Source organism: Mesoflavibacter sp. CH_XMU1422-2 (assembly GCF_037029245.1).
GTDB lineage: Bacteria > Bacteroidota > Bacteroidia > Flavobacteriales > Flavobacteriaceae > Mesoflavibacter > Mesoflavibacter zeaxanthinifaciens.
The window spans coordinates 1-57,671 of record NZ_JAYMEE010000013.1 but is presented as its reverse complement, the minus strand read 5'-3'; the positions used below and the strand labels follow the sequence as shown (position 1 = coordinate 57,671).

At 30.8% G+C, this 57,671-nt stretch carries 56 protein-coding genes and 2 tRNA genes (1 of these 58 running past the window's edge); 27 read left to right on the top strand and 31 right to left on the bottom strand.

Annotated features, from left to right (window positions below):
- The 3 genes in view from WA340_RS03415 to WA340_RS03405 are tightly spaced (each overlapping or abutting the next) and all read right to left on the bottom strand, a layout consistent with a single transcriptional unit that may run on beyond the window.
- Nucleotides 1-49, bottom strand: the 5' portion of a protein-coding gene (locus tag WA340_RS03415) for a carboxymuconolactone decarboxylase family protein (protein WP_336127277.1). Its footprint begins 302 nt before the window's first position; the window shows 49 of its 351 coding nt (coding positions 1-49); its start codon is at nt 47-49; the stop codon falls past the left edge of the window.
- A complete protein-coding gene (gene tatC / locus WA340_RS03410) occupies nt 33-869 on the bottom strand; it encodes a twin-arginine translocase subunit TatC (RefSeq protein WP_106679558.1) in 837 nt (278 codons plus the stop codon). Before tatC ends, WA340_RS03415 begins: the two co-directional genes overlap by 17 nt.
- The gene (locus tag WA340_RS03405) at nt 869-1,834 is read right to left on the bottom strand and encodes a KpsF/GutQ family sugar-phosphate isomerase (protein WP_027880015.1); all 966 of its coding nucleotides are present in this window, start codon (nt 1,832-1,834) and stop codon (nt 869-871) included. The genes tatC and WA340_RS03405 overlap by 1 nt, the downstream gene beginning before the upstream one ends.
- Before the next feature lie 160 nt (nt 1,835-1,994).
- Here WA340_RS03405 and recQ point away from each other — a divergent pair, with 160 nt between their 5' ends.
- Complete coding sequence (recQ, locus tag WA340_RS03400; RefSeq protein WP_336127276.1) at nt 1,995-4,187, top strand: DNA helicase RecQ; 2,193 nt, start codon at nt 1,995-1,997, stop codon at nt 4,185-4,187.
- Nucleotides 4,188-4,565: 378 nt separating this feature from the next.
- Complete coding sequence (locus WA340_RS03395; protein ID WP_027880013.1) at nt 4,566-5,498, top strand: peptidylprolyl isomerase; 933 nt, start codon at nt 4,566-4,568, stop codon at nt 5,496-5,498.
- Nucleotides 5,499-5,541: 43 nt separating this feature from the next.
- Here WA340_RS03395 and WA340_RS03390 read toward each other — a convergent pair whose 3' ends face one another.
- Nucleotides 5,542-6,372: a hypothetical protein gene (locus WA340_RS03390; protein ID WP_336127275.1), complete on the bottom strand. Its 831-nt coding sequence runs from the start codon at nt 6,370-6,372 to the stop codon at nt 5,542-5,544.
- 10 nt (nt 6,373-6,382) lie between these two features.
- The gene (pepT, locus tag WA340_RS03385; protein ID WP_336127274.1) at nt 6,383-7,624 is read right to left on the bottom strand and encodes a peptidase T; all 1,242 of its coding nucleotides are present in this window, start codon (nt 7,622-7,624) and stop codon (nt 6,383-6,385) included.
- Nucleotides 7,625-7,940: 316 nt separating this feature from the next.
- On the opposite strand from pepT, the gene WA340_RS03380 reads away from it, so the two are divergent.
- From WA340_RS03380 to WA340_RS03370, 3 genes are read left to right on the top strand one after another with little or no spacing between them, the layout of a single operon-like run.
- Nucleotides 7,941-8,993, top strand: coding sequence for a quinone-dependent dihydroorotate dehydrogenase (locus WA340_RS03380; protein ID WP_336127273.1), 1,053 nt, complete (start codon nt 7,941-7,943; stop codon nt 8,991-8,993).
- Nucleotides 8,994-9,620 (top strand): LysE family translocator, encoded by a 627-nt coding sequence (locus tag WA340_RS03375; protein ID WP_336127272.1) that lies wholly within the window; start codon nt 8,994-8,996, stop codon nt 9,618-9,620.
- 37 nt (nt 9,621-9,657) lie between these two features.
- Nucleotides 9,658-10,524 carry a hydroxymethylglutaryl-CoA lyase gene (locus tag WA340_RS03370; protein ID WP_336127271.1) on the top strand — a complete coding sequence of 289 codons (867 nt, stop codon included), beginning with the start codon at nt 9,658-9,660 and terminating at the stop codon, nt 10,522-10,524.
- A gap of 51 nt (nt 10,525-10,575) precedes the next feature.
- Here WA340_RS03370 and WA340_RS03365 read toward each other — a convergent pair whose 3' ends face one another.
- On the bottom strand, nt 10,576-12,807 hold the full coding sequence (locus WA340_RS03365) for a TonB-dependent receptor family protein (RefSeq protein WP_336127270.1): 2,232 nt from the start codon (nt 12,805-12,807) through the stop codon (nt 10,576-10,578).
- Nucleotides 12,808-12,989: 182 nt separating this feature from the next.
- On the opposite strand from WA340_RS03365, the gene guaB reads away from it, so the two are divergent.
- On the top strand, nt 12,990-14,459 hold the full coding sequence (gene guaB, locus WA340_RS03360) for an IMP dehydrogenase (protein ID WP_223076429.1): 1,470 nt from the start codon (nt 12,990-12,992) through the stop codon (nt 14,457-14,459).
- 269 nt (nt 14,460-14,728) lie between these two features.
- On the opposite strand, the gene WA340_RS03355 is transcribed toward guaB, so the two are convergent.
- From WA340_RS03355 to WA340_RS03320, 8 genes are all read right to left on the bottom strand, one after another.
- The gene (locus WA340_RS03355) at nt 14,729-15,100 is read right to left on the bottom strand and encodes a hypothetical protein (protein ID WP_336127269.1); all 372 of its coding nucleotides are present in this window, start codon (nt 15,098-15,100) and stop codon (nt 14,729-14,731) included.
- A gap of 109 nt (nt 15,101-15,209) precedes the next feature.
- Nucleotides 15,210-15,764, bottom strand: coding sequence for a hypothetical protein (locus WA340_RS03350; protein WP_336127268.1), 555 nt, complete (start codon nt 15,762-15,764; stop codon nt 15,210-15,212).
- A gap of 4 nt (nt 15,765-15,768) precedes the next feature.
- Nucleotides 15,769-16,293 (bottom strand): stage II sporulation protein M, encoded by a 525-nt coding sequence (locus tag WA340_RS03345; RefSeq protein WP_304141649.1) that lies wholly within the window; start codon nt 16,291-16,293, stop codon nt 15,769-15,771.
- Complete coding sequence (locus WA340_RS03340) at nt 16,268-17,053, bottom strand: hypothetical protein (RefSeq protein WP_304141650.1); 786 nt, start codon at nt 17,051-17,053, stop codon at nt 16,268-16,270. Before WA340_RS03340 ends, WA340_RS03345 begins: the two co-directional genes overlap by 26 nt.
- A 63-nt stretch (nt 17,054-17,116) precedes the next feature.
- Nucleotides 17,117-17,437, bottom strand: a complete 321-nt coding sequence (locus WA340_RS03335) for a hypothetical protein (RefSeq protein ID WP_304141651.1) — start codon at nt 17,435-17,437, stop codon at nt 17,117-17,119.
- Nucleotides 17,438-17,715: 278 nt separating this feature from the next.
- Nucleotides 17,716-17,952 carry a hypothetical protein gene (locus tag WA340_RS03330; protein ID WP_336127267.1) on the bottom strand — a complete coding sequence of 79 codons (237 nt, stop codon included), beginning with the start codon at nt 17,950-17,952 and terminating at the stop codon, nt 17,716-17,718.
- Nucleotides 17,952-18,410, bottom strand: a complete 459-nt coding sequence (locus WA340_RS03325) for an SRPBCC family protein (RefSeq protein ID WP_336127266.1) — start codon at nt 18,408-18,410, stop codon at nt 17,952-17,954. Before WA340_RS03325 ends, WA340_RS03330 begins: the two co-directional genes overlap by 1 nt.
- Nucleotides 18,411-18,504: 94 nt before the next feature.
- Entirely contained in the window at nt 18,505-19,290 is a 786-nt protein-coding gene (locus tag WA340_RS03320) for a T9SS type A sorting domain-containing protein (protein ID WP_336127265.1), read from the bottom strand.
- A gap of 337 nt (nt 19,291-19,627) precedes the next feature.
- On the opposite strand from WA340_RS03320, the gene WA340_RS03315 reads away from it, so the two are divergent.
- The 9 genes from WA340_RS03315 to WA340_RS03275 all read left to right on the top strand — a co-directional run bounded on the left by WA340_RS03315 (nt 19,628) and on the right by WA340_RS03275 (nt 32,273).
- Complete coding sequence (locus WA340_RS03315; protein ID WP_336127264.1) at nt 19,628-21,574, top strand: peptidylprolyl isomerase; 1,947 nt, start codon at nt 19,628-19,630, stop codon at nt 21,572-21,574.
- 7 nt (nt 21,575-21,581) lie between these two features.
- A complete protein-coding gene (locus tag WA340_RS03310; RefSeq protein ID WP_336127263.1) occupies nt 21,582-22,433 on the top strand; it encodes a peptidyl-prolyl cis-trans isomerase in 852 nt (283 codons plus the stop codon).
- Nucleotides 22,396-23,841, top strand: coding sequence for a peptidylprolyl isomerase (locus WA340_RS03305; RefSeq protein ID WP_442920764.1), 1,446 nt, complete (start codon nt 22,396-22,398; stop codon nt 23,839-23,841). Before WA340_RS03310 ends, WA340_RS03305 begins: the two co-directional genes overlap by 38 nt.
- 7 nt (nt 23,842-23,848) lie before the next feature.
- Nucleotides 23,849-24,802 carry an AAA family ATPase gene (locus tag WA340_RS03300; RefSeq protein WP_223076434.1) on the top strand — a complete coding sequence of 318 codons (954 nt, stop codon included), beginning with the start codon at nt 23,849-23,851 and terminating at the stop codon, nt 24,800-24,802.
- A gap of 8 nt (nt 24,803-24,810) precedes the next feature.
- Complete coding sequence (locus tag WA340_RS03295) at nt 24,811-24,999, top strand: GldL-related protein (protein ID WP_244906288.1); 189 nt, start codon at nt 24,811-24,813, stop codon at nt 24,997-24,999.
- 17 nt (nt 25,000-25,016) lie between these two features.
- The gene (locus WA340_RS03290) at nt 25,017-26,138 is read left to right on the top strand and encodes an acyltransferase family protein (RefSeq protein ID WP_336127261.1); all 1,122 of its coding nucleotides are present in this window, start codon (nt 25,017-25,019) and stop codon (nt 26,136-26,138) included.
- Nucleotides 26,139-26,368: 230 nt separating this feature from the next.
- On the top strand, nt 26,369-29,149 hold the full coding sequence (locus WA340_RS03285; RefSeq protein ID WP_336127260.1) for a bifunctional aconitate hydratase 2/2-methylisocitrate dehydratase: 2,781 nt from the start codon (nt 26,369-26,371) through the stop codon (nt 29,147-29,149).
- A 224-nt stretch (nt 29,150-29,373) separates the two neighbouring features.
- Nucleotides 29,374-31,641 carry an aconitate hydratase gene (locus tag WA340_RS03280; RefSeq protein ID WP_223076437.1) on the top strand — a complete coding sequence of 756 codons (2,268 nt, stop codon included), beginning with the start codon at nt 29,374-29,376 and terminating at the stop codon, nt 31,639-31,641.
- 65 nt (nt 31,642-31,706) lie between these two features.
- Nucleotides 31,707-32,273, top strand: coding sequence for a TlpA family protein disulfide reductase (locus WA340_RS03275; protein WP_336127259.1), 567 nt, complete (start codon nt 31,707-31,709; stop codon nt 32,271-32,273).
- Here WA340_RS03275 and WA340_RS03270 read toward each other — a convergent pair.
- The 7 genes from WA340_RS03270 to WA340_RS03240 form a co-directional block, all read right to left on the bottom strand.
- A complete protein-coding gene (locus WA340_RS03270; RefSeq protein WP_336127258.1) occupies nt 32,270-33,409 on the bottom strand; it encodes a lycopene cyclase family protein in 1,140 nt (379 codons plus the stop codon). The genes WA340_RS03275 and WA340_RS03270 overlap by 4 nt on opposite strands.
- Nucleotides 33,410-33,414: 5 nt before the next feature.
- Nucleotides 33,415-33,864 (bottom strand): sterol desaturase family protein, encoded by a 450-nt coding sequence (locus WA340_RS03265; protein ID WP_027879994.1) that lies wholly within the window; start codon nt 33,862-33,864, stop codon nt 33,415-33,417.
- A gap of 6 nt (nt 33,865-33,870) precedes the next feature.
- Nucleotides 33,871-34,710: a phytoene/squalene synthase family protein gene (locus WA340_RS03260; protein ID WP_336127257.1), complete on the bottom strand. Its 840-nt coding sequence runs from the start codon at nt 34,708-34,710 to the stop codon at nt 33,871-33,873.
- Nucleotides 34,707-36,173 carry a phytoene desaturase family protein gene (locus WA340_RS03255; protein WP_336127256.1) on the bottom strand — a complete coding sequence of 489 codons (1,467 nt, stop codon included), beginning with the start codon at nt 36,171-36,173 and terminating at the stop codon, nt 34,707-34,709. Before WA340_RS03255 ends, WA340_RS03260 begins: the two co-directional genes overlap by 4 nt.
- Complete coding sequence (locus WA340_RS03250) at nt 36,163-37,074, bottom strand: MerR family transcriptional regulator (protein ID WP_106679619.1); 912 nt, start codon at nt 37,072-37,074, stop codon at nt 36,163-36,165. The genes WA340_RS03255 and WA340_RS03250 overlap by 11 nt, the downstream gene beginning before the upstream one ends.
- Before the next feature lie 117 nt (nt 37,075-37,191).
- Nucleotides 37,192-37,277, bottom strand: a tRNA-Leu gene (locus tag WA340_RS03245).
- 55 nt (nt 37,278-37,332) lie between these two features.
- Nucleotides 37,333-37,405 (bottom strand) — tRNA-Lys (locus WA340_RS03240).
- A gap of 127 nt (nt 37,406-37,532) precedes the next feature.
- On the opposite strand from WA340_RS03240, the gene WA340_RS03235 reads away from it, so the two are divergent.
- Nucleotides 37,533-38,048, top strand: a complete 516-nt coding sequence (locus tag WA340_RS03235; RefSeq protein ID WP_223076443.1) for a shikimate kinase — start codon at nt 37,533-37,535, stop codon at nt 38,046-38,048.
- Here the strand turns inward: WA340_RS03235 and WA340_RS03230 are convergent.
- Together WA340_RS03230 and WA340_RS03225 are read right to left on the bottom strand one after the other, a co-directional pair.
- A complete protein-coding gene (locus WA340_RS03230) occupies nt 38,040-38,543 on the bottom strand; it encodes a phosphoribosyltransferase family protein (protein WP_304143415.1) in 504 nt (167 codons plus the stop codon). The genes WA340_RS03235 and WA340_RS03230 overlap by 9 nt on opposite strands.
- Nucleotides 38,544-38,918, bottom strand: a complete 375-nt coding sequence (locus WA340_RS03225; RefSeq protein ID WP_336127255.1) for an RNA-binding S4 domain-containing protein — start codon at nt 38,916-38,918, stop codon at nt 38,544-38,546.
- An 80-nt stretch (nt 38,919-38,998) separates the two neighbouring features.
- Between WA340_RS03225 and WA340_RS03220 the strand changes: the two genes are divergently transcribed.
- Entirely contained in the window at nt 38,999-40,066 is a 1,068-nt protein-coding gene (locus WA340_RS03220) for an FKBP-type peptidyl-prolyl cis-trans isomerase (RefSeq protein WP_336127254.1), read from the top strand.
- Nucleotides 40,067-40,130: 64 nt separating this feature from the next.
- Here WA340_RS03220 and WA340_RS03215 read toward each other — a convergent pair whose 3' ends face one another.
- From WA340_RS03215 to WA340_RS03205, 3 genes are all read right to left on the bottom strand, one after another.
- Nucleotides 40,131-40,751, bottom strand: a complete 621-nt coding sequence (locus WA340_RS03215) for an outer membrane beta-barrel protein (RefSeq protein WP_336127253.1) — start codon at nt 40,749-40,751, stop codon at nt 40,131-40,133.
- Between the two features lie 126 nt (nt 40,752-40,877).
- Nucleotides 40,878-41,834 (bottom strand): transketolase family protein, encoded by a 957-nt coding sequence (locus tag WA340_RS03210; RefSeq protein ID WP_336127252.1) that lies wholly within the window; start codon nt 41,832-41,834, stop codon nt 40,878-40,880.
- A gap of 13 nt (nt 41,835-41,847) precedes the next feature.
- Nucleotides 41,848-42,699: a transketolase gene (locus WA340_RS03205; protein ID WP_262497779.1), complete on the bottom strand. Its 852-nt coding sequence runs from the start codon at nt 42,697-42,699 to the stop codon at nt 41,848-41,850.
- Nucleotides 42,700-42,913: 214 nt separating this feature from the next.
- Between WA340_RS03205 and tgt the strand changes: the two genes are divergently transcribed.
- The 10 genes from tgt to WA340_RS03155 all read left to right on the top strand — a co-directional run bounded on the left by tgt (nt 42,914) and on the right by WA340_RS03155 (nt 53,089).
- Entirely contained in the window at nt 42,914-44,044 is a 1,131-nt protein-coding gene (gene tgt / locus WA340_RS03200; protein WP_336127251.1) for a tRNA guanosine(34) transglycosylase Tgt, read from the top strand.
- A 3-nt stretch (nt 44,045-44,047) separates the two neighbouring features.
- Nucleotides 44,048-45,121, top strand: a complete 1,074-nt coding sequence (locus WA340_RS03195; RefSeq protein WP_336127250.1) for an LptF/LptG family permease — start codon at nt 44,048-44,050, stop codon at nt 45,119-45,121.
- Nucleotides 45,108-46,016 carry a DMT family transporter gene (locus WA340_RS03190; RefSeq protein ID WP_336127249.1) on the top strand — a complete coding sequence of 303 codons (909 nt, stop codon included), beginning with the start codon at nt 45,108-45,110 and terminating at the stop codon, nt 46,014-46,016. The genes WA340_RS03195 and WA340_RS03190 overlap by 14 nt, the downstream gene beginning before the upstream one ends.
- 110 nt (nt 46,017-46,126) lie before the next feature.
- On the top strand, nt 46,127-47,080 hold the full coding sequence (locus tag WA340_RS03185; protein WP_304143437.1) for an acetyl-CoA carboxylase carboxyltransferase subunit alpha: 954 nt from the start codon (nt 46,127-46,129) through the stop codon (nt 47,078-47,080).
- Between the two features lie 254 nt (nt 47,081-47,334).
- Nucleotides 47,335-48,864, top strand: a complete 1,530-nt coding sequence (gene dnaB, locus WA340_RS03180) for a replicative DNA helicase (RefSeq protein WP_027879980.1) — start codon at nt 47,335-47,337, stop codon at nt 48,862-48,864.
- 30 nt (nt 48,865-48,894) lie between these two features.
- Nucleotides 48,895-49,923, top strand: a complete 1,029-nt coding sequence (locus tag WA340_RS03175; protein ID WP_304143440.1) for an AI-2E family transporter — start codon at nt 48,895-48,897, stop codon at nt 49,921-49,923.
- A gap of 136 nt (nt 49,924-50,059) precedes the next feature.
- Entirely contained in the window at nt 50,060-51,244 is a 1,185-nt protein-coding gene (locus WA340_RS03170) for a hypothetical protein (RefSeq protein ID WP_036227329.1), read from the top strand.
- Between the two features lie 7 nt (nt 51,245-51,251).
- On the top strand, nt 51,252-51,677 hold the full coding sequence (locus WA340_RS03165) for a secondary thiamine-phosphate synthase enzyme YjbQ (protein WP_336127248.1): 426 nt from the start codon (nt 51,252-51,254) through the stop codon (nt 51,675-51,677).
- Between the two features lie 58 nt (nt 51,678-51,735).
- Nucleotides 51,736-52,005, top strand: coding sequence for an EF-hand domain-containing protein (locus WA340_RS03160; protein ID WP_027879976.1), 270 nt, complete (start codon nt 51,736-51,738; stop codon nt 52,003-52,005).
- 7 nt (nt 52,006-52,012) lie between these two features.
- Nucleotides 52,013-53,089 (top strand): adenylate/guanylate cyclase domain-containing protein, encoded by a 1,077-nt coding sequence (locus tag WA340_RS03155; protein ID WP_336127247.1) that lies wholly within the window; start codon nt 52,013-52,015, stop codon nt 53,087-53,089.
- Here the strand turns inward: WA340_RS03155 and WA340_RS03150 are convergent.
- The 5 genes from WA340_RS03150 to thrS all read right to left on the bottom strand — a co-directional run bounded on the left by WA340_RS03150 (nt 53,067) and on the right by thrS (nt 57,205).
- Complete coding sequence (locus tag WA340_RS03150) at nt 53,067-53,888, bottom strand: HAD family hydrolase (RefSeq protein ID WP_336127246.1); 822 nt, start codon at nt 53,886-53,888, stop codon at nt 53,067-53,069. The genes WA340_RS03155 and WA340_RS03150 overlap by 23 nt on opposite strands.
- A 102-nt stretch (nt 53,889-53,990) precedes the next feature.
- Nucleotides 53,991-54,335: a 50S ribosomal protein L20 gene (rplT, locus tag WA340_RS03145; protein WP_027879973.1), complete on the bottom strand. Its 345-nt coding sequence runs from the start codon at nt 54,333-54,335 to the stop codon at nt 53,991-53,993.
- A gap of 98 nt (nt 54,336-54,433) precedes the next feature.
- Nucleotides 54,434-54,631, bottom strand: coding sequence for a 50S ribosomal protein L35 (gene rpmI / locus WA340_RS03140; protein ID WP_027879972.1), 198 nt, complete (start codon nt 54,629-54,631; stop codon nt 54,434-54,436).
- A 59-nt stretch (nt 54,632-54,690) separates the two neighbouring features.
- Nucleotides 54,691-55,200, bottom strand: coding sequence for a translation initiation factor IF-3 (infC, locus tag WA340_RS03135; RefSeq protein WP_262497780.1), 510 nt, complete (start codon nt 55,198-55,200; stop codon nt 54,691-54,693).
- 70 nt (nt 55,201-55,270) lie between these two features.
- Nucleotides 55,271-57,205, bottom strand: a complete 1,935-nt coding sequence (gene thrS, locus WA340_RS03130; protein WP_336127245.1) for a threonine--tRNA ligase — start codon at nt 57,203-57,205, stop codon at nt 55,271-55,273.
- Nucleotides 57,206-57,671 lie beyond the last annotated feature (466 nt).

The following is a 57,671-nucleotide window of genomic DNA, read 5'->3' as shown; positions in this document are numbered from 1 at the left end:
CGTTCATCTTGGCTCTGTAATCATTAAATTCTTTAACTAGATCTGACATGTGATTTGGTTTTTTTTCTTTCTCTTTTTAATACAATTCTTGAAATATGAATACTAATTTCGTATAAAATTATTACCGGAATAGCGACAATAATTTGACTAGCTATATCTGGTGGTGTGATTACTGCTGAAATAATTAAAACAATAACCAGCGCAAACTTTCGGTATTTGCGTAAAATTTCTGGTGTTACTAAACCTAATTTGGTTAAAAAGTAAATTAAAATAGGTAGTTCAAAAATAATTCCTGATGCAATTACAGATGCTCTTACTAAACTTATGTAAGATGAAATGTCAATCTCGTTAGATACTTCTGCACTTACCGTATATGTTCCTAAAAAGTTTATAGATAAAGGTGTTATTACATAATACCCAAATAAAACACCTAAAAAGAATAATAAAGATGAAACTATAATAAATCCTCTTGAAGTATTACGTTCATTATCATTAAGTCCTGGACTAATAAACTTCCATAGTTGATATATAACATAAGGAAAAGCGATGATGAATCCTGCATAAATAGACGTCCATATGTGTGCAGAAAACTGACCAGCCATCGTCCTGTTTTGGATGATAAACGGGAAAGATTCTCCACAAAAAGTAGAGTCTTCTACACTAACCAAGTTTGCAAGAGCGCATAACCATTGGTAGGTAGGGAATTCCATTTTTTTAGGCGCAAAAATGATATTGTCAAAAATAAATCCCTTAAAGATAAAAGCGACTGTGCCACAAAGTATAACGGCACCAACAATACGTATAAGATGCCATCTTAAATCTTCAAGATGATCTAAAAAAGACATCTCGTTTACATCCTTTTTTGCCATTATATAATACCTTCTTTTATTAAATCGTGTAAATGTACAACACCAGCATAATGACCTTCTTTTTCAACCAGTAATTGAGAGATTCCATTCTCCTCAAGTACTTCCATAGCATCTATAGCCATAGCATCTTCTGCTATACGTTTTGGGTTGCTGCTCATAATATCTTTTGCTGTAAGCGAAGAAAAATCGTCTACTTTACTAAGCATACGTCTTAAATCTCCATCTGTTATGATGCCCACAATTTTTTTGTCTTCTACAACAGCTGTAACACCAAGACGTTTTTCAGAAATTTCAACAATAACATCTCTAATGCTTGTATTTAACGTAACTTGAGGTTTTTCGTTTACAGAAGAAATATCAAGTACGCGCAAGTATAATTTTTTACCTAAAGCGCCACCAGGATGGTATTTTGCAAAATCTCTGCTAGTAAATCCGCGTAATTCTAATAAAGTAACAGCCAACGCATCACCTAAAACTAATTGAGCAGTAGTACTTGTTGTTGGTGCTAAATTATTAGGACATGCTTCTTTTTGTACGTAAGAATTTAATACATAATCTGCATGTTGTCCTAAAAAAGAATCTTTATTACCAGTTAAGGCAATCATTTTATTTTTAGCGTTCTTAATAAGTGGAACTAAAACTTTAATTTCAGGAGTATTTCCGCTTTTAGAAATGCAGATCACAACATCATCTTCTAAAATTAAACCTAAGTCACCATGTATAGCATCTGCAGCGTGCATAAACACAGCTGGTGTGCCAGTAGAGTTTAATGTAGCAACAATTTTAGTAGCTATAATAGCACTTTTACCTATGCCTGTTATAATAACACGACCTTTAGAGTTGTAGATTAATTGGGTAGCGTTAACAAAATCATCGTCTAATAAAGATTTTAAATTTAGTATGGCTTGTCCTTCTAATTCTATGGTCTCTTTAGCACTCTTTAATATGGAGGCATTATTTTTCAAAGTATTTTATTTTTTTGGTTTATAAAGATTTTAGTATCTTTAATTTTAAAGCAGCAAATTTAGGGATTATTTCATTAGTGAAATATTTAAACTCTTAAATTATTTTGCTGTTTTATGTGTTAAATGTAACTAATTAATAAAATTTCAAATCGTTCGTATAGTGAAAAGTGATTTGCATGCAGCATTAAAAAAATATTTTGGCTTTGGTGAGTTTAAAGGCTTACAAGAGCAAGTAATAAAAAGTATATTAGATCAAAACAATACCTTTGTTATTATGCCTACTGGTGGAGGTAAAAGTTTATGTTACCAACTACCAGCATTAATGCAAGAAGGTATAGCAATAGTAGTTTCTCCTTTAATAGCTTTAATGAAAAACCAAGTAGACGCCATAAGAGGTGTCTCTAATGAAAATGGTATTGCACACGTTTTAAATTCTTCATTAAATAAAACGGAAGTAAAACAAGTAAAAGCAGATATTACCAATGGGGTAACCAAATTGCTTTATGTAGCTCCAGAATCTTTAACAAAGGATGAGTATGTAGAGTTTTTACGATCTGTAAAAATATCTTTTATGGCAGTTGATGAAGCCCATTGTATTAGCGAATGGGGACACGACTTTAGGCCAGAATACCGTAACCTAAGAAACATTATAAAACGTATAGGCGATAACATACCAATTATAGGTCTAACAGCAACAGCTACACCTAAGGTGCAAGAAGATATTCTTAAAAACTTAGGGATGACAGATGCTAATACTTTTAAAGCATCTTTTAATAGACCTAATTTATATTACGAAATACGTCCTAAAACAAAAAATGTAGATTCAGACATCATTAGATTTATCAAACAACATGAAGGTAAATCTGGTATTGTTTACTGTTTAAGTAGAAAACGTGTTGAAGAATTGGCGCAAGTACTACAAGTTAATGGTATAAAGGCTGTACCCTATCATGCAGGTTTAGATGCTAAAAAAAGAGCATCTCACCAGGATATGTTTTTAATGGAAGATATTGATGTAGTGGTAGCAACAATAGCATTTGGTATGGGAATAGATAAACCAGACGTACGTTTTGTAATTCACCATGATATACCAAAAAGTATAGAAAGCTATTATCAAGAAACAGGTCGAGCTGGAAGAGATGGCGGCGAAGGACATTGCTTGGCTTATTATTCTTATAAAGACATAGAAAAATTAGAAAAGTTTATGTCTGGTAAACCAGTAGCAGAGCAAGAAATTGGTCATGCATTGTTACAAGAAGTAGTTGCTTTTGCAGAAACATCTATGTCTAGAAGAAAATTTATTCTTCATTATTTTGGAGAAGAATTTGATAACGAAACAGGAGAAGGAGGCGATATGGATGATAACATGCGTCATCCAAAGGAAAAAGAAGAAGCAAAAGACAATGTCGCTATTATATTAGATGTTGTAAGTAAAACAAATGCAAAATACAAGTCTAAAGAACTTGTAAATGTTATAGTCGGTAAATCTAATGCCTTAATTAATTCTCATAAAACAGATACACAACCTTTCTTTGGTGTAGGAAAAGACAAAGAAAAAAGTTACTGGATGGCATTAACACGACAAATGCTAGTCGCTGGATTACTAAAAAAAGATATCGAAACCTATGGTGTCATAAAACTTACAGATGAAGGAAAAAACTTTTTAAGTAACCCAACATCTTTTATGATGACAAAGGACCATGATTTTAGTGAAGATAACACAGATAATGTTATAACAGCATCTAAAGGAAGTGGAGCAGTAGTAGATGAGCAATTAATGAAAATGCTTAAAGACCTGCGTAAAACAAACGCTAAAAAATTAGGTGTACCACCATTTGTTATTTTTCAAGATCCTTCTTTAGAAGATATGGCGCTTAAATACCCGATTTCTATAGAAGAATTATCTAACGTGCATGGTGTTGGCGAAGGTAAAGCAAAAAAATACGGTAAAGATTTTGTAAAACTTATCTCCAAATATGTAGAAGATAATGATATCATAAGACCAGATGATATGATTGTAAAATCTACAGGAAGTAATTCTGGAATAAAATTATACATTATTCAAAATGTAGATAGAAAGCTACCATTAACAGATATAGCGTCTGCAAAAGGCATGGAAATGCCAGCATTTATAAAAGAAATGGAAGCTATTGTCTATTCTGGAACCAAATTAAATATCGATTATTGGATAGATGAAATTTTAGATGAAGACCAGCAAGAAGAACTACACGACTATTTTATGGAAACTGAAACCGATAAGATAGATGTAGCTTTAGACGAATTTGATGGCGATTACGACGACGAAGAATTGCGTTTATACCGAATAAAATTTATTAGTGAAGTCGCTAATTAGTTTTTTTTAGTTAGCAGTTAGCAGTTAGCAGTTAGCAGTTAGCAGTTAGCAGTTAGCGGTTAGTGGTTAGTGGTGACTTAAGGTTTAAGTTTAAATGTTGTGTCAGTTCGAGTGTTTTACGAGGAACGAGTAAAATGTATCGAGAACTTTTTAACTTCAACAAAATTATTAGTTAGTAATTTGTAATTATGTGTTTATTTCTTAAAAGAAGTAAACTACAAAGCTTTATCAATACATCTTAGTGTTCTGAATAGAATTAGTGTCAATTCGTGAAATTCGTGTTTCAATTGAAGTATAAATTCATTTCAAAAAAGTAATTCCAAATTAGTAAATCTTAAATCATTACGTATCTTTGCAATTCATTAAAAAAATACGACAATGCAAGACGGTTTATACGCAAAATTTAATACTTCAAAAGGAGCAATTCTTGTTAATTTAGAATTTGAAAAAACACCAGGAACAGTAGGTAACTTTGTAGCTTTAGCAGAAGGTAATATGGAAAACTCTGCAAAACCACAAGGAACACCTTATTACGATGGATTAAAATTTCACAGAGTGATTAGTGATTTTATGATTCAAGGTGGTTGTCCTCAAGGTACAGGTACAGGAAATCCAGGTTATAAATTTGATGACGAAATTCACCCAGATTTAAAACACGATGGACCAGGAGTTTTAAGTATGGCAAATGCAGGACCAGGAACAAATGGTAGTCAATTTTTTATCACTCACGTTGCAACAGATTGGTTAGACGGTAAGCATACCGTATTTGGGAAAGTTGTAGAAGGACAAGATGTAGTAGATGCTATCCAACAAGGAGATGTTATTGAATCTTTAGAAATTGTAAGAGAAGGTGATGCAGCAAAAAACTTTAACGCTATTGAAGCTTTTAGAGTATTTGAAGGTGCTAGAGAAAAACGTATTGCTGAAGAACGTGAAGCAAAACGTGCTGAGTTAGATAAATTAGCAGCAGGTTTTGATGAAACTAAAAGTGGTTTACGTTACCAAATCATACAAAAAGGAAGTGGTAAAAAAGCCGAAAAAGGTAATCAAGTTTCTGTACATTATAAAGGACAATTAGCAGACGGAACTGTATTTGATAGTTCTTACAAACGTAACGAACCTATCGAATTCTTAGTAGGTATGGGACAAGTTATACCAGGTTGGGACGAAGGTATTTTATTATTAAACGTTGGTGATAAAGCACGTTTTGTAATACCAAGTGATTTAGCTTACGGTTCTCGTGGTGCTGGCGGTGTTATTCCACCAGATGCCACCTTAATTTTTGATGTAGAATTAGTAAATGCTAAGTAAACTTTAGCTTACAAACTCAAAATAAAATAAAAACCTCACAGGATTAGTCTTGTGAGGTTTTTTGTTTTATATAATTTTCTTCTAATTGTTTAGCTATAATTCTTAAATATGAATGCTCTGAAAAACAACCATAAACAGAATTAATTAATGTGTCACCTCTTAGACTAGTCCAGTTTATTGTATTTTCAATTTCGTCTCTTTTATCTGCAAATTTTTCTGAATTTAAATAATAATATTTAATGGTATTAATTCTACTAACAGGGTTTTTACTATATAAAAGTTGAAGGATAATATCACTAGTTAATTGGTCTTCTAAATCAAGTAATAATTTCCAGTTCTCCATTGTATTAGCAGTAAAACCAATAGTTTCTCCATAAAGCAAACCTGATTCTGTAGACATAAAGTGGTCTATTTCAGGATTAGAAATCGGTTTACCTTTATAGTACTTTACAGGCTTGTAAAAGGTTTCATAATTGTAAAACAGAGGTTTTATTGTGTTATCTTCTGTAACTTCAAAAGTGTTATTGTAAAATTTTAAGTGTTTTTTTTGAAGCCTTTTACTATTCGGTAATTTTGGTTTTAAAACGTAACTAATTAAAGAATCTTTTAAATAAAGAAAATCACATGTTAAAAAAAGGTTTTTTCTATAGATGACAGAAGAATATATCTTATAATCAAAACCTAAAGATTTATAATTCCCATTATTGCTTTTTAAGAATAAACTTTCAAGAGATTTGGGTTTTTTTAAACTATCTAAAACACTTTCAATAATCTCTTTATCATTTTTATGAGAAAAGAAGTTTTTATCCTTAAATTGAGAAAACACAGGAAGTATAAACCAAAACGAAAAGATTATAAAAAGTGTTTTAGACATTGTATTTTCATTACTTATGCTTTTCAGCGGTCAACTCAGCGATTTTACAAATAACTTCAGTAGCTTTAATCATGCTTTCTACTGGAACATACTCATAACGTCCATGAAAATTATGTCCGCCAGCAAAAATATTGGGACAAGGTAGGCCCATATAACTTAATTGTGATCCGTCTGTTCCTCCACGAATTGCTTTTATTAATGGTTTAATGTCTAATTGTTTCATCGCTTCTTCAGCAATATCAACAATATGCATTACAGGTTCTACCTTTTCTTTCATATTGAAGTATTGATCCTTAATTTCAATCGTTACTACTTCACGTTCGTATTGTTGGTTAAGCTCGTCGGTAAGCTTTTGCATCACTTCTTTTCTAGCTTCAAAATGCTCTTTGTCGTGATCACGAATAATATATTCTAATACGGTTTCTTCAACTTCGCCTTTTACAGAATATAAATGAAAAAATCCTTGGTAACCTTCTGTATGTTCAGGTGTTTCTAGTCTTGGTAACGAGTTGATAAACTCTGTAGCAATGTACATAGAGTTAACCATTTTTCCTTTAGCATAACCAGGATGTACAATTTTTCCTTTTACTTTAACTACAGCGCCAGCTGCGTTAAAATTTTCGTATTCTAATTCGCCAATTTGACTTCCATCCATGGTGTAAGCCCAATCTGCACCAAATTTTTCAACATCAAATTTATGTGCGCCACGACCAATTTCTTCATCTGGAGTAAATCCAACTTTAATGGTTCCGTGTTTGATTTGAGGATTTTTGATAAGGTATTCCATTGCAGAAATAATTTCGCAAATACCAGCTTTATCATCAGCACCTAAAAGCGTTGTACCATCGGTTGTGATTAAGGTTTGACCTTTGTAAAGTAATAGATCTTCAAAATAATCTGGAGATAAAACAATGTTTTCAGCTTCATTTAAAACAATGTCTTTTCCATCATAATTATCTACAATTTGAGGATTAACATTAGCGCCAGTAAAATCTGGAGACGTATCAAAATGCGAGATAAATCCAATAGTTGGCACGTCATGATCCACATTACTTGGTAATGTCGCCATGATATAAGCGTTTTGGTCAATACTTACATCTTGCATACCGATATGTTGTAATTCTTGCACTAATGCATTGGCAAGATCCCATTGTTTTTTGGTACTTGGTGTTGTGTCGCTATTTGGGTCAGATTCGGTATCTACAGTAACGTAGCTAACAAATCTTTTGATGATGTCTTCTTTTGAAATCATATTTTGAGTGTTTATTTTATTTGAAAGTATAAAAGTACAATTATTCAAGATTTTCAGTAGTACATTTAATGGTAAAATTAAATAAACGTCAGTTCGATTGATTTTTGAGTGGCAACTGAGCGTAGTCGAAGTTGTGCGAAGAAATTTTATCGAGAACTAATAATACATTTAAAATTCTTGTTTTCGATACAAATTTTTATTCATTTCAATCATAAAAATTCACTCAAACTGACGAATTTTATTAAAAACAGTTAAGAGCTTCAACATAAATTGTAAATCACATTTTTTCACACTACTTTTGTGCAAACATTACACGATGTACAAATCCCTTCTAAGACCGTTTTTTTTTAGTTTCGATCCTGAAAAAATTCATCATTTTACATTTAAGCTTGTTAAATTAACCTCTAAAATACCAGGAATGACTTCGGTGTTTAGACGTTTATATGTTGTAGAAGATAAGCAACTACAACGCAACCTTTTTGGGTTAACCTTTAAAAATCCAGTAGGATTAGCAGCAGGTTTTGATAAAAATGCAGTGTTGTATAATGAATTAGCCAACTTTGGTTTTGGATTTATAGAAATAGGAACCGTAACGCCAAAAGGACAAGCTGGAAATCCTAAAAAACGTTTATTTAGATTGAAAGATGACCAAGGAATTATAAACCGTATGGGTTTTAATAACGAAGGTTTAGAAGCTGCAATTAAACAATTAAAACAAAATAAAGGAAAGTTAATTATTGGTGGAAATATTGGAAAAAACACAGATACATCACCAGAAGATTACACCAGAGACTATCTAGAATGTTTTAACGGGTTACATCCGTATGTTGATTATTTTGTGCTTAATGTAAGTTGTCCAAACGTAGGAAGTCACGCTAAATTAACTGATAAAGACTATTTGTTAGAACTGATTAGCGAAGTGCAAAAAGCTAATGAAGAATTGTCAGGTCGAGCGCAGTCGAGACCTAAAAAACCAATTTTACTTAAGATTGCTCCAGATTTAAATACCATTCAGTTAGATGAAATTATAGAAATCATCAAAGAAACAAAACTAGATGGAGTTATTGCAACCAACACATCTGTAGATCGTACGGGATTAAAAACATCGACAGAACGTTTGGAAGCTATAGGTAATGGAGGTTTAAGCGGTCAGCCTATAAAAGAGAAATCTACAAAAGTGATTAAATACCTAGCAGAAAAAAGTAATAAAGCATTCCCTATTATTGGTGTTGGAGGAATCCACAGTGCAGAAGATGCATTAGAAAAACTTGAAGCTGGAGCAGATTTAGTTCAGATTTATACTGGTTTTATTTATGAAGGACCACGATTAATCAAGCAGATTAATCAAGCTATTTTAAACCAAAATTAAATGACTATCGAAACCTTATTTGGTTTTGTTGTAGCGACTTCGGCTTTAGCCATATCGCCTGGACCAGATAATATTTATGTATTAATGCAAAGCATAACTAATGGTCGTAATTATGGTTTAGCAACAGTTGCAGGTTTAATTTCTGGCTGTTTGGTACACACAACATTGGTTGCTTTTGGTGTTTCTGCTATTATTAAAAATAACGATACACTTTTTCTAATCCTTAAAATTTTAGGCGCTGTTTACTTATTGTATTTGGCTTATAAAGTCTATCAAAGTGATGCAGAAGTTGCTTTAACCACCGAAAATACACCAAAAAGAAGTTTGTGGCAACTATTTAAACAAGGTGTAATAATGAATGTATTAAATCCAAAAGTGTCTATTTTCTTTTTGGCATTTTTTCCTGGGTTTTTATTTTCAGAAACCTTATCAATAGTAACACAATTTTATGTGTTGGGATTACTGTTTATGCTTACTTCTTTAATTATATTTTCTGCAATCGCAGTGCTTTCAGGATTTATTTCGGAGTATTTAAAACAAAATAAAAACACCGGAATAATACTAAAATGGTTGCAAATAGTTGTGTTTGTTGGGATTGCTGTATTCATCTTTTTTCAGAAGAAATAAAGCCAAAAATCTATTTCTTTTTTATCTTTGAAAGACCATGAAAAACGACTTAGTAAAAGTAATCGAATGTCCGCGAGATGCTATGCAAGGCATCAAGCAATTTATTCCTACCGAAAAAAAAGTACAGTACATACAATCTTTATTACGTGTAGGTTTTGATACGATAGATTTTGGAAGTTTTGTGTCCCCTAAAGCTATACCACAAATGGTAGATACAGCCGAAGTATTAGCGCAATTAGATTTAAGCAAAACCAAAAGTAAATTATTGGCAATTGTAGCAAACTTACGTGGTGCTCAAGATGCTTGTCAACATCCAGAAATTGATTATTTGGGTTATCCGTTTTCTATTTCAGAAAACTTTCAAATGCGTAATACGCATAAAACAATAGCACAATCTGTAGACTTGTTAAACGACATTTTAAATACAGCAGATCAGGCTAATAAAAAGGTGGTAGTTTATATTTCCATGGGATTTGGTAATCCTTACGGTGATCCTTGGAATGTAGAAATAGTAGGCGAGTGGACAGAAAAATTGAGTAAAATGGGTGTAGAAATTTTATCCTTAAGTGATACGGTTGGTACATCTAATCCAGAAAATATAGATTATTTGTTTTCAAATTTAATTCCGAAATATCAAGATATTGAGTTTGGTGCGCATTTACACACTACGCCAAGCACTTGGTTTGAAAAAGTAGACGCAGCTTACCAAGCTGGTTGCAGACGTTTTGATGGTGCTATACAAGGTTTTGGCGGTTGTCCTATGGCTAAAGATGAATTAACCGGAAATATGCCTACCGAAAAAGTGTTGTCTTATTTAACTACAAAAAAAGCGCATGACTTAAATGCGATGTCTTTTGAAAGTGCATATAACGAAGCAAGTAAAATTTTCAATTTTTATCATTAAAAAAAGAGCTTGTATATTTTACAAGCTCTTTTTTTTACTAATTTTTACTTTTTAAAACTGAAATTCTAATCCAGCATAGATACCAAAAGGATGACCAGGTCTTAATCCTGCAGGTACTCTTGATACTGCGTATTCATTATCTAGTAGGTTGATAATGTTGGTTGTTGCACTTAATTTTGAAGTGATATGGTAACGACCAGCTAAATCTAAAACGATAGCCGATTCTACTTTTTGATTATCAGGAATAGATCCAGTACCAGATACTGTTCTAAAAGCACCATTATATCTTCCGTTTAAGTTAATTGAATATTTTTTGTGTTCTAAACCAATACTTCCATTTAATTGATGCTTTGCAATATATGGTATTTCATCTCCTTCAGAAACAGTTCCCCAAATACCATCATCACTACCAAAACTGTTTAAAAACTCAGTATCAGTATATGTGTAACCTACAGTAATAGGTAAAGAAAAGTTGGTATTATTTTGAAGTGCATCATAATTTAAAAGGACTTCTAGTCCTTTTACGGTAGATTCTCCTGCGTTAAACACATCTAAACTACCTGTTCCGCCACTAGCAGCAAGATCACTGCCTAAAAGGTTGCTGTAGTCGTTGTAAAAGGCAACAACTTCACCTTGAATACCTTTAAAGTTAAATCTTGAACCTAACTCGTAGTTAATGCTTTCTTCTGGTTTTTGACCATCTTCATTTCCTGGAGGCGAAAATCCTTTATGTACTCCACCAAAAACAGAGTAGTTGTTATTGAATTTGTAATTAAAACCAATACCAGGAATAAAAATATCGACTTTATTTTCTCTTACAGATAAATTGCTACCTGTTCTGCTTATATCACTTGTGCCATAATTTTCACGTTTAAGCACAATGTTTTCGTAACGTAAACCAGGAGTTAATGTTAAGTTTTTATATTTAAACTTATACATAATGTATGAAGCAAAAGCATTTGCACTACTAATCCTGTTAGCATCTGTACCAGGTATACCTTTAGTGGTTAATTGCATAGAATTATTTTCAATGCTGTAGTAGTCTTTCCATTGAAAACGATCTTCTTCATCATAGTGATATCTTAACCCTAGTTCAATATCATGAAATGTGTTTTCACCATAAAAATGATAATCTAATTTAGTTTGAACACCTTTAGAAATGTACTTACGATTATTTGCTTTAACCGTTAAAGCATCTGCTGGTGAGTTTTCTAAACCTGTCATATAACTAAAATGGGTAGGATATAAATCTGGATTAGATACAATGTTAGCAATACTTACATTATCACCATTAGCTGTAATATCGTTTAATTTATACCAGTTTCTTTCAAATCTATTAAAGTAACCATTGGTTGTAATGGCGAAATTTTTAGAAAATTCAATGTTATGAGTTAATAATAATTGAATATGCTCATTAGTCATTTTATCTTCTTGAGAACTTGCGTAACTATCAAAAGGATTATTCTTAAAATCTGTGTCTGTTAATCCTAGGTAGGTCTCATTAGACACTTCATCTGCAAACTGAAATTTAGTTTCAAAACTTTGTTGGATTTTTGCTTCTTTATCTGTGTTTAATCTAAATTTAGCAACAACGTCATTCTTGTCAAACCCAGTATTTGCATCGTTTAATAGATTTTTAAATCCATCAGAATTAAAGTTTAAATATTCAACATTATATCCAAAATTTTTGTTGCTGTCTCCAACAGACGCATAAACTTGTCCGCTGTTAAAGCTTCCGTAAGAGGCTTTAATTCTACCAGAAAAATGATCAGGAATTTGTGTAGACACCATATTTATAGCACCACCAGAAGTAAAAGGACCATATTGCACTTGGCTACTACCTTTTAAAATTTCTACAGCTTCCATTCTTGCAACAGAAGGAAAGTAATAAGCAGCAGAAGCACTGTATGGTGCAGGAGCAATCAATACACCATCTTCCATTAAGCTAATTTTTGCACTACGTTCTGGAGAAGTACCTCTTAAACTAATGTTAGGACGTAGACCAAAACCATCTTCTTCTACAATGGTTACACCAGGAACAGTTTTTAAAACACGGTTAATATCTGTGTAACCTAGTTTTTTTAATTCTGTTGGCGAAATGTAATATGCAGAACCTGTGCGGTTTTTTGCCATGTATTTGTTACCAAATATTACATTTGTTTTAATTAAAACTTCTTCTAATTTTTGAATAGAATCTGTATTGTTGGTAATAGAATCTTTTGTGTTTTGAGCTATTACACTACTAGTAATTAATAAGATGAAGAATAAAAATTTAGTTCTCATTTATTTGGACTGATTAAAAATAATTTGTTTTCAGCGTGCAAAAATAATAATCATTTTTAGTTTTTCAAAACTTATTTAGAATAAATAAAGATAATTTTCGGAAAGATTTTATAAGAGAAAAAATTTCGAGATAGTTTCATATATAAGTCGTATCTTTACGCGCAATTAATTCTAATTGCAACATGACAGCACACAACAATAAAATAGTAGGCGAAGGATTAACTTACGATGATGTCCTACTAGTTCCAGCGTTTTCCGAAGTACTTCCACGCGAAGTCAATATTCAATCAAAATTTACAAGAAATATAACTATTAATGTACCTATAGTTTCTGCAGCTATGGATACAGTTACCGAAAGTCGTATGGCAATAGCTATGGCTAGAGAAGGTGGTATTGGTGTGTTGCATAAAAACATGACCATAGAAGAGCAAGCGACTAAAGTACGTAAAGTAAAACGTGCCGAAAGCGGTATGATTATAGATCCTGTAACCTTGCCAACCACAGCAATTGTTGCAGATGCTAAACAAGCTATGAAAGAGCATAGTATTGGAGGTATTCCTATTGTTGATGCCACAGGAAAATTAAAAGGTATTGTAACTAATAGAGATTTACGTTTCGAGCATCAAAATTCCAGACCAATTGTAGAAGTAATGACTAGCGAAAATCTAGTAACAGCGCCAGTTGGTACGTCTTTAAAAGACGCAGAAAAAATACTTCAGCAAAATAAAATTGAAAAGCTTTTAATTGTAGAAGGCGATAAACTTGAAGGATTAATTACATTTAGAGATATCACCAAAGTTACTCAAAAACCTATTGCCAATAAAGATAACTACGGAAGGTTGCGTGTTGCTGCAGCAATTGGAGTAACAGGTGATGCAGTAGATAGAGCAGAAGCGTTAGTTAATGCAGGTGTAGATGCAATTGTTATAGATACAGCACATGGACACACAAAAGGTGTTGTAAATGTTTTAAAAGAAATAAAGAAAAAATTCCCTCAATTAGAAGCAATTGTTGGTAATATAGCAACAGCAGAAGCTGCAAAATATTTAGTAGAAGCTGGTGCAGACGCGGTAAAAGTAGGTATTGGACCAGGATCTATTTGTACAACACGTGTTGTTGCAGGTGTTGGTTTCCCACAGTTTAGTGCTGTTTTAGAAGTTGCTGCAGCAATAAAAGGAACAGGTGTTCCTGTGATAGCAGATGGCGGTATAAGATACACAGGAGATATACCTAAAGCTCTTGCAGCTGGTGCAGATACTGTAATGTTAGGATCGTTATTAGCCGGAACAAAAGAAAGTCCAGGAGAAACTATTATTTACGAAGGACGTAAGTTTAAGTCTTATCGTGGTATGGGTTCTGTAGAAGCGATGAAGCAAGGTAGTAAAGACCGTTATTTTCAAGATGTAGAAGACGATATTAAAAAATTAGTCCCAGAAGGAATTGTTGGTCGTGTGCCTTACAAAGGAGAACTTTACGAAAGTATACATCAATTTATTGGTGGTTTACGTGCTGGTATGGGATATTGCGGCGCAAAAGATATTGCAACTTTAAAAGAAACTGGACGATTTGTGAAAATTACATCTTCAGGAATTAATGAAAGTCATCCGCATGACGTTACTATTACTAAAGAAGCACCAAATTATTCAAGATAAAAATTCCTGCGTAGGCAGGAATCTTATAGTTTTTAAAAAGCACAACTTTTGGGTTGTGCTTTTTTGTTTTAATTGATGACTATTGATTTACAAAACGTTTCAAACTTGTATTATAATTGTTAAGAATACTATTTAGTTCTTTTTTTTCGGATTGTAGTTTCTTTATATCTTTTTTGTACTTATAAACTTTGTAAATGCCAACAAATATAATTTGAATACCAATAAAATTTAAAATGAACATAGCAGTGAAATACTTCCAACTAGCGTAATCAAAAGTAGGGTAAAAAGCTTTTAATAAACGAGTTGTTAGCGGAGAAAAAAGTACAAACTATTATTGTAATACCTATTGATAATAAAAAGAAAACATTTGAATAAATAGAAGTTTTTCGTTTTTGCAAATTTTGAATATCTGCTAATAATTGACTTGCGTATATTTTAAAATGATCACTAAAAACTATTTTACTACAAAAGGATTTAAAGTTTGGTTTTTTGCCTGTTAATCCACAGGTTAATCCTGTTTTTAAATCTCTTTTAGAATGGATACATAAATCACAATGTTTTGGTTGAAGCATTGGTTTTTTTGTGATTTTTTGGAAAGTTTCGTTTAACGTGTTTGTATAAGCATAGTAAGGGATTGACAAACTATTTTTTCGGTTTATAAAAGACATCTACAAATACAAAAATTGCCATTTGTATAAGCCTTAAGCCCTTATTATGCTTATACGTTGTTGGTAGCCGTTTTTTTAAAGATTAAAATATTTTAAATATTACAAATGATAGAAATAGAGGTATTGTTGAAATTATGACTTCTAAATAATTCACATTTTTTTCGTTTTTCCTCAACATTATAATGTATGCAACTGCTCCAAGTGAAATAAATAATAAGTCACTTAAACTTATTAACTCAACCCAAAGAGAATTATCAGACAATACGCTATTAAATTCTTCTTCTGTTGAAATATTTGACATACTTTTAAAAGTGAATATAGTCAATAAAAATTTCCACAGTTCATTTATCATCAGAGCCCAAATAAAATAATTAATACTTTTATAGAAATTATTTATTTTAAAATGCGAACCCAGTTTTAGCATATCAATAGTGAAATATGAGGATAATACAGCTAGAATAATAACGAAATAAAAGAAAATAGAACTTAACCCTAGAGTGATATAACTAATAATTCTTGTTCTCTCAGTTAATTCAGAGTCAATAAATGTTATAAAAAATTCAACTTTTAGTATACCAAATAAAATTCCGATGAATAAAAGATATAATATCTGTTTTAGAGTTTTTGCTTTATACATTAAATTAAAAATTTGTTATTAAAAATGTTTCAACAATTGCTGAAAAAAATAATAAAAGACTTGGATAAATAAATGTTTTTGCTCTCAAATCAATTTGTATTCTATTATTTTTGACGACATTTTTAAAAAATAAAAATCCTTTCAAGCCAATATTAGAAAATAATATTAAAGCGGTAATCTCAAATACACCGTGTATAATAAATAAAAGAAGAAACTCATAAAAACTCAAATTTGTATAAGGAACAAGAGTAAACATTGTCCCTAAATTAAAACCATTCCAAATTAAAACCAGTAATGTAAGAAAACCAGCAGAAAAATAACCGCCTAATGATATTAACATTGCAACAGTAAAATTTTTTAAAATTATCGTTTTGAAAATATGAAAATTAAACGAGAAATCCCCATAATTTTCAATACAAATTTCTATATAATCTCTTTCAAATTTCAGTGAACTATTATAACCTAATATGAAGCCAAAACCAATTAAGAGAATTGATATTAAGCTATAGTAATTTATTAATTCCTTCAATTGATTTATTCATTTTATATTTATTAATTGATTTTTGTATAATAGATAAATCTACAGAAGTGGTTTTATAATATTGTTTTACTGACTCAATCAACTCATTTTTCTTTATTCTATTTTGTAAACTTTTGATATTTATATTAATTCTGCTATTATTTATATATTTTTTTAAAATAAATAATAAAGAAGAAGCAAAAAGTATAAGTGCAGTTTTTAGACTTCCGCTAGTATAACTCGCTGAATAATATAATATAATAACAGGTATAAAATATAATATTATAAATAAAGCGTCATTAACAATATTCTTGTTCATATCAATTGCTATAATATTACAGATGTCTTTTGGTTCTAATTTATCAACAATTTTTGTTGAAATAATAATTTTTCTTTTGTTTTGTAATACTTTAATACCTCTGATTTTATTATTAGTATATATTTCCACTTTTTTATTTAGTTTTTGATAAACTAAAAATTCTAGTTTTTCAAGTCTCTTTTTAATCAGAAACTTAAAATATATTTCATCTCTTATTAAAAGTAAATATGTTATACAAATGACAAAAGATATAAATAATAATGTTAATGGTATTAAAGATTTCTCTTCAAATAAATTTGATATAGATATTACGGAATAGGATATTATAGATAAAACTATAGTGTCTATTAAAAGAAACATTAATGAATGTTTTAGTTTAACTAATGAAAAATAATTGTAAGTTAAAGATATAATTAAACCGATTGCTAATGAAAATAAAATAGTATTCATTTTTTTAAGATTTTATAAGGCTATATAATTTTAAAAAATTATATAGCCTTGTTACTAATAATTCTAAAGCATACCAGCCCATCCTCCAACATAACCTCCAACTACTGCTCCAAAATATCCAGTTGCTGGGCCTCCTAAAACGCCTATTGCCCCACCAATCCATTGACCAGCCACAGTTCCAACAGCTTCACCAGCAATTCCGGCTGTAGTACTTCCAATTGTTTGACCTACTGCGCCCATTCCTGCATTTGAAGCAGCTTCTGAGCCTAACCATCCACCAATCTCAACTTGGGCTACTTTATTCGTTTCGACAAAAGCAGATTTCATACAAAAAACTAATGATAAACAAAGACTAATTTTAATTAAAGGTTTTAAAAATTTCATTTTATTACTATTTAAATGTTTAAAAAATCTAAACTCTATAAGTTTAAGGTCATTATAGTTTAGTTCGTGGACTATCCACTTTTAGACCTGTCAGCTTTCATTCTTCACTTTCAGAGAGTCAATTTCCGTTTTTATTTCAATTTCCGTAAGTCGGATGGTCTTTAAATTGCTCTGTTTCGGTGCTCAAATGGCTACCAATGAAAAGATAAAGCGAGTTTTCAATTCGCGTTATCGATTGTTAAACGAAGTTAGCAGAAAATTTTGACAAAGTCAAATGATTATTCAATATACAACTCACCACGATGTGGTTTTAAAGCATCACGTATTGGTTTCATTTCAATTTCATCAACTACCATAAACGCAATGCTGTGCATGGGTGATAATTCTTGATAACCAGTAATGTTTAGATTTGTGTCTTGAAGTGCTATAAATTCTTTTAAATGTATCTCGTGGTGTTGTGCTATTTTTAAAGCATCAGGACCTCTAAAATCCCAAATTAGTTTTAATTGTCTCATTATTTTTTAATTATTGAGGTACCGTTTTCTACGTAGTTTTTAAAGTTAACTAAGTACTTTTTACTTTGTTTTTTAAATGCTTTGGGCATTAAAACAAGCATTATTCTTGAAGTGAAATTTCTTGGTAAAAATTGATTATGACTAATCCACTTTGTAGTATCATCATCTATAATTTCAAAGAAATTTTGCTGCACGTTATGCATCATTTTAGTATCAAAATTAAAATGAATAGAATGATTATCTTTTCTGTGGGTAACACTTTCGGTAAGTTCCATTTTTCGCTTACCAAATTGATAATTAAGTTGAATAGTAGAACCTATTTTTCTTGGTGTACCAGAGATATGCGCAAAACTAATTAAGCCTTCTTGCCAATGCTTCATGCTATCTAGGTTAACAATTTCTGTAAAGCAAGTAGTAATAGGTTTATTAATTAGTATTTCAGAAGTATAACTTAGCATCAAATTTCAATTTCTAAATTAAAGTATAAAAAAAAAGCGATTGAAAAAATTTCAATCGCTTTTATTATACAAAATACCAGTATTGTAGGATTAACTACAATAATACTTTAATGGTTTTGGTCATATCTTTTGTTTCTAAAACTACTATATAGATGTTGTTTTTTGGTAGATCTAATGCGTGTTTGTATGAATTGTTAACCTGTATGTTTGCGTTATTGTCAACAATTTTCCCTAAAATGTCGTAAACTTTGATGTTTAAATCTCCATTGTAATTATTAATCAATAACTCATTAGATATAACTTTTATACTAGCGTTTTTAATATTGTTGTCTGTTGTGCTAAGTGTAGGCGAATAAGTTTCAAAAGAAGTAAAAGCTACATCATCGCTTCCTTGGTTTTCAGATACGATTACAATTCCATAACCTTCATCTGAATTATAAGCTGTATTACTTAAATAAAAGCCTACAAAATCAAAACTATCTGAAGAGGATAAACCTAAATCTGCCCAATTAACAGATAGTGTAAAACTAGCTTGAGTTGTAGATGCTAAAGTTGAATTGGCTGTGTTGATATAGTTTAATCCATTATTACCGATAGCTCCAGAAGCGGGTATTTCCCATAAACCACCAAAACCTGTATTTACAGCTATTGCATAATCAACTTCAAAACCTGTAGGAAAATCGACAGTAGAAGCAAATCCGCCACTATCTCCGTTAGATATAGCTGTTCTTAGTCCGTCTCCATTGTCATTAACTTGACTGTCTATTGCATTTCTACCTCCAGATTTGGTGTCTAAGTATAGTACAAAAGCATCATTAAAATCTGCTCCGCCTTTTGTGATAGTAAATGTTACTGTTGTGACATCATGACTAATAGTCATACTGCTTAGACCTATTGGACCTCCAAACCCTGTATTTCCGTTTCCGCTATAAGATTGTTGTCCATAACTTGTTGATGATGCTAAAAGTGATAAAATAAAAAGTAAATATGTTTCATGTTATAAATGTTAAATTTTTATAAATATATTATTATAATGGTTAAAAAACAAGAATACCTTTAACTCAAACGTTTTTGTGTTGATAAATAGTTAATTTAAATAGTTTATTCACTATTAATTAATACTAAAAAACTAGCTACTAGCGTTACCTTTTTAAACTTGTGTAATTAGGTAATATTGCTATTTTTGCATGTACTTCAAAAAACAAGTCTCAATTCATATGAAATCAAGACATTTAATTGCTTTAACAGTCATAGTTTTTTTAGCATTTTGTAAAGTCAATGCGCAAGAAAAACAAGTTCTATTTACAGTAAACGAAACACCTGTTTATGCTTCAGAATTTGTAAGAGTTTATAAAAAGAATTTAGAATTGGTTAAAGATGAGTCTCAAAAAGACATAGATAATTACCTTGATCTTTTCATAAAATATAAATTAAAAGTAACTGAGGCTAAAGCTTTAGGTTTAGATAAAAAACAAGCTTATTTAAGAGAATTTGAAAGTTATAAAAGACAGCTTTCATCCAATTTTTTAAGTAATAACGAGGTTACAGAAAAGCTTATAAAAGAAGCTTACGATAGATTAACCCAAGAGATTGATGCGCGTCATATATTAGTTAAAATAGACAAAAACGCTCCAGAAGAACAGCTTAAACAAGCTAAAGACGAAATTATTAAGCTAAGAAATAGAGTGTTAGAAGAAGGCTTTGAAGCTGTTAAAAAAGACATACATAACGGTCGTACGCTTTTTGCAGAAGAGTTAGGTTATTTTACTGCATTTAGAATGGTGTACGAATTTGAAACAGCAGCTTATAATACCAATGTAGGCGAATGGTCACAACCTTTTCAAACACAATTTGGTTATCATATTGTCTATGTTAACGATAAAAGAGAAAATAGAGGAGAAGTAACAGTTGCTCATATCATGCTTACAAATAAGGATGGTCAAGATTCTGAGTCTCAAGAAGAGCGTATTAACGATATTTATAAACGAATTAAGCAAGGAGAAGACTTTGAAGCGTTAGCAAAACAGTTTTCAGAAGATAAAAGCTCTAGCAAAAAAGGAGGTAGATTAAACACTTTTTCTGCAGGACAATTAAGCTCAGAGATTTTTGAAGAAAAAGCTTTTGGTTTAGAAAGAAAAGGAGAAATTACAGAACCTTTTAAAACAGAATTTGGCTACCATATTGTTAAGTTAATAGACAAAAAAGGATTAGCTACTTTTGAGGAGATGGAAAACGAGCTAAAAGCTAAAGTAAAAAAGGATTCTAGATCTGTTGTTATAAACAACTCCAGAATAAACAATTTAAAAGAAAAATATAATGTAAAAGATAATCCAGAAGCTTTGCGTTACTTTACTTCAATTTTAAATGAAAATTACTACCAAAGATCTTGGAACACACCAGAAAATTTTGAAGGTAAAAAGGTGTTATTCACTATAAATGATAAAGAAGTTACCTATAAAGAATTTGCAGATTTTTTATATAATACACAACGTCGTAGACAAGCTAGACAACCATTTGATAAACTGGCAGCAAGCAACTACAAAATGTTTTTAGAGTCTAAACTAATACAATATCAAGAAGAAAATTTAGAGTTTGAAAACGAAGAATACGCACATATTTTAAACGAATATCGTGACGGACTTTTATTATTTGATTTAATGGAGTCTAAAGTTTGGAATGCTGCTAGAGAAGATAGTATTGGGTTAGCAAATTATTATAAACAACATCAAGATAAATACTTTTTTGATACTAGAGCAGATGTTATAATAGCATCTTCCGTAAACAAAAAAGACATAAAAAAAGTAGCAAAAATGTTAGAAAATAATACTAGCATAGATGTTATAAAACAAAAAATAAATTCAGAAAAAAATATTAGTGTAAGCTTTATAAAAGATACTGTTACAACTTCTCATCAAGCATTGCCAAAAGGCTTTAATATGCAAAAAGGCACATCTAAAGTCTTTAAGCACAACGACGCTTACAGTGTTGTTAAAGTTAATACGGTATTACCCAAAACACAAAAAGCTTTTGAAGAAGCAAAAGGAAATGTGATTAGCGATTTTCAAGAGTATAAAGAAAAAAAGTGGTTAGAAGAGCTTTCTAATAAATACAAAGTCAAGCTTAATAAAGACGTTTTAAAACAAGTAAAACAGGATTTAAATTAATACATATTTGAAGCAATATATATACATAGCAATAATTTTATGCCTCTTTCAATCTTGCGACTATTTTAGGTCTACAGAGGAAGAAGAAGCTATAGCTAGAGTTAATGATGTTTATCTTTTTAATGAAGATTTAAAAAAAGCATTGCCTGAAAATCTTTCGGTAGAAGACAGTACAATTTTTGCAAATAATTTTATTAATCAATGGGCAACCCAACAACTGTTGGTACAAGGAGCAGAAGTTAATTTAAGTGATAAAAAATTAGAAAAGTTTAATCGTTTAGTTCAACAATACAAAAACGATTTATATAGTAAAGCATATTTAGAAGCTTTGGTTGCTAAAAACTTAGATACCGTAGTGTCATTAGAAGCTGCATCTACGTATTACGAAAGCAATAAAGAAGCCTTTAAATTAAACGAAAATTTAATCAAATTTAGATACATAAACGTAGAACCAAATCGTTTAGATTTAGAAGACATAAAGAAAAAGTTTAAACGATTTAATACTAAGGATAAGAAAGAGTTAGATTCGATAGCAATTCAGTTTAAATCCTTCACTTTAAACGACTCTGTTTGGATTAGATTAGATCAAGCCATCAATAAAATTCCAGTAGTAACTATTGAAAATAAAGACGAATTGTTAAAAAAATCTAATTTTATACAACTCAAAGATTCATTAGGACTATATTTGATGCAAATAAACGACGTGTTGTTGCGCAACAGTACAGCACCGTTAGAATACGTAAAGCCAACTATTAACCAGATTGTTATCAATAAACGCAAACTGGAATTAATAAAGCAATTAGAAAAGGATATTAAGAAAGATGCCATTAACAACAAACAATTTGAAATTTACAATTAAAAACAAAGCGTTACATATATTAACGTTTTTATTTGCAGTAGCTAGTACCAGTGTAGCACAAGAAATTATAGACGAAACAAAACCAGAAGTAAGCAAAGATACTGTTACAGATTCTGGTGCAACTAAAATAGATGGTGTAGCTGCAGTAGTAGGAGATTACATAGTTTTAGATAGCGATATTGATAAAACCATGTTACAATTAAAAGCACAAGGTGCATCCTTAGCAGGTGTAGATCGTTGTCAGTTATTTGGTAAACTTTTGGAAGATAAATTATATGCCCATCAAGCAATACAAGACAGTATTGAGGTTAATGATGCGGAAATTAGATCTAGAGTAGACCAACAAATCAATCAATTTTTGCAGCAAACTAACGGAAGCATGGAAGAGCTTTTAGAGTTTTACAGAAAAGATGACGAAGTTAGCTTTAGAGAAGAAATGTTCGAAATCAATAAAAGCAACATGCTAGCTACTGAAATGAAAAAGAAAATTATTGATGAAGTTGAAGTGACACCAGAAGAAGTGCGTCAGTTTTTTAATAAAATTCCAAAAGAAGAACGTCCAACTTTTGGAACAGAACTTAAAGTAGCACAAATAGTTATAGAACCTAAAGTATCTGATGAAGAAGTACAACGTGTTATAGATCGATTAAACGAATTTAAACAACAAGTAGAAGAAGAAGGAAAAAGTTTTACCAGTAGAGCTGTTCTATATACAGAAGACGGTGGATCTAAGAAAACAGGTGGACTATATACTTTAGACAGAAGTAAACCACGTATGGTAAAAGAGTTTAGAGAAGTTGCTTTTTCATTACAAGAAGGACAAATTTCAGAGCCATTTAAAACAGATTATGGTTACCATATTATTTATTTAGAAAAAATTAGAGGTCAAGAATACGATGTACGTCATATTTTATTAATGCCTAAAGTGTCTGAAAAAGAAATAGAAGAAGCTAAGAAAGAGTTAGAAAAAGTAAGAGAGCTTATTGTTAGCGGAGATATGACTTTTGCAGAAGCAGCAAAAGAATTTAGTGACGAAAAAGAAACTAAATTTCAAGGAGGGCAATTAATAAATCCACAAACACAGGATTACAATTTTGAGCTAACAAAAATGGACCCAGAATTATATGGGCAAATCCAAGAATTAGAAAATAACGAAATTAGTCCTGTTATTACAGACCAAGATCGTACAGGAGCTATTAAGTTTAAATTAGTTACGGTAACAGATAGAATAGATGAGCATGTAGCAGATTATGCACGTGATTATTTAAAAATTAAAGAACTAGCCTTAGATGAAAAGCGTATTAAAGCAATCGAAGATTGGCTAGAAGAAAAAATAAACGAAACATACATTAAAATTAGTGGTTCTAACAGAAACTGCGATTTTAAAAGCAATTGGTTAAAAAAATAAAACATACATGTCAGACGTAACTGCAGTAAAAAATCTAGTCTCAAAATATAATAGCTTAAAACAAGAAGTAGCCAAAGTAATCGTTGGTCAAGACGATGTAGTTAACCAAATATTAATTTCTATATTTTCTGGTGGTCATGCCTTATTAATAGGTGTACCAGGATTAGCAAAAACATTAATGGTTAATACTATTTCTCAAGCATTAGGATTAGATTTTAAACGCATTCAGTTTACGCCAGATTTGATGCCAAGTGATATTTTAGGTAGCGAAATTTTAGATGAAAATAGACAGTTTAAATTTATTAAAGGACCAATATTTTCTAATATTATTTTAGCAGACGAGATTAACCGTACGCCACCAAAAACACAAGCAGCACTTTTAGAAGCGATGCAAGAAAGAGCAGTAACTGTTTCTGGACATCATTACAAATTAAACTTACCATACTTTGTATTAGCAACACAAAACCCAATTGAGCAAGAAGGAACCTATCCATTACCAGAAGCACAATTAGACCGTTTTATGTTTGCTATTAATTTAGAATATCCAACTTTTGAAGAAGAAGTGCAAGTGGTAAAAGCAACAACAACAGATGCCAAACCAACAGTCAATGCACTATTTACAGCACAAGAAATTACAGATTTTCAGCAATTAATTAGACGTATACCTGTTGCAGATAATGTTATAGAATATGCTGTAAAAATTGTTGGTAAAACAAGACCAAATAGCAATGCAGCTTCAGACTTAGTAAAGCAATACGTAGATTGGGGCGCAGGACCAAGAGCATCACAAAATTTAATTTTAGCAGCAAAAACACACGCTGCTGTAAATGGTAAGTTTTCACCAGATATAGAAAATGTACAAGCTGTTGCAACTAGTATTTTACGTCATAGAATGATTAAAAATTACAAAGCAGAAGCAGAAGGTGTTACTATAGAAGAAATAATTAAAGATTTATTTTAACCATGAGTTTGAAAAAGTTTTTAATCCCTTTAATTTTATTACTCCTTGGTTTTGGATTAACAATTGTTGGTGCTTTATTTAAAATACAACATTGGCCATACGGAAATGTAATTTTAACCATCGGGACTTTTGTAGAGTTTGCTGCACTTTTTTATGCTATTATTGTACTAATTAAGATTTACCGCAATAAGTACTAAAAACTCTTTACTATATTTTGAAAGCGATTACAACATATAAAAACCGTGTTTTTGGTTTAGATGTTGTAAGAGCAGTCGCTATTTTACTTATACTTTGTTCACACTCTACAATTTTATTGTTTCCAAATTCTGCAGCTACAGGACTAAGATTTATCCAGTTTTTTGGTACAATTGGAGTAGACATATTCTTTGTCTTAAGCGGGTTTTTAATAGGTACAATTCTTATAAAACATATAGAAAACAAACATACTAAACCCAAACATATCTTACAGTTTTGGATAAGACGTTGGTTACGTACATTACCTAATTACTACTTAATTTTACTAATAAATATAGGGTTAGCTTTTTTTTATAAAAATGAAATCCCAAACCAGTTGTATAAATATTTCTTTTTTCTTCAAAATATCTTTGATGAAATGCCTGATTTTTTCACAGAATCTTGGAGTTTAACTATTGAGGAATTTGCTTATCTTTTAGGACCAATATTATTAATGCTTTTTGGTTTAATCTTTAAAAAGCTTAATAAATGGATGTTTTTATTAATGACTACTTTAGTGATAATGTACTTCATTGTAAATAAGCTAATATTTCACTATAGTTATACAAATATTCCTCATGATTTTAACTGGAGTCATTCGCTACGTAAAGTAGTTTTTACTAGAATAGATAGTATTTACTTTGGATTTTTAGGTGCATTTATTAGTTATTACTATGCTCAGTTTTGGTCCAAAACTAAATGGTTTAGCTTTGGGTTTGGTAGTGTATTATTTTTAGGACTCCATTATTTCATTTATAAAAATCAGTTGCAACCAAATCAGTTTTCTTTCTTTTTCAACGTTTGGTATTTACCATTAGTTTCAATAAGTATTTTATTGTTTTTTCCTGTGTTTTCAACTTGGAAAACCAAACAAGTAAATTTTGTGACCAAAATAAGTTTATGGTCATATTCATTGTATTTGGTTAATTATTCTATAGTGCTATTAACTCTAAAACATTTTGTAAGTCTTGAGCATAGTTCAATACTTTTCAAATTAATTATGCTAATAATTTTTTGGAGTACCTCTTTTATGTTGTCTTATATTTTATATGCTTATTTTGAGCGTCCTATCATAGAATTTAGAGACAATCTAAATAAATAACAACTTCCTTATTAAGCATAATATTGTTAATTTATTATTTTAAAGCTGTTCAAATTATTGTTATTATAAAAATTGCATTAAATTTTGATTATATATTGAAAATAATTTAGTATTTCTCTCTTTTTGTTATACATTTTCTATCTTCTTTAAGATTTCTTACTTTTGCAAAACTTTAAATTGCCTATTCTATAATTGCAATTTTCAGTATAACTAACACTGAATATATTTATATGAATACTTACAACGACTACCTTAAAGAAATTGAAGCTCGTAAACTTCAAGGATTACACCCTAAGCCTATTGATGGCGCAGAATTATTAAGCGAAATTATAACGCAAATAAAAGATGAAAATAACGAGCATAGAAAAGATTCTTTAAACTTTTTTATATATAACGTTTTACCAGGTACTACAAGTGCTGCACGTGTAAAAGCAGACTTTTTAAAAGAAATTATTTTAGGTGAAACTAAAGTAGAAGAAATTACTTCAGAATTTGCTTTCGAGCAATTATCTCACATGAAAGGTGGACCATCTGTAGAAGTACTTTTAGATTTAGCTTTAGGTGAAGATAAAGCAATTGCTGAAGCTGCAGCTAAAGTATTAAAAACACAAGTATTTTTATACGAAGCAGATACCGAGCGTTTAGAACAAGCAATGAAATCTGGTAGCGCGATTGCAAAAGAAATAATCGAGAGCTATGCACAAGCAGAATTTTTCACAAAACTTCCAGAAGTTCAAGAAGAAATTCAAGTCGTAACTTATGTTGCTGGAGTAGGAGATATTTCAACAGATTTATTATCACCTGGAGCAGATGCGCACTCAAGATCAGATCGTGAGTTACATGGTCAATCTATCTTTGAGCATAACAAAGACATGCAACAAGAAGTGTTAGCTTTAAAAGAGCAACATCCAGATAAGCGTATTATGCTTATTGCAGAAAAAGGAACAATGGGTGTAGGATCATCTCGTATGTCTGGTGTAAATAATGTGGCATTATGGACAGGTATTCCATCATCACCTTATGTACCATTTATCAATATTGCACCTGTAATTGCAGGAACAAATGGTATTGCACCAATCTTTTTAACTACAGTTGGTGTTACAGGAGGAATCGGAATTGACCTTAAGAACTGGGTAAAACAAAAAGATGAAAACGGTAACACTATTGTTGATGAAGATGGTGAGCCAATTTTAAAAGAAGTATACTCAGTTAAAACAGGAACTGTTTTAACAATAAATACAAAAGAGAAAAAATTATATAACGGAGACCAAGAATTAAAAGATATTTCAACAGCATTAACTCCGCAAAAAATGGAGTTTATTAAAGCGGGAGGGTCTTACGCAGTGGTTTTTGGTAAAAAATTACAAACTTTTGCATGCAAGGCTTTAGGTATTGATATTCCACAGGTATATGCACCATCTAAGGAAATATCTATAGAAGGTCAAGGTTTAACTGCAGTAGAAAAAATCTTTAATAAAAACGCTGTAGGTACAACACCAGGAAAAACATTACATGCAGGTTCTAATGTTCGTGTAGAGGTAAATATTGTAGGTTCTCAAGATACAACAGGTTTAATGACGTCTCAAGAACTAGAGATGATGGCGGCTACTGTCATTTCTCCAATCGTTGATGCTGGTTACCAATCTGGATGTCATACAGCTTCAGTTTGGGATGACAAATCAAAAGCTAATATTCCGCGTTTAATGAAATTTATGAACGATTTTGGATTAATCACAGGTCGTGATCCAAAAGGACATTACCATGCTATGACAGATGTAATTCATAAAGTATTAAACGATATCACTGTAGATGATTGGGATATTATAATAGGTGGAGATTCGCACACACGTATGTCTAAAGGTGTTGCTTTTGGAGCTGATTCTGGTACTGTAGCTTTAGCTTTAGCAACTGGTGAAGCAACTATGCCAATTCCAGAATCTGTAAAAGTTACCTTTAAGGGAAACATGAGAAGTTTTATGGACTTCCGTGATGTGGTACATGCTACACAACAGCAAATGTTAAAGCAGTTTGATGGCGAAAACGTATTCCAAGGTCGTGTTATCGAAGTACACATTGGTACATTAACTTCAGATCAAGCCTTTACATTTACAGATTGGACTGCAGAGATGAAAGCGAAAGCGTCTATCTGTATTTCTGAAGAAGAAACTTTAATAGAATCTTTAGAAATTGCAAGAGATCGTATCCAAATCATGATAAAGAAAGGTATGGATAACGAAAAGCAAATGTTACAAGGTTTAGTAGATAAAGCAAATAGTAGAATAGAAGAGCTAAAATCTGGTGCTAAACCAGCATTAAAGCCAGATGCAGATGCTAAATATTATGCAGAAGTGGTTATCGATTTAGATGAAATTGCAGAACCAATGATTGCAGATCCAGATGTAAATAACGAAGATGTATCCAAACGTTATACGCACGATACAATTCGTCCGTTATCATTCTATGGAGGAACAAAGAAAGTAGATTTAGGTTTCGTTGGATCTTGTATGGTACATAAAGGTGATATGAAAATTTTAGCGCAAATGCTAAAAAATATTGAAGCCCAACACGGTAAAGTAGAATTTAAAGCGCCATTAGTAGTAGCGCCACCAACATACAATATTGTAGACGAGCTTAAAGCTGAAGGTGATTGGGAAGTATTACAAAAGTACTCAGGATTCGAGTTTAACGATGATGCACCAAAAGCAGCTGCACGTACTAAATACGAAAACATGTTGTATTTAGAGCGTCCTGGTTGTAACCTTTGTATGGGTAACCAAGAAAAAGCTGAACCTGGAGATACAGTAATGGCAACATCTACACGTTTATTCCAAGGTCGTGTTGTAAAGGATGCCGATGGTAAAAAAGGTGAATCATTATTATCATCAACACCAGTTGTAGTATTATCAACTATTCTTGGTCGTACGCCAACTATGGAAGAATACGAAGCTGCAGTAGATGGTATTGTATTAACTAAATTCAAACCATCTCAAAAGCAATTAGTAATGGCGTAATAGTCATAATAATTTATAATGAAAAGCCCGAATTTTTAATTCGGGCTTTTTTTTGCTTTTCAATTTAATAATGAAATTAATTGGTAATTGGTATTATTAACCTTTTCTTATGATAAAAATGAAAGAATTTTATTAAATTAAAAATCTATAAAAATGATAGTATTTGGACTCAAATCATATCATTTTTTTTAATAAATTTAAGACAAACAAAAAAAACAAAACTTATGGCATTTGATATTGACATGATTAAAAAGGTATATAGCCAAATGGCAGAACGAGTAGACGCTGCTCGTGACGTTGTAGGTAAACCTTTAACACTTTCTGAAAAGATTTTATACAATCACCTTTGGGACGGAACACCAAAAACAGCTTTTACAAGAGGTAAAGATTATGTAGATTTTGCACCAGACAGAATTGCTTGTCAAGACGCAACAGCACAAATGGCATTATTGCAATTTATGCAAGCCGGAAAAGATAAAGTAGCAGTGCCAACAACGGTACATTGTGATCACTTAATTCAGGCTAAAGATGGAGCAGAAAAAGATTTAAAGCATGCTAACGATGTAAGTAAAGAGGTTTTTGAATTTTTAGAATCAGTTTCTAACAAATACGGAATTGGCTTCTGGAAACCAGGAGCAGGTATTATTCACCAAGTGGTATTAGAAAATTATGCGTTTCCTGGAGGAATGATGATTGGTACAGATTCTCATACCGTTAATGCTGGTGGATTAGGTATGGTAGCTATTGGTGTTGGTGGTGCAGATGCTGTAGACGTAATGGCAGGAATGGCTTGGGAACTTAAATTTCCTAAGTTAATAGGTGTTAAGTTAACAGGTAAATTGTCTGGTTGGACAGCACCAAAAGACGTTATTTTAAAAGTTGCTGAAATATTAACTGTAAAAGGAGGTACTGGCGCAATTGTAGAGTATTTTGGTCCTGGAGCAACATCTATGTCTTGTACAGGAAAAGGAACCATTTGTAATATGGGAGCAGAAATAGGAGCTACAACTTCTACTTTTGGATATGACGATTCTATGGAGCGTTATTTACGTGCAACAGATAGATCTGATGTAGCAGATGCTGCAAATAAAGTGCGTGAATATTTAACAGCAGATCCTGAAGTATATGCTAATCCAGAACAATATTTTGATCAAGTGATTGAAATTAATTTATCTGAATTAAATCCATTATTAAACGGACCATTTACACCAGATTTATCTACTCCAGCTGGTAAAGAAATGACTAAAAAAGCAACAGATAACGATTGGCCTTTACAAGTAGAATGGGGATTAATTGGTTCTTGTACAAATTCGTCTTACGAAGATTTATCAAGAGCGTCATCTATTGCGCAACAAGCATTAGATAAAAAGCTGAAAACTAAAGCAGAATTTGGTATCAATCCTGGTTCTGAGCAAGTAAGATATACAACAGAAAGAGATGGCATTTTAGAAATCTTTGAAAAATTAGATGCTACAATATTTACTAACGCTTGTGGACCATGTATTGGTCAATGGGCTAGATATAGTGATCCTAAAAATGCACCAAAAAATAGTATAGTTCATTCGTTTAACAGAAACTTTGCTAAGCGTGCAGATGGTAACCCAAATACACATGCTTTTGTGGCATCTCCAGAATTAACAGCAGCTATTGCAATTGCTGGTCGTTTGGACTTTAATCCAATGACAGATAAATTAATTAATGAAGATGGAGAAGAAGTGATGTTAGACGAACCAACTGGATGGGAATTACCACCAAAAGGTTTTGAAGTTAAAGAAAACGGTTATTTAGAACCAAGAGAAGATGGTAGTAGCGTTGTTGTTAAAGTTGCAGAAGATTCTGAAAGATTACAATTATTAACACCATTTACACCAATAGGTGATTCAATAACAGGTGCTAAATTATTAATTAAAGCTTTTGGAAAATGTACCACAGACCATATTAGTATGGCTGGACCTTGGTTACGTTTTAGAGGTCACTTAGATAATATTTCTAACAACTGTTTAATTGGAGCAGTAAATGCTTACAATAAGAAAACTAACTTTGTTAAAAACCAATTAACTGGTGAATATGGCGGCGTACCAGATACACAACGCGAATACAAAAAAGAAGGTATTTGGACGGTTGTAGTTGGTGATCACAATTACGGTGAAGGTTCTTCACGAGAACATGCTGCAATGGAACCTCGTCATTTAGGTGTTGCTGCTGTAATTGTAAAATCTTTTGCACGTATACACGAAACAAACCTTAAAAAACAAGGTATGTTAGGTTTAACGTTTGATAATGAAGCCGATTACGATTTAATACAAGAAGATGATACATTTAACTTCTTAGATTTAAATGAATTTGCGCCTAATAAACCACTTCATATTGAAGTCGTACATTCAGACGGAAGTAAAGACACTATTAAAGTAAATCATACGTATAACGAAGCTCAAATAGAATGGTATAAAGCAGGTTCTGCTTTAAATTTAATTGCAGCTCAAAACGCATAGTTTATTTAATCAAGTAATAAAAAACTCCTGAATATTCAGGAGTTTTTTGTTTCATCTATTTTAAAATGAAATCTGTTAAACCAAAATTATCTTTAAGTAATATTCTGTTTGGGTTATTTATTGTTTTAATGATTATCCCACAATCAAGACAGTTTATACAAATCCAATTACAAAAAGGCTTGTCTGTATTTTCTCCTAGTATAGAAGATGAAGATGAACGAATCCAGCTGCAAACTTACCAATGGACTTTACAAGATGTAAACGGTAATATTTATGACTTTTCTTCAGCTAAAAATAAAGTAGTATTTATTAATTTTTGGGCAACTTGGTGTCCGCCATGTATTGCAGAAATGTCTGACTTAGATCAACTTTATAGCGATTATAATAATAAAGTTGAATTTTTATTTGTAACCAATGATGATAGCGAAAAAGTGAAAGCATTTTTGACCAAAAATGGTTATAGTTTAGAGGTGTATTATCCAATGTCAAATCATCCAGATTTTGAAGTGTCAAGTATACCCCGTACTTTTTTAATTGATAAAAACGGTAAGATTGTTATTGATAAAACAGGAGTTGCTAATTGGAACGGAGATAAAGTTAGAGCAACTTTAGATAAGCTTTTAAACGATTAAAGCGTTTTAAAAAAAGCTTTAATAAAACTGAAACTAAATAACGACCACATAATTTTAATATCTTCTATTAATGAAGATTCTTCATCTAAAAATTTAAACATAGTTGGTGTGCTATTTTTACTGTAAAATTGTTTAAAAATCCATTCACCTTTTTCATTATTATCTTTTAAAACTTGTAAAAATACTTTGTCGTAAAATTTATACTTGTTTTTAAAAAATCCGTTTGTGGTTGGTTGATTGGTTTTTATATTCTCAATAATTTTTGCAACTCTTTTTTCTGTGAGTTTAAAAGAGTATCCCGTAGAAGGTTTTACCCAACCGCCAGCTGTACCAATTTTAGTGATTTTTGATGTGTTAAACGATTGAAAATTAAAAGTTGTCATTGGTATTTGACCAACTTCAGTTTCAACAATATTATAATTATTAATGTTTAAATATTCTGAAATATATTGCTTTAAATAGTTGTCGTAGTGGTCACTTTCTACAATATTTTCTGTAAAATATGTGAATTCTATTAGCGCTTTATTTTTTGTATGCGGTAATAGATACATAAAGGTTGTTTGATTATTATCTTTTAATCGATAATCCATCATTGTTAAGCTGTTTTCATTAAAAACATCGTTTTCAGCTTCTATAATCCAGCCTTTAAAATGTTGTATTAAAGTTGTGGCTTTTTCATCTTTAAAAAACGCGTCTGGAATCCGACTATCAAAAACATGATTTGTCGTATAGTTGTTTGTTTTGGTTGTGACTTCAACTATTTCTTTTTCTTTAACCGAAGTCACGGTTTCCACCAAAAATGTAATATTGTCTTGCTGATTGAGTTGAGCTTTAGCTTCCGCATAAAAGTCTATTGCACGTATAGATTTATAAGTATAAGGTTTTAGATTTAAGCTTATTTTTTGGTTTTCTGCATAGATAGTTGCATGTTGCCAGGATTGGTAAGCTAAATGACTAAAAGTGCTATTGTTTTGTTCCCAAAAACTCCAAGTTTTATCATTTTCAGTTTTAGTAGAAGCGTCTATTAAAGCAATGGATTTATGATTAAAATATGAATCCTTGGCAAAAGCTAAGGCTAATTGAAGTCCAGCTAAACCATTGCCAACTATGATATAATCATAATGTTTTTGAGACATTTAGTCTATTTTTTGAAGTACTTAAATGGTACGACTAACATGCCAAAGTTTTCTCCATCTTCTTTGCCAATATGCTTGTGATGTATTTTGTGTGCACGTCTAACACCACGTGCGTACCAATTATTAGCATTTCTAAACATTTTAAAGCGTTGATGGATAAATATATCGTGTACTAAGAAGTAAGCTGCACCATAAGCCATAATGCCTAAACCTATTGGTAATGTATACCAGATATCTTCGTAACTCCATAAGTAAAAGCAAGTCATACTTACTATTGCGTAAAAGATAAAAAAGGCATCATTACGCTCAAACCAGCTATCGTGATCTTTTAGATGATGGTCTTTATGTAGTGACCATAAAAATCCGTGCATAATGTATTTATGTGTAAACCATGCCATAAATTCCATGATAGAAAATGTGCCTAAAAATATTAATATCCAATACAATGTTTTCATGTCTAATTATAATAAATTTAACTGATACTTTACGTAGCTTCTAGTTAAAAGTTCTGCCTTTTTGTAGTTTGGTACTCTTATTCTTGTATTTTTAATTTCTAATGCTGGTGTTTTTTTAAGCTTTGCCAGTAACTGGTGATAGTATCTATAAGCCATAAATACTCCAAATTTAGCCTCCATAGGTAGTTGTTTTATACCTTCTAAGCCTTTTTTAAAATCGTTTTCAATATCATTAATGATGAATAGTTTATCTTCTTCGGTTAGGTTATTTAAATCTGTATTTGGGAAATAAGTTCTATCAAGTAATTCGTGATCAGCTTTCAAGTCTCGTAAAAAATTCACCTTTTGAAAAGCAGAACCTAATGACATAGCTGTGTCTTTAAGTTTTTCGTATTGATCATTATCTCCTTTAACAAAGACTTTTAAACACATTAGTCCAACTACGTCTGCAGAACCATAAATATAATTTTTATACTCTTGGTCTGTAGTGTATTTAGTTTTAGATAAATCTAGACGCATACTTTTCATAAAAGCATCAACCATATGTTTTTCGATGTTATGCTTGTGATATGTATGTTGAAACGCATTTAATATTGGATTTAGGCTAATTTTGTTTTTTAGAGCTAATTCTAAATCGTTTTCAAAATTGTTAAATAAAGTTTCTTTATCATAATCATGAAAAGTGTCTACAATCTCATCTGCAAACCTCACAAAACCATAAATATTATAAATATCCTGTCTGATAGACTTTGCAAGCATTTTTGTAGCTAAAGAAAACGAAGTGCTGTAAGATGTAGTAACAACTTTACTACAATTGTACGACACAGAATCAAATATTGCTTTCATAGTTTTTGGTGGTGTTTTTGGATTAATTCTGCTACTAATTTTCCAGATATAAGTGCTGGTGGCACACCTGGACCAGGAACAGTTAATTGTCCTGTAAAGTAGAGGTTGTTAACTTTTTTACTCTTTAAATTTGGTCTTAGAAAAGCGGTTTGCGTTAGCGTATTAGCCATTCCGTATGCGTTTCCTTTGTAGGAATTATATGCTTCAATAAAATCTTTAACACAAAAGTTTTCTTTAAAGATAATACTATTTTTAACATCTTGTTGTGTTAATTTTTCAAAACGAGACATGATTATATCAAAATATTGCTCTCTTAATTGAGGTGTATCTTCTAAGTTAGGAGCAATTGGTATTAAGAAAAAACCATTTTCTTTACCATTAGGCGCCATGCTGTTATCTGTTACAGATGGGAAATTGGCATAAAATAGAGGCTCTTTAGGCCATTTTGGATTATCGTAAATATCTTCTGCATGCGTTTCAAAGTTGGTATCAAAAAATAAGTTATGATGGTTTACATTTTTCAATTTCTTATCAAAACCTACGTAAAATAGGAGAGAAGAAGGAGCAAAGGTTTTATTGTTCCAGTATTTTTCTGAATACTGTCTATATTTTCTATCTAACAACGTTTCTGAGTGATGATAATCTGCGCCGCTTAAAACAACATCAAACTTTAAAGTTTTACCATTAACTGTAATTGATGTTGATGTATTATTTTCAACATTAATATTAGTAACATTAGAGTTTACATTTATTGTAACACCTAATTCTTCTGCAAGTTGCCTCATTGCAAGAATTATTTGATACATTCCGCCTTTAGGATGCCACGTACCTAAGCCAAAATCGGCGTAATTCATAAAACTATAAAAAGAAGGAGTATTGCTTGGTTTTGCACCCAAAAACAAAACAGGAAACTCTAAAGTAGATATTAGTTTAGGGTTTTTAAACTGGCGTCTAACATCACTGCTTATTGTTTTAAAAAATTGATCTAGTCTAGTAACAGTATCTTTAGTAACCAATTCTAAGGGTGAAACACCTGGTTTTAATACAATTTTGTTTATGGCAATGTTATAATTATCTGCAGCTTTATTTATAAATTTTTTAAGAGGAATTGAACTTCCTTTTTCTATGCGTTCAAATTCTTCGCAAATTTTCTCCATTGTATCTCCTATGGTGATAACTTCATCATTAAAGAAAATTTTATATGCAGGAGCTAGTTTATCTAATTGATAAAAATCTGAAGTTTTTTTATCAAAATCATTAAAAAACTTATCAAATATATCAGGCATCCAATACCAGCTTGGTCCCATATCAAAAGTAAATCCATCTTTTTTAAACTGTCTACAACGTCCTCCTACAGTATCATTTTTTTCAAAAACTGAAACATTAAATCCATCCTTAGCAAGATAACATGCAGCAGATAAAGCAGAAAATCCAGAACCTATTATTGCTATTTTATTTTTCATTATTAATATGATCAATTAAGTCTTTTGTAGATTCAAAAGTTTTAATGTTTGAGTTAGAAATGTTAGGCTTTGTACCTAATAGTCTTCCTGATACTAAAAGTTTGCATTTATTGTTTTTTAATAAAGTGCTAGAGAAATTATTTAAGTAATCTTCTACGTTTTCGTTTTCTGGGCTTACTGTAAAATTTGAAATAAAAGTTATGTCTTTATGTTTTGTTAATAAAAACTCTAAACTTTTAATAGGCACAGATTGACCTAAATAAATAACATGTTTACCTTTTAAAGTTAGCTCTAGATTCGTAAATAATAAACCAAGCTCGTGCATTTCATTATCTGGTAAGAATAAAGCATATGGTTTTTGACTTAAGTCGGGTGTATTAATCTTGTAAGCTTTTTCTGTTTCGACTAAAATCTTCTTTTTAATAATTTCAACAACAAAATGTTCGTGAGCAGGTGTTATTGTATCTGTTTGCCATAATAATCCTATGTGATCTAAAAGAGGAATAAAAACATCAAAAAAAATGGTTTTAAATGACATTTCTTCCTCCAGTTTGTAGAAGGTTTTATTAAAAAGACTTTGATCAAAATTAATCATAGCCAATTTTAATAAATTTATAGAATGATTGTTAGGATCTTTACTTTCTGCTATTTCTTTTACAAGTGAAGAAATTTCGTTTTCATCAAGACTTGCTATTTTAGATATTTTATATCCGTTTTTATTTAAAAAACTAATATTTAATATTTTTTGAAGACTAGCAGTGCTGTAATATCTAATATTGGTATCAGTTCTGTTAGGTTTAAAAAGGTTGTAGCGTTTTTCCCAAATTCTTATGGTATGCGCTTTTATTCCCGAAAGATTTTCGAGATCCTTAATACTAAAGTTTGTTTTAATACTGTTCATTGTTTTGTAAAAATAGTTAAACAAAACGTAAAACTGATAAAAAACATTTTATTTTTTTGAAATAATTAACAATTAAAAACTAATGAAGACAAAATAAAAGATTTTAAGGAGTAGTAGTGCGCACGAGAAGACTCGAACTTCCACGATTAATAACAATCACTAGCCCCTCAAGCTAGCGCGTCTACCAATTCCGCCACGTGCGCTAAATTTTAAAATAAAGATAAAAAAAAAGTTAAGCTTTAAGCTTAACTTTTTTTGTGACCGGGCTGGGGCTCGAACCCAGGACCCTCTCCTTAAAAGGGAGATGCTCTACCAACTGAGCTACCCGGTCATTGTTTGTTGTTTGCGGGTGCAAATATAAGAGCTTTTATTAATATTCCAACCCTAAATTGCATTTTTTTTTGTTTTTTTGCTACACTTTATGATAAGATGTTTATAATCAGCAAATAAGACTTAAAATGAATTTGATTTTAATAGGATATATGGCTTCAGGGAAGTCTACAATAGGTAATTATTTAGCTAAAGTGTTGAATTATAGCTTTATTGACTTGGATAATTACATTGAAAAAAAAGAAAACTTATCTGTAAAAGAAATATTTAGTCAAAAAGGAGAGATTTATTTTAGAAAATTAGAAAACACAGCTTTAAAAGAAATAGTTAATAATAAAGAAAATTATGTGCTTTCTTTAGGAGGAGGAACACCATGTTTTTATGATACTATGGAATGGTTAAAAAGTAAAACTAATACTAAAACTATATATTTAAACGTAAATTTAGATGTTTTAACGCAGCGATTATTAAAAGATAATACACGCCCTTTAATTAGTCATCTTAATAATGAAGAAGATATAAAAGAGTTTATAGCTAAACATCTTTTTGAGCGCTCTTATTTTTATAATATGGCCGATGTTAAGATTAATGCTTCAGAAAGAATAGAAGATATAGCAGAAAAAATAATTCTTAAACTATTCTAAGTAAGCTTTCCAATCGTTATCTTTTAGATCTACTTGTACATGCTCATTTAAAGAAGTAGAGAGAGAAATACCTTTAAAATCTGCTTTTACAGGAAATTTTTTATGATTTCTATTTACTAAAACAGCAGTTTTAAATTGTTTTAAAGGTACATCCAGAAAATGTTTTACACCGTAAATTAATGTAGATCCAGAATTTAAAACATCATCTATTAATATAATAGATTTATTAGTGTAATCTTCTGCTTTGATAGAAGTCTTAATTGGATTCAATGGTTTTTTTTTATCAATAGTAACCTTACATAAAACAGGATTAATAGGAGATATTTTAGTAAGTTTTGTTTTTAGCTTTTTAGCAAGAATATAACCATTAGCTTCTATTCCGGCTAAGATTATTTCGCTTTCGTCAACATTTGCTTCATAAATTTGATAAGCAATGCGGGTTAATTTTTGATCAATTTCTGAAGCTGTTAATATAGTATTATTTAAAGTTGTCATTTATTGTTGGTTTTTATAATCCAAATCGTTCAAATCTCTCCTGTCTTTTTTGGTAGGACGACCACTTCCTTTTTTTCTGTAATAATTTTTTGCTAATTTAAGCAATTCTTGAGTTTCAAAAGCAGATTTTGGTGTAGTATCTAATCTGTAAATATCAACAATTTTAGCTCCGACACGATTCTTAGGGATGTCAAGAACGGTAACTTGATAATTTACCTGATTTTTTCTTAGCTCTATTTTATCTGTAGCATATACTTCTTTACTTGGTTTAACAATATCACCATTTACCCTAATATGACCTTTTTTACAAGCAATAGAAGCTTGGTTTCTTGTTTTATAATACCTTACACACCATAAATATTTATCAACTCTCATACAAAAAATCTAAAATAGACGTTAACGTTATTGTGCAAAATACTATTAAAATGTATCTTGCAAGCTCAAAAATAACAATAATGAAATTAAGAAAAATCACTTTAGCTGTTTTACTATTAGCAATATTTAATTTTGCTTGTAATGATGATGATGATAATACTACCGTAATTGAAGAGAGAGATGAAACAGAAGTTTACAATGAAAATATTTTAGAAATAGAAGAGTTTTTATCAAACTATACCTATAACTATGAAGAATTTGATTTTTCTGATCCCTATAATCCATCAAATGATGATTTTGAAGTAGAGTTTACTCTTATAGATGACTCAAATCCTGATGCAGATGCTTTAATTGATAGACCAGAGTTGACTTATAAAATCGTAGAACAAAACGGTATTGATTACAAGTTGTACATCTTGTCATTAAGAGAAGGTTTAGGTAATACTATAAGCCCATTGGATAGAGCAATAGTTACTTACAGAGGAGAAACTTTAGATGGAGAGTCTTTTGATTTTAATGTAAATCCTACAAACCTTAATTTAACAACAGGATATAATGCTAGTGGTACAATTGTAAATGGTGTTGTAACTGGATTTAGAGAAGGCGTAATTGAATTTAAAACAGCATCCAATTATTCAGAAAATAATGACGGAACTGTAAATATAACAGGTCAAGGTAAAGGAGTTGTGTTTATACCTTCTGGATTAGCATATTTTTCAAATTTTGTAACAGGAATAGATGCATACTCTCCAATATTATTTAAATTAAATATTATTGAAAGAAATCATACAGATTTTGATCAAGATAACATCCCTTCTTATATAGAAGATTTAGATCAAGACGGTGATGGTTACAATGATGATACTGATGGAGATGGTATAGCTAACTTTATAGATATAGATGATGATGGAGATGAAATTTTAACAGAAGATGAAGTAGAACCAATGCAATACGAGGAAGATAATAGTATGGCGCCTTTTACAACAAAAGCTGAAGCGCAAGCTTTTTATGATACTAATGCTGCCGAAAATGAAGTTTTTGTTAAAATAGAGTTTGTTTCAGCGACAGGTAATTATAGACTACATACAACGATATTAACAGATAGTAATAATGATGGTACTCCAGATTATTTGGATCCATCAATGTAATGTCTATATACAATAAATAAAAAAGCCACTTTTAGTAAGTGGCTTTTTTTTATAACATGTTTTATTATAGCATAATAGATAAACTTAAAATAAGTTGTTCTGGTCTTGTGTCTAATCTGTTTGGATTATTAATGGTTATGTTATTATTAATTATAGTAGCTTCGTTATCATTAAAACCACGTTCGTATCTTAAATCTACACCAATATTATTAAAGCTTAAGCCTACGCCAAAGTTTAACCCTACAGAAAAATCATCTTCAATATTGCTAACTGTAGCATTTTCAAAATCAGAATCTAAGATATATTGTAGGCTTGGTCCACCAAAAACGTGAATTGGTCCTAATACTTTTACACCAACTAATAATGGCATATCTAGTTTTTTTAAATCAAAATCACCTGCATTATAATCACTTTTAGTCGATGTGTAAACAAGTTCTGGTCTAAAGTAAAGTTGTTTGCCTATTTTACCAAAAACACCAACATGGTAACCAATAGTTCTATCAGGGTTTTGATAATTATTAGAAACAGATTCAAAGTAATCACCGTTACCATTGTAATTTAAGCCACCTTTAAAGCCAAATCCGCTATTTGTTTGTGCGTAAATTGATATTGAAGATAATAATACTAAAGAAAAAAGTATAAGTTTAAATCTTTCTGTTCTGTTTTCACTGTTTAGAATTTTCATAATAGTTGTTTTTTGATGTGAATACTTTTTTAAACGAAAATTGTGCCAAATTATTTTTAAGCTTAAATTACAAAAGGCTTAAAACAATTGTTTTAAGCCTTTAAATTAATTAAAGTATTAACTTAATTATTTTCTTTTAATTACTTTTTCAGAAGCTTTAACAATTGCTTCTGCATTTAATCCATACTTGTCCATTAACTGAGCAGGTGTACCAGATTCTCCAAAAGTGTCATTTGTAGCAATAAACTCTTGCGGAGTTGGTTTGTGTTGTGCTAAAACACGTGCAACACTTTCACCTAAACCTCCTAAATAATTATGTTCTTCTGCAGTTACTATACATCCAGTTTTTGTTACAGAATCTAAAATAGCTTTATCATCTAAAGGTTTAATGGTATGAATATTTATAACTTCTGCAGAAATTCCTTTTTCGTTTAAAGTTTTTGCAGCTTCTAACGCTTCCCAGACTAAGTGTCCTGTAGCAACAATAGTTACGTCTGTACCAGATTGTAAGTGTAGCGCTTTTCCTATTTCAAACTTCTGGTCTTCTGGAGTAAAATTTGCTACTTTTGGTCTACCAAAACGTAAATAAACAGGACCTTCGTATTCTGCAATAGCTATTGTAGCAGCTTTAGTTTGATTATAATCACATGGATTAATGACTACCATTCCTGGTAACATTTTCATTAAACCTATGTCTTCTAATATTTGGTGTGTTGCGCCATCTTCACCTAAAGTTATACCTGCGTGAGATGCACATATTTTTACATTTTTACCTGAGTATGCAATACTTTGTCTAATTTGATCGTAAACACGACCTGTAGAGAAGTTAGCAAATGTACCAGTAAAAGGTATTTTGCCTCCAATAGTTAAACCAGCAGCCATACCAATCATATTTGCTTCTGCGATACCTACTTGAAAAAAACGTTCTGGATGGTTTGCTTTAAAATCATCCATTTTTAATGATCCTGTAAGATCTGCACATAGTGCAACTACATTTTCGTTAGATTTTCCTAATTCTGTTAATCCAGCTCCAAAACCAGAGCGTGTATCTTTACTTCCTGTATTTGTGTATGTTTTTGTCATTGTTTTGTGCTGTTTAGTAGTCTCCTAGTGTTTCTGGGTTTTGGTTTAATCCTATTTCTAATTGTTCGTCATTAGGTGCTTTACCATGCCAAGCATGTGTATGCATCATAAAGTCTACACCATTACCCATTACGGTTTTAAGTAAAACACAAACAGGTTTTCCTTGTCCAGTTAAGGTTTTAGCTTTAGTCATTCCTTCTAATATAGCTTCTATATTGTTTCCGTTTTCAATCTCTACAACAGTCCAACCAAAAGCTTCAAATTTTGCTCTTACGCTACCTAAGTTTAAAACTTGATCTGTAGATCCATCTATTTGCTGACCATTTAAGTCTACAGTAGCAATTAAATTATCTACTTTATTAGCAGCAGCATACATAATAGCTTCCCAGTTTTGTCCTTCTTGTAATTCGCCATCACCATGAAGACTATAAATTAAATGGTTGTCCTTATTTAATTTTTTAGCTTCTGCAGCACCAATAGCTACAGACATACCTTGACCTAGTGATCCTGAAGCAATTCTAATACCAGGTAAACCTTCGTGAGTTGTTGGGTGACCTTGTAGTCTAGAGTCTATTAGTCTAAACGTGTTAAGCTCATCAACAGGAAAATATCCAGCTCTAGCTAGTACACTGTAATAAACGGGTGAGATATGTCCATTAGATAAGAAAAACAAATCTTCGTTTTTACCATCCATATCAAAGCCTTCTTTACGCTCCATAATTTCATTATAAAGCGCTACAAAAAATTCTGCGCAACCTAAAGATCCTCCAGGATGACCAGAATTAACTTTGTGTACCATACGCAAAATATCTCTGCGTACTTGTGTTGTTAAATCATTTAATTGTTGTGTACTTGCCATTTTAATTTTGTTAATCGTGTTGTTTATGGGGTCAAAATTATGATATTAAATCACCTTATCAAAATAGAAAAAACGCAGTTATTAACTTATTTTCATATTTTGCTAACAATATTTAGATTTTAAAATAAAAAACTAAATATTCAGTTTAAATTTTATAATCTATTTAAGACCCATTGTCTAATTCTTGGTTATATTTGCTAGCTGAAGATTTTACACATATATGACTTTCGATTTAAAAGCTAAAGATACTCAAAGTAAAGCTAGAGCAGGAGTAATAAAAACAGACCATGGTGTTATAGAAACACCTATTTTTATGCCTGTTGGTACTGTTGCATCTGTAAAAGGAGTACATCAAAGAGAATTAAAAGAAGAGATTAATCCTGATATCATTTTAGGTAATACTTACCACTTATACTTAAAACCACAAACTGATATTTTAGAAAAAGCTGGTGGTTTGCATAAATTTATGAATTGGGACAGAAATATCTTAACCGATTCTGGAGGATATCAAGTATATTCTTTATCAGCTAATAGAAAGATAAAAGAAGAAGGTGTAAAATTTAAAAGTCATATTGATGGTAGTTACCACACGTTTACTCCAGAAAATGTAATGGAAATACAACGTACAATTGGTGCAGATATTATTATGGCGTTTGACGAGTGTACACCATATCCATGTGATTACAACTACGCAAAACGATCTATGCATATGACCCATCGTTGGTTAGAGCGTTGTTTGGCACATTTAAAGAAAACACCTTTTAAATACGACTACTCTCAAGCATTTTTTCCAATTGTTCAAGGTAGTACCTATAAAGATTTACGTAAGCAATCTGCAGAGTATATTGCTGGTGTAGGAGCAGAAGGGAATGCAATAGGAGGACTTTCTGTTGGAGAGCCTGCAGAAGAAATGTACGCTATGACAGAAGTAGTAACAGATATACTTCCTGAAGATAAACCACGTTACCTTATGGGTGTTGGTACACCAATTAATATATTAGAAAATATTGCATTAGGTGTAGATATGTTCGATTGTGTTATGCCAACAAGGAACGCAAGAAATGGTATGCTGTTTACAGCTCACGGTACAATTAACATCAAAAATTTAAAATGGCGTGACGACTTCTCTCCAATTGACGAAATGGGCATCACTTTTGTAGATACAGAATATAGTAAAGCCTATTTAAGACACCTTTTTAATGTAAATGAGTTATTAGGGAAGCAAATAGCAACTATACATAACCTAGGGTTTTATCTATGGTTAGTTAGAGAAGCTAGAAAGCACATTATAGCAGGCGACTTTAGAACCTGGAAAGATAAAATGGTAAAACAAATGGACAAGCGTTTGTAATACATGAAAATACTAGATTGGTACATATTAAAACGCTATCTATTAACATTTGTAATGATGTTAATTCTGTTTGTTCCTATTGGAATAACAGTTCACTTAGCAGAAAAAATAGGGAAAATAATAGAAAACGAAGCTCCTTTTGGAGAGGTAATGATGTATCTATTATATTTTACAATCTATTTTGCTAACCTTTTATTTCCTTTATTTTTATTCTTATCTGTTATATGGTTTACTTCAAAATTAGCCAACAATACAGAAATTGTTGCTTTTTTAAGTTCAGGAGTTTCTTTTACTCGTTTTTTAAGACCATATTTAATAGGAGGAGTTATTGTAGCGATGTTTTCTATAATAATGGGAATGTATTTAGCACCAAATGCAAGTAAAGGATTTTATGACTTTAAATACAAATACCTTTCTGGTAAAAAAAATAATAACAACAGAAACGTTTTAAAACAAATTAATGAAAACGATATCATTTACGTAAGTAGTTTTGATGCTTCAAAAAATATGGGAGTAAATTTTACTTTAGAGCATTTTGAAGATAATAAAATGACTTACAAGTTAACAGCAGCTAGCATTAGATATGTAGAAGATGATTCTATTTACCTTCTAAGAAATTACGAAAAACGTATTATAGGAGAAACAAATGATAAGATTATTCTAGAAAGAAGAAAAGACACTATTTTTCCTTTTGATTTAGAAGATTTAACTCCAGAAGATTTTATTGCTGAAACTTTAGCATATCCTCAACTTTTAAGATTTATAGAACGTGAAGAAAAACGAGGTTCTAAATTTTTAGGTAGATATCGTTTAGCAAAATATCAAAAATGGAGCTTACCTGTATCAGTATTTATCTTAACAATAATTGCAGTTGCCGTGTCATCAAGAAAACGTCGTGGCGGAATGGGAGTAAACCTAGCAATAGGTATAACAATAGCAATGGTATTTGTCTTTTTTGACAAAATTTTTGGTACACTAGCATCTCAATCAGACTTTAGTCCATTACTAGCAGTTTGGTTACCAAATATTATATTCGGTATTCTAGCTTTCTTCTTGTTGCAAAATGCTAAACGATAAATTAAAAAACTATCTTCACCTGCATTTCTTGGTTTTTATAGCAGGTTTTACAGCAATATTAGGTAAGCTAATTTCTATTAATGCTGTAAGTTTAGTTTGGTATAGAATGTTGTTTGCAACAATTCTAATGATAGCATATGTAAAATTATTTAAGGTAAATCTACAAATAGCCAAAAAAGAATTAATTAAGCTTTGTTTAGCAGGAGTTATAATTGCATTACACTGGATTACTTTTTATGGAGCAATAAAAGTAGCTAACATTTCAATTGCATTAGCTATGTTTTCAACAGGAGCTTTTTTTGCCTCATTTTTAGAGCCTATTTTTTATAAAAGAAAGATTATTCTTTACGAGATATTTTTTGGTCTTATTGTTATTTTAGGTGTGTATTTAATTGTTCAAAGTGAAATCCAACACTTAACAGGAATGATTTTAGGAATTGTCTCAGCATTCTTATCTTCTTTATTTGCAGTTTTAAATGGAAAGTTTTTAGAACAGCACTCAGCAACCAAAATATCTTTTTACGAGTTTTTAAGCGGTGTTATTTTTATTACAATATATATAGCTTTGTTTGGAGAAGGATTTACCGCTTCATTTTTTAGTATAAACGCCTCAGATATTGGATATTTGCTTTTATTAGCTTCTATCTGTACTGCTTATGCGTTTATAGCTTCTGTTTATGTGATGCGTTATATTAGTCCTTATACAGTTGTTTTAACCTATAATTTAGAACCAATTTATGGAATAATCTTAGCATTAATTTTATTTCCTGAGACCGAAATTATGTCATCTTCGTTTTACATAGGTGCTTTTATAATCCTTGCAGTTGTATTATTTAATGGAATTATAAAAAACCTAAAATATTTAAAGAGAAAAAGAAAACATAAACCATTATAACTCTATATTTTAACGTACAAAAGAAGCCAATTTTTAAAAATATTGGCTTTATTTCAACTAAAAAAATGTAATTTTGTGCGCTAACAAATAAACTAAAAGACACATTCCCTATGGAATATTTAGAATTTGAATTACCAATTAAAGAGCTAGAAGAGCAATTAGACAAGTGTCAAGTCATTGGAGAAGAGAGTGATGTAGATGTGACTCAAACCTGTAAACAAATAGAAAAAAAGCTACTAGCAACAAAAAAAGAAATTTATAAAAACCTTACACCTTGGCAGCGTGTACAACTGTCACGTCATCCAAATAGACCTTATACATTAGACTATATAAATGCTATTTGTGGCGATAGTTTTTTAGAACTTCATGGAGATAGAAGTTTTAAAGATGATAAGGCTATGATTGGTGGATTAGGTAAAATAGGAGACCAAACATATATGTTTATTGGTCAGCAAAAAGGATATAATACCAAAACAAGACAATACCGTAACTTTGGTATGGCTAATCCAGAAGGATATCGTAAAGCATTACGCTTAATGAAATCTGCAGAAAAATTTGGAATACCAGTGGTAACACTTTTAGATACACCAGGTGCATATCCAGGATTAGAAGCAGAAGAGCGTGGACAAGGAGAAGCTATAGCAAGAAATATTTTAGAAATGACTAGATTAAAAGTACCAATTATAACAATAGTTATTGGTGAAGGTGCTTCTGGTGGTGCATTGGGTATTGGTGTAGGAGATAAGATTATGATGCTAGAAAATACATGGTATTCTGTAATATCTCCAGAATCTTGTTCTTCAATCTTATGGAGAAGCTGGGAATTTAAAGAGCAAGCAGCTGAAGCTTTAAAGTTAACAGCAAAAGACATGAAAAAAGTTAAGATAGTTGACGATATTATTAAAGAACCATTAGGTGGTGCTCATACAGATAGAGAGACAACTTTTAAAACAGTAAGCAAAGCAATTGAAGATGCTTATAAAGAGTTTAAAAACTTATCACCAAAAGATTTAGTAAATAAAAGAATTGAAAAATATTCTGAAATGGGTGTATTTAAAGGTTAACCCTTATAAAATCATTTACTCAAAAAATCTGAAACTTGAGTTTCAGATTTTTTTTGTGCTTATTAACAAAAAAAATAAGTTATTAACAACCGTATTGTTAATGACCTGTTGAGATTAGCTCAGTTTCTAATTAAGGTTTTCTTAACAATTTATTTACTTTCGTTAACTCGAAAAAAAATCAAATTTCTTGAGATTTACACTCAAAAAATTAACTGTAAATCGTTATATTTTAATCTATTATTTTATATCAATAAATGAAACAACCAAATCAATTAAAAGGTTACCAAGTAGATAAAAGCACCTTGATAAATCTAGAAAGAGGTAAGGTGCCACCACAAGCTATTGACTTAGAAGAAGTGGTTTTAGGTGCTATGATGATTGATAAAAAAGGTGTAGATGAAGTTATTGATATTTTAAGCGCAGAAGCATTTTATAAAGAAGCACATCAACACATTTTTGAAGCTATCTTTATGCTGTTTCAAGAAAGCCAACCAATAGACTTATTAACAGTTTCAACACAATTAAAGACTAACGGTAAGTTAGATATGGTTGGTGGTGACTTTTACTTAATATCTTTAACGCAAAAAGTATCTTCTTCTGCGCATATCGAGTTTCATGCACGTATCATTTTACAAAAATATATTCAGCGAAGCTTGATTAAAATTTCAAGTGAAATTATTGAAGATGCCTATGACGAAACTAAAGATGTTTTTGATCTGTTAGATAGTGCAGAATCTAAATTATACGAAGTTACACAAGGTAACATTAAAAAATCTAGTGAAACTGCTCAAGATCTTGTAATACAAGCAAAAAAGAAAATTGAAGAAATCTCTAAAAAAGAAGGAATGAGTGGTATTCCTTCTGGTTTCGATAAACTAGATAAGTTAACTTCTGGTTGGCAAGAAAGTGATTTAATTATCGTAGCAGCAAGACCAGGTATGGGTAAAACAGCATTAACGCTAACTATGGCTCGTAATATTGCCGTAAACTCTAACATACCGGTGGCGTTTTTCTCATTAGAGATGGCATCTGTGCAGTTAATTACTCGTCTAATTTCTAGTGAAACAGGATTATCTTCAGAAAAATTAAGAACAGGAAAACTAGAAAAACACGAGTGGGAACAACTTAACGTAAAAGTAAAATCTTTAGAAAAAGCACCACTTTTTATTGATGATACACCTTCGCTTTCAATTTTTGACCTACGTGCAAAAGCTAGACGTCTAGCGTCGCAACATGGAATAAAAATGATTATTATTGATTATTTGCAGTTAATGACAGCGTCTGGTACAGGTGGTAACCGTGAACAAGAAATTTCAACCATTTCACGTAACTTAAAAGCTTTAGCTAAAGAGTTAAGTGTGCCAGTAATTGCTTTATCACAGTTATCTCGTGCGGTAGAAACACGTGGAGGAAGTAAACGTCCATTATTATCAGATTTACGTGAATCTGGAGCAATCGAGCAAGATGCAGATATTGTAAGTTTTATTTATCGTCCAGAATATTATAAGATTGACGAATGGGATGATGAAGAACGATCACCAACAGAAGGTCAAGCAGAATTTATTGTTGCAAAACACCGTAATGGTGGACTAGAAAACATAAGACTTAAATTTATTGGTCATCTTGGTAAGTTTGACAATTTAGACGACTTTGATACACCTTTTGGACAAGAATATCATAGTAAAATGAATGAAACGAATGATGATCCTTTCCCACAATCTAATTTCCCATCTGCTAATGATGCTTTTGGAGCACCAGATGAAGATAATGATGTGCCATTTTAATTAATACATTTTTAGCAACAACGACCAACGATGGATAAAATAAAAACTACCAATTATTTGCTTTTAATAATTGTAATTCCAATACTATTCTATCTTTTAAAGATTTTGTCATTTATCTTCATTCCATTGGTGTTTTCAATGTTTGTTGCATTATTATTCTTACCAATATTAAGAAATTTAAGAAGACGTAAAGTACCTAAATATTTAAGTATAGTATTAGTTTTATTACTTATAGTTGCGGGAGTTTGGATGGGTATAGAGTTAATTAAATTATCAAGTAAAGAAATATTAACTTCAGATTCTCACTTTTTTGATAAAGCCCAATTAAAAATAAATAGTTTAGTTGGTAGCCTCGAATCTTTTTTTGGAATTCAACAAGTAGAAGGAGTAAAGACTATAAATAAGTATTTAAATAAAGATGTTATTTTAAATAACTTATCTCCAACAGTTAGCTTTATTTCTAAATTTTTAACAGCTTTACTTACTACAACATTTTTTGTGGTATTGTGGTTAGCAGAATCTATTAATGTAGAGCGATTAATTAATAGAACACTTTTAAAACAAAAGCACACCTCTATAAAAACGTTTAGAAAGATTGAAAAAGACTTAATAAAATTTATAAAAGTTAAGTTTTTAGTTAGTTTTCTTACTGGTATTGGTACTGGTTTAGCATGTTACTTTTTTGATGTTAGTTTTCCTATATTTTGGGGCTTATTTGCATTTATTATCAATTTTGTGCAAATGGTAGGTTCTTTTATTACCGTAATTTTATTATCTATTTTTGCTTTTGTAGAATTAGAAATATCTAGTGTTTTACTCTTTTTTATCATTTCTATTACATCTGTTCAAATATTATTTGGCGCTATTTTAGAACCAATTTTTATGGGAAAATCATTTTCTATAAATATTATTGCAGTTTTAGTAATGCTTATGTTTTGGGGATTTATATGGGGCGTACCAGGTTTAATTATGGCAATTCCTATTACTGTTTTTATTAAAATAATTTTAGAACAGTTTCCTCGAACAAAAATAATTTCAGATTTACTTTCAGGTTCTTAAACCTTACTTAAAATGATATTAAAAAATTAAAAAAAGCACTTTTTTTGTTTATCTTTCATCTATGAAGAAAACATTTTTTTTAATACTTTTTTTATCAATCACATTTCAAAGTTTTGCGTCATATGTTCTAATTCCTATGGATGCAGATACGCAAAAAAATCACTTAAAAGCTTACGGGATTACGTATTGGACTTTAAGCCAACAACTAAAAGTTAAGTGGTTACTCAATTATCGTGGTGGTTCTTTTTTATTACCAGATTCTGAAAGAATTCAACGCGAATGTCAAATAAGAGGCGTAAGTTTTGAAGTCATTTCTGATGTTAAAGCCGAAAGTATTTTAAAAGAAATAAGTAGTCCAAGTAAAAATATGGAAGCAGTAGTTTTAGAAAAAGCTCCTAAAATTGCTGTTTATACACCTAAAGGAAAATTACCTTGGGACGATGCTGTAACAATGGTATTAACTTATGCGGAAATACCTTACGAAACTGTTTACGACGAAGAAGTTTTAAAAGACGAATTATTACTTTATGACTGGTTACATCTTCATCATGAAGATTTTACAGGTCAATATGGTAAATTTTATGCTAGATATAGGCAAGCTGCTTGGTATATTGAAGAAAAAAAATCAGCAGAAGCCTTAGCTACAAAATTAGGTTACAAAAAAGTTTCTGAAGAAAAACGAGATGTAGCTTTAAAAATAAGAGATTACGTAGTTGGTGGCGGATTTATGTTTGCTATGTGTAGCGCAACAGATAGTTTTGATATTGCGTTATCTGCAGACGGCGTAGATATTTGCGAACCAATGTTTGACGGCGATGCAAGCGATGCAAATTATCAAGCAAAAATTGATTTCAATAAAACCTTTGCTTTTAAAGATTTTACTTTAGAGCGTAGCCCATTGGTTTACGAATTTTCTAGTATAGATATGACTACAAAGCGTAAAATACCTAAAGAAACAGACTACTTTTCTTTAATGGATTTTTCAGCAAAATGGGATCCAATTCCAACCATGTTATGTCAAAATCACACTGCGTTGGTTAAAGGTTTTATGGGACAAACCACTTCTTTTGACAGAGAAGAAATAAAATCTAATGTATTAGTCATGGGCGAGAATAAGACCAATGGAGAAGCAAAATATATTCACGGTATAAAAGGTAAAGGTTTTTTTACATTTTATGGAGGTCATGACCCAGAAGATTATACACATAAAGTTGGTGATCCAAAAACCGAATTAGATTTGCATCCAACATCTCCTGGCTACAGATTAATTTTAAACAATGTGTTATTTCCTGCAGCAAAAAAGAAAAAGCAGAAAACTTAATATTTAGATGAAATTTTTTCAAAAAGAAATAAGTTTAGCTCCGCAAAAAAGAGGATTTCATTTAATTACTTCAGAAATTTTAGATCAAATTTCAACTGAAATTCAAAGTATAAAAATTGGTCAACTTCAGGTATTTATTAAACATACTTCTGCAAGTTTGACCATAAATGAAAATGCAGATCCAACCGTTAGAGTAGATTTTGAAAGCTACATCAATAGGTTTGTTCCAGAAAATGAACCTTATTATAAACACACTTATGAAGGTTCAGATGATATGCCAGCACATATTAAAGCGTCATTATTTGGAGCTTCTGTAACTATTCCTATAACAAACGGAAAACTCAATTTAGGGATTTGGCAAGGTATTTATTTGTGTGAACATCGTGATTACGGAGGTAGTAGAACAGTTGTAGTAACAGTATTTGGTAATTAACGTTTCTTTACAATCTTGCAAATTTTCATTTTGTATCTTTATTAAAAAGGAAAGTAATATGTCAACCAAGGAAACCATTTTAAAAAAAATAGAAATACTAATCACTAACCATTTTAAAACTCCAGAAGAAGCATTTGCTTTTTTTGATAAAGATGGCAATAAAACATTATCTATTTCAGAAATTAAAGAACTTTTAAAACAAGCTGAAATTAGTGGTTTTATAAGAGGTATTGTTGCAAGTAAGCTTATTGAAGGTTACGATAAAGATGGAGACAAGCAAATAAATTGGGCAGAATTTAAGGCTGCAATAGACGAGATTTCTAAATAAAAAACAATTGAGATATTATTTTGTTCAATTTATAAAACTACTATTTTCTACCACTTTATTCTGGTCTGGAGCATTTTGTTTATTTATCACTATAAGATATTTTGCAATAGGAGCAGAAGAAGGTATTGCAATAACTGATTTTTCTTTTGCAAAACTCTTAAAGTTTGGGTTGTACTTAGGAGGTCTAATAGGTCTTTTGTATGCTATTGTAGAGTTTGTTTTTGACAAATTTGTAGCTAAAAACCTATCGCTTTCAATTATAATTTTCTTAAAATTTTTAGTGTATTTGGTTGGTATGATTTTGTTCTTATCAATTATATATGCTAGAGCAGAAGTAGAGCTAGATTTAAATTTATCTAACGATTTAGGTTGGTGGCAACAAAACCAAGTGTTTTGGTTGTTGGTTGGGTATTTTATTATCTGTTCACAAGTTTTTACATTTATTAAAATAGCCAATGAAAAATTTGGTCAAGGTGTCTTTTTTAATTTTTTAATAGGAAAATATAGAAAGCCAAGAGAAGAACGACGCGTTTTTATGTTTTTAGATTTAAAAGATTCGACCAAGTTAGCAGAACAATTAGGACATTATAAATACAGTAAATTAATACAAAGCTGTTTTTATGATTTAAACCGAGTTATTGGACGGTACGATGCAGAAATCTATCAATATGTTGGGGATGAAGCTGTATTAAGTTGGACTTATAAAAGAGGTGTACATCAAAATAATTGTATAAAACTGTTTTATAAATATAAAGAAGTACTTAAAAAAAAGGAGAAATGGTATTTAAAACAATTTGGAGTAATACCAACATTTAAAGCAGGTTTACACGGTGGTAAATTAATAGTAACAGAAGTTGGTACTGTAAAAAAGGAAATTGCTTATCATGGAGATGTTATTAATACCACAGCAAGAATACAAGGTGAGTGTAATAAGTATGAACAATCATTATTAATTTCTGAAAGTTTATACAAAACCATGTATAACCTTCAGAAATATGATATAAAATCAATAGGTGAAATTCCTTTAAAAGGAAAAGAAGAACTAGTTAAAATATACGCTGTTAACCTTGTTTATAAAGTTTAATCTTTTCTAATAATGACGCTAATACCATCTCTACACCAGCTTCATTATTGCTTTTTGTTATAAATCTAGCTGCTTTTTTTACATTTGGATGTGCATTTTCCATTGCATAGCTATAGTAGGAACGTTCCATCATTTCTAAGTCATTATTATAATCTCCAAAAACCATTGTTTCTTCAGTAGTAATACCTAGATTTTTTTGAAGTTGTGATAAAGCAAAACCTTTATTAGCATTTTGATGAGAAATATCTAGCCAAACTTGACCAGAAACTTTTACTTTATAATCTGCTTCTAGATGTTTTATATGCGGGTATAATTGTTCTTCAGATCCATGTTTACAGTAAACGGCTATTTTTAAAAAGTCATCATTATCAATAGCGGTTAAATCTTCTACTTGTTTGTATTTGGTGTAAAACTCCTTGAAGAAGTTTATAAAACTTTCATTTTTTGTTTCGATATAAGCAGACTTTTTTCCGCAAAGAACAATTTCAATATCATCAAAAGATCTTAGTGGTAAAATTAAATCTTTTATTTCTTCTTTAGGAATTTTGATTAAAAGCAAATCTTTACCTTGCTGTTTTGTTATAGCTCCATTTTCTGCAATAATGGTAATGTCGTTTGCTATACCATTAAGCTTATCTGTAATACTAAAATACTGTCTACCACTTGCAGCAACAAAGTGTATGTTTTCTTTTTTTAAAGCTTCAAATATGTTGAAAAAGTTTTGACTTACTTCTCCTTGATTGTTCAGTAATGTCCCATCCATATCAGAGACTACAAGTTTGACTTGAGATAATTTCATAAATTCAGTTTCTAAAGTTAGGTGAATAAAAAAATCCGATTCAAAAAAGAATCGGATTTAATTTATATAAGCGAAGTATTGTTATACAATTGGCAAAAAGCCTTATTTTACTTTATTCACAATTGCTTCAAAAGCTTCTGGGTTGTTCATAGCTAAATCTGCTAAAACCTTACGGTTTAATTCGATATTATTAGCTTTTAATTTACCCATAAACTGAGAATAAGACATACCGTGTAATCTTGCACCTGCGTTAATACGCGTAATCCATAATGCACGGAATGTTCTTTTTTTGTTTCTACGGTCTCTGTATGCATATTGCATAGCTTTGTCAACCGCATTTTTTGCTACTGTCCAAACGTTTTTACGACGTCCAAAGTAACCTTTTGCTTGTTTAAGCACCTTTTTTCTTCTGGCTCTTTTAGCTACAGAATTTACTGATCTAGGCATAATTTAATTGTTTTTTTGTAGTAGGCGGTTAATTGTTTAACACTTTGATTGAGCCTAACTCCAGGGTTTATAAATAATTTTAACCGGTTAAAGTCTTGTTACTTTAAACGTAACATGATTTTAACATTGTTCTCATCTGCATCATGTACTAATGCATCGTGAGTTAAAGCTAACTTACGTTTTTTAGACTTCTTTGTTAAGATGTGACTTTTAAACGCGTGCTTTCTTTTAATTTTACCAGTACCAGTAAGCTTAAAACGCTTCTTAGCACTAGATTTTGTTTTCATTTTAGGCATTTTGTTTCCTAGTTTTTATTATTTCGCTTATATTATTTTGACTCTTATTAAGAGTTTAATTATTTTTTTGGAGCAATAAACATTGTCATACGTTTTCCTTCAAGTTTAGGCATTTGTTCTACTTTTCCAAATTCTTCTAAATCTTGAGCTAAACGTAATAATAGTATTTGTCCTTGCTCTTTAAACACTATAGAACGTCCTTTAAAGAATACAAATGCTTTTAGTTTTGCACCGTCTTTTAAAAACTTTTCTGCGTGTTTTTTCTTAAATTCATAATCATGATCGTCTGTTTGAGGACCAAATCTTATTTCTTTAATAACAACTTTAGATGCTTTAGCTTTTAAAGCTTTTTCACGTTTTTTCTGTTCATAAAGAAATTTCTTATAATCCATTACTTTACAAACTGGTGGATCTGCTTTAGGTGAGATTTCTACCAAATCAAGTTCTTGCTCTTCTGCTATTGCTAAAGCTTTTTTAATTGGGTAAATACCTACTTCTACATTATCTCCGACTACACGTACTTTTTCTGCTCTAATTTTAGAGTTAATTCTGTGTTGGTCTTCTTTAATAACTCTTGCTGGTCCTCTTGATCTTTTTCTACGTATTGCTATGGCTTTTCGTTTTTAGTTAAACTTAAATTTAAAATTGTTTTTTTGTTTTATTAATTTCTTTTTTAATAATTTCTGCAAATTCATCTACACTAATCGTGCCTAAATCTTCACCTCCGTGTTGTCTTACAGAAATTTTATTTTCTTTTTCTTCTTGCTCTCCTATGATAATCATGTAAGGCGTTTTATTCATTTCTGCCTCTCTAATCTTTTTACCAATAGTCTCGCTTCTATTATCTATAAGGGCGCGAATTTCGTGATTTTCTAGCAAAGTTAAAACATTTTGACCGTAATTTTCATATTTTTCACTAAGAGTTAACACAGAAACTTGTGTTGGCATTAACCAAAGTGGGAAATTTCCTCCTGTATGTTCTAGTAATATTGCTATAAATCTTTCTAGACTTCCAAACGGTGCTCGGTGAATCATTACAGGTCTGTGCGATTCGTTATCACTTCCTTTATATGTAAGGTCAAATCGTTCTGGTAAATTATAGTCTACTTGTATAGTGCCTAATTGCCATTGTCTACCTAAAGCGTCTTTTACCATAAAATCTAGTTTAGGTCCGTAAAAGGCAGCTTCACCTGTTTCTATAATATAATTTAAATTTTTCTCTTTTGTTGCATTTAGGATTGCTTTTTCTGCTTTCTCCCAATTTTCGTCACTTCCTATGTATTTTTCTGGTTTTTCAGGGTCACGTAAAGATACTTGTGCTGTAAAGTTTTCAAAACCTAAAGATCCAAATACATATAACACTAAGTCTATTACATTTTTAAACTCTTGATCCAATTGGTCTGGTGTACAGAAAATATGCGCATCATCTTGAGTAAAGCCTCTTACACGTGTTAACCCATGTAATTCTCCGCTTTGTTCATATCTATATACAGTGCCAAACTCGGCATAACGTTTTGGTAAATCTTTATAGGACCATTGTGTGTTGTTGTATATTTCGCAGTGATGAGGGCAATTCATTGGTTTTAATAAGAATTCCTCATCTTCTTTAGGTGTTGTTATTGGTTGAAAACTATCTTCACCGTATTTGGCGTAATGACCAGAAGTAACATAAAGTTCTTTTTGGCCAATATGAGGTGTAACAACCATCTCGTAACCAGCTTTTTTTTGAGCAGCTTTTAAGAAGTTTTCTAATCGTTCTCTTAAAGCAGCACCTTTAGGAAGCCATAAAGGTAAACCTTGTCCCACCTTTTGTGAAAAAGCAAATAACCCTAATTCTTTACCAAGTTTTCTATGGTCACGCTTTTTAGCTTCTTCTAAAAGTTCCAAATATTCTTTTAAATCCTTTTGTTTAGGAAATGAAATACCATATACACGTGTTAATTGAGGGTTGTTTTCATCACCACGCCAATAAGCTCCTGCAACAGACAATATTTTGACAGCTTTTATAATACCAGTATTAGGTATGTGTCCTCCTCGACATAAATCTGTAAAAGTAGAGTGATCACAAAATGTTATTTCGCCATCCTCTAAATTTTTTATTAATTCTGTCTTATATATATTGTCTTTATATAAAGATAGTGCATCAGATTTACTAACAGTACGCATATTAAAATTATGTTTACCTCTAGCAATTTCAAGCATTTTATTTTCTATACTTTTAAAATCTTTATCACTAACCACGTTCTCTCCAAAATCTACATCATAATAAAAGCCATTATCTATAGCAGGACCTATGGTTAACTTGCATCCAGGATATAATTCTTCTAAAGCTTGAGCAAGTACATGTGCAGAACTATGCCAGAATGCTTTTTTACCCTCATCATCATTCCAGGTGTAAAGCACAAGAGAACCATCGGTGGTTAATTTTGTAGAAGTTTCTATAGTTGTACCATTAAAGTTTGCTGAAATTACGTTTCTAGCTAAACCTTCACTAATGCTTTTAGCAACATCCATTGGGGTAGATCCTATATTAAAGGCTTTAACACTACCATCAGGTAAAGTAATATTTATCATGAATTATTTAAATTAGGATACAAATATAGTAGTATAATAATAGAGAAGCAATATAAATGTATGTAACAATATCATTAGTTTTTTATGTGGTATTATTTCATATCGAATAAATATAAGCAAGATATTTTAGAGTCTTCCTTAATATTAACAAGAGTAATTCCTAATTATAAATTAAAAGTATAATATAAGAGGAGTGTTAATTTGAGTTATATAACATATAGTACGTAACAATATATGTATACTCTACATAAAAGTATAAGATTTAAAAAGAGCATTAAGTGTATTATATAGGTTGAAAAAACAGATTAGAAAAAAAGATAAAAAAAGTTAAGTTGTAAAACACTGAAAACAAGGCGTTAAAAAGCAAGAGTAAAAAAAAAGCAAAAAAGTTTCAAAAAAGGGTTGTGGGAATGAAAAAGGGTCTTATATTTGCACCCCGAAACAATAACAACTGAGCAATCAGGGA

What these genes read in the sequence shown, in the direction of transcription:
- tatC (WP_106679558.1), bottom strand. Translation starts at nt 869, where the DNA reads ATGGCAAAAAAGGATGTAAACGAGATGTCTTTTTTAGATCATCTTGAA.
- WA340_RS03395 (WP_027880013.1), top strand. Translation starts at nt 4,566, where the DNA reads ATGCAAGACGGTTTATACGCAAAATTTAATACTTCAAAAGGAGCAATT.
- WA340_RS03390 (WP_336127275.1), bottom strand. Translation starts at nt 6,372, where the DNA reads ATGTCTAAAACACTTTTTATAATCTTTTCGTTTTGGTTTATACTTCCT.
- pepT (WP_336127274.1), bottom strand. Translation starts at nt 7,624, where the DNA reads ATGATTTCAAAAGAAGACATCATCAAAAGATTTGTTAGCTACGTTACT.
- WA340_RS03380 (WP_336127273.1), top strand. Translation starts at nt 7,941, where the DNA reads ATGTACAAATCCCTTCTAAGACCGTTTTTTTTTAGTTTCGATCCTGAA.
- WA340_RS03375 (WP_336127272.1), top strand. Translation starts at nt 8,994, where the DNA reads ATGACTATCGAAACCTTATTTGGTTTTGTTGTAGCGACTTCGGCTTTA.
- WA340_RS03370 (WP_336127271.1), top strand. Translation starts at nt 9,658, where the DNA reads ATGAAAAACGACTTAGTAAAAGTAATCGAATGTCCGCGAGATGCTATG.
- WA340_RS03365 (WP_336127270.1), bottom strand. Translation starts at nt 12,807, where the DNA reads ATGAGAACTAAATTTTTATTCTTCATCTTATTAATTACTAGTAGTGTA.
- guaB (WP_223076429.1), top strand. Translation starts at nt 12,990, where the DNA reads ATGACAGCACACAACAATAAAATAGTAGGCGAAGGATTAACTTACGAT.
- WA340_RS03350 (WP_336127268.1), bottom strand. Translation starts at nt 15,764, where the DNA reads ATGTATAAAGCAAAAACTCTAAAACAGATATTATATCTTTTATTCATC.
- WA340_RS03340 (WP_304141650.1), bottom strand. Translation starts at nt 17,053, where the DNA reads ATGAATACTATTTTATTTTCATTAGCAATCGGTTTAATTATATCTTTA.
- WA340_RS03335 (WP_304141651.1), bottom strand. Translation starts at nt 17,437, where the DNA reads ATGAAATTTTTAAAACCTTTAATTAAAATTAGTCTTTGTTTATCATTA.
- WA340_RS03330 (WP_336127267.1), bottom strand. Translation starts at nt 17,952, where the DNA reads ATGAGACAATTAAAACTAATTTGGGATTTTAGAGGTCCTGATGCTTTA.
- WA340_RS03325 (WP_336127266.1), bottom strand. Translation starts at nt 18,410, where the DNA reads ATGCTAAGTTATACTTCTGAAATACTAATTAATAAACCTATTACTACT.
- WA340_RS03320 (WP_336127265.1), bottom strand. Translation starts at nt 19,290, where the DNA reads ATGACTATTAGTCATGATGTCACAACAGTAACATTTACTATCACAAAA.
- WA340_RS03315 (WP_336127264.1), top strand. Translation starts at nt 19,628, where the DNA reads ATGAAATCAAGACATTTAATTGCTTTAACAGTCATAGTTTTTTTAGCA.
- WA340_RS03305 (WP_442920764.1), top strand. Translation starts at nt 22,396, where the DNA reads ATGCCATTAACAACAAACAATTTGAAATTTACAATTAAAAACAAAGCG.
- WA340_RS03300 (WP_223076434.1), top strand. Translation starts at nt 23,849, where the DNA reads ATGTCAGACGTAACTGCAGTAAAAAATCTAGTCTCAAAATATAATAGC.
- WA340_RS03285 (WP_336127260.1), top strand. Translation starts at nt 26,369, where the DNA reads ATGAATACTTACAACGACTACCTTAAAGAAATTGAAGCTCGTAAACTT.
- WA340_RS03280 (WP_223076437.1), top strand. Translation starts at nt 29,374, where the DNA reads ATGGCATTTGATATTGACATGATTAAAAAGGTATATAGCCAAATGGCA.
- WA340_RS03275 (WP_336127259.1), top strand. Translation starts at nt 31,707, where the DNA reads ATGAAATCTGTTAAACCAAAATTATCTTTAAGTAATATTCTGTTTGGG.
- WA340_RS03270 (WP_336127258.1), bottom strand. Translation starts at nt 33,409, where the DNA reads ATGTCTCAAAAACATTATGATTATATCATAGTTGGCAATGGTTTAGCT.
- WA340_RS03265 (WP_027879994.1), bottom strand. Translation starts at nt 33,864, where the DNA reads ATGAAAACATTGTATTGGATATTAATATTTTTAGGCACATTTTCTATC.
- WA340_RS03260 (WP_336127257.1), bottom strand. Translation starts at nt 34,710, where the DNA reads ATGAAAGCAATATTTGATTCTGTGTCGTACAATTGTAGTAAAGTTGTT.
- WA340_RS03255 (WP_336127256.1), bottom strand. Translation starts at nt 36,173, where the DNA reads ATGAAAAATAAAATAGCAATAATAGGTTCTGGATTTTCTGCTTTATCT.
- WA340_RS03250 (WP_106679619.1), bottom strand. Translation starts at nt 37,074, where the DNA reads ATGAACAGTATTAAAACAAACTTTAGTATTAAGGATCTCGAAAATCTT.
- WA340_RS03235 (WP_223076443.1), top strand. Translation starts at nt 37,533, where the DNA reads ATGAATTTGATTTTAATAGGATATATGGCTTCAGGGAAGTCTACAATA.
- WA340_RS03230 (WP_304143415.1), bottom strand. Translation starts at nt 38,543, where the DNA reads ATGACAACTTTAAATAATACTATATTAACAGCTTCAGAAATTGATCAA.
- WA340_RS03225 (WP_336127255.1), bottom strand. Translation starts at nt 38,918, where the DNA reads ATGAGAGTTGATAAATATTTATGGTGTGTAAGGTATTATAAAACAAGA.
- WA340_RS03220 (WP_336127254.1), top strand. Translation starts at nt 38,999, where the DNA reads ATGAAATTAAGAAAAATCACTTTAGCTGTTTTACTATTAGCAATATTT.
- WA340_RS03215 (WP_336127253.1), bottom strand. Translation starts at nt 40,751, where the DNA reads ATGAAAATTCTAAACAGTGAAAACAGAACAGAAAGATTTAAACTTATA.
- WA340_RS03210 (WP_336127252.1), bottom strand. Translation starts at nt 41,834, where the DNA reads ATGACAAAAACATACACAAATACAGGAAGTAAAGATACACGCTCTGGT.
- tgt (WP_336127251.1), top strand. Translation starts at nt 42,914, where the DNA reads ATGACTTTCGATTTAAAAGCTAAAGATACTCAAAGTAAAGCTAGAGCA.
- WA340_RS03195 (WP_336127250.1), top strand. Translation starts at nt 44,048, where the DNA reads ATGAAAATACTAGATTGGTACATATTAAAACGCTATCTATTAACATTT.
- WA340_RS03190 (WP_336127249.1), top strand. Translation starts at nt 45,108, where the DNA reads ATGCTAAACGATAAATTAAAAAACTATCTTCACCTGCATTTCTTGGTT.
- WA340_RS03185 (WP_304143437.1), top strand. Translation starts at nt 46,127, where the DNA reads ATGGAATATTTAGAATTTGAATTACCAATTAAAGAGCTAGAAGAGCAA.
- dnaB (WP_027879980.1), top strand. Translation starts at nt 47,335, where the DNA reads ATGAAACAACCAAATCAATTAAAAGGTTACCAAGTAGATAAAAGCACC.
- WA340_RS03175 (WP_304143440.1), top strand. Translation starts at nt 48,895, where the DNA reads ATGGATAAAATAAAAACTACCAATTATTTGCTTTTAATAATTGTAATT.
- WA340_RS03170 (WP_036227329.1), top strand. Translation starts at nt 50,060, where the DNA reads ATGGATGCAGATACGCAAAAAAATCACTTAAAAGCTTACGGGATTACG.
- WA340_RS03165 (WP_336127248.1), top strand. Translation starts at nt 51,252, where the DNA reads ATGAAATTTTTTCAAAAAGAAATAAGTTTAGCTCCGCAAAAAAGAGGA.
- WA340_RS03160 (WP_027879976.1), top strand. Translation starts at nt 51,736, where the DNA reads ATGTCAACCAAGGAAACCATTTTAAAAAAAATAGAAATACTAATCACT.
- WA340_RS03150 (WP_336127246.1), bottom strand. Translation starts at nt 53,888, where the DNA reads ATGAAATTATCTCAAGTCAAACTTGTAGTCTCTGATATGGATGGGACA.
- rplT (WP_027879973.1), bottom strand. Translation starts at nt 54,335, where the DNA reads ATGCCTAGATCAGTAAATTCTGTAGCTAAAAGAGCCAGAAGAAAAAAG.
- rpmI (WP_027879972.1), bottom strand. Translation starts at nt 54,631, where the DNA reads ATGCCTAAAATGAAAACAAAATCTAGTGCTAAGAAGCGTTTTAAGCTT.
- thrS (WP_336127245.1), bottom strand. Translation starts at nt 57,205, where the DNA reads ATGATAAATATTACTTTACCTGATGGTAGTGTTAAAGCCTTTAATATA.